The following is a 57671-nucleotide window of genomic DNA, read 5'->3' as shown; positions in this document are numbered from 1 at the left end:
TTCCTTAAATCTCATCTGGATATTATGAACGACAGGTTTGAAAGAGCATCAGATGCTGGCTACGCCAGAGAAAGACGGCAGACCTACATCAAAGAACTTGAAACACTTAACATCAATGTTCCCGATCTTATTTTAGGGACCTCCTTCAGAATGGAAAACCCCGCCAACAATCATTATTATGCCAGTATTTCAAGATCAGGAAGAGCGGTTGCCGAATCTAAAGACCGGAAACTGTTTCTATCTCAGCTTCTTTCTATGATGGGCGATGAAACGCTGGATGATTATAACAGGATCATATCCTATTTTTTCTATGTGAACTGCAATCATTACATTAAAAATGAAAGAGAGAAAAAGATCAACAATATAAAGCTGATGAGCGCTGTACAAAAGCTTCCCAAATATCTTGCGGATCAAATTAAACCGGAAAAAATCTAAGAAATATTTTCTTATTTATGTTTCTGTAGAGAAAAATTAACCACGGACAACACCAATTTTCAAAGATATTTTCACAAATTAAACCTGTGAAATTTTGATGTATAAAATTTCTTTTGTCATCGGCTAAGAGAACATAGATAGACAGCACATTTTATATCTCTCGGCCTATCTTAACTTCGTTATTTTTCCTTTCAAAAAAGCGGATCGCATCTTCAACGGCTTTATCAATAGGCTGATACCGGATTCCCAATTCTTCTGAGGATTTTCGGTTCGAGTAAAAATTATTGATTCTCAAAGCTTTCATATTGGGAGAACTCAGGCTCGTTTTTATCTTCAGTTTTCTCAGGAAGTCTCCGATCATTCCCAGCATCGCCAGCCCGGCATCCGGAATTGGAATCATGATGGGAGTCTGTCCCGTGATGGTATTTATTTTTCCAAAAAACTCTTTGTAGGTGAGGTTTTCATTGGCCAGCAGATATTTTTCACCGTTTTTCCCTATTTCAACGGCTTTGATAATTCCTTCGGCAGCATCTTCAGCATGAACAAAGTTTTTTCCGCCTTTCGGATAGAAAACAAGCTTCTTTCTCCAAGTCCAAAAAATGATTTTCCCAGAGCTTGGCTTGCGGTCGTAGGCCCCGATCATGAAAGTCGGGTTTACAATAACCACTTTTGTTCCCCGGTTCTGCTGAAGAAGGTAATTCTCGGTTTCCAGTTTGCTTTGAGCGTAATACGAATGGGTAAACGGATAAATCTGAGGTGCTTTTTCACTTCCCCAGACGGCAGAACTCCCATATCCCAAAGTATTCGCTGTACTCACAAACAGAAATTTCTCCGCTCCAGCCGCTGCAGCCTGCGCAAACAGATGAACAGCAGCGTCGTAATTCGTTTTTTTGTAATCTTCATAATACAGCAGATCCTGACTGGTTTCCGCAGCAATATGAATCACAGCATCCACATCCTGCAGATAGTCTGAAATATCCGAGAACAGGTCTCCTTCTACGAGTCTGAGATTTTCATTTTCTTCGCCCATCCAGCTGCTTTTCTTGCGCACCAGAGCAGTAACAGTATAATCATATTGTAGTAATTTAATAACGGTATTGGCACCCAGAAGCCCTGTGGCTCCGGTCACGAAAACTTTTTTCATGCTTCAATTTCTTTTTTTATGGCACTGGTCATCAGAGGCAGCTTGATCCATATCGGCAGGATCTTCATGATCAGCCAGCTTATGGGATTCACCATAATAACGGAATCTTTTTTGAAAAGTTGCCTGATGCAGTAAGCTGCCACTTTATTCGGATCCAGTAGGGTAAGTTTTCCTAAAATACCCTGCTTTTCTATTCTTTTGCAAACGTCGATGTTCGTTTTCATCGCACCGGGATTCACAACGCTTACAAAAACGTTGGTATCTTTCAGCTCTTCATGCAGCCCTCTTGAGAACGAATGGATAAAGGTTTTGGAGGCCGGATACACTGTTTTGAAGCCTATCGGAGAAAACGCAGCCATGCTGGATACATTTAAAATATAGGCTTTCGGCTGTCTTAATAAATTTGGCAACAGCTGATGAGTGATCAGTGAGGTGGCGGCTACATTCACCTGTAAAATCGTGTTGATATAAGATGGCGATGCATCTACAAACTTTTTGGTCCCGCCAAGTCCGGCATTATTGATTAATATATGAATCTCAAAAGACTGATTCAGCCATTCTGTAAGTTTCATGACATTTTCATTCACGGAAAGGTCTACTTCATAGAAATGGGCTTTGATCTGATAAGTCTCTTCAAGCCGGTGAGCCAGTTCTCTTAAATGTTGTCCGGGAAGACTTACCAGAACGACATTGATATTTTTACTGGCCAGGTTTTCAGCAAATGCTTTTCCCAGTCCCTGACTTGCTCCCGTCACTACAGCATATGATTCTTTGGTGTCCATAAAACAATTTTATGGTACAAAGCTATCCTGAAATGCCCCTCCCAATGTTCAGGATTATCTGAGTGAACCTATTTTTAAATCAAAAATAAATTAACACAACCATATGAAATACAGGTAGTTATTTAAATCAGGACGTTAAAATTTATAAACCCGAACCATTTTTATACTCGGAAGGAGTCTGATCGGTCAGTTTTTTAAACGTGGTGTTGAAAGAAGTTTTGGAATTGAAGCCGGATTCGTAAGCGATGCCCAAAATCGAAAGTTTGCTCTGAGTATCTTTCAGTAGGTTCTTGGCATACGCAATTCTGTATTCATTCACATACTGGAAAAAATTTTTTTTAAATCCGGTATTGATCACGTAAGACAGATGATGTGTGGAAATAGACAGAAGTTCTGAAAGACGGATCAGGTTCAGTTCGCTGTCAAGATAAGGTTTTTGTTTACCCATTATTTCTTCAAGCTGGCTTTTGATCTTGAGCAGTTCTTCATCAGAGATCAGTTTTTTCTTCACTTCTTCCGTATCCGGATCTTCATCGATTGATATCAATTCTTCACGCTGTTTTTCTTCCAAAGGATAAATTTCTTTCTGTTTTAAAGAATAATATCCCACAAAATAAATAACCAGCAGAAAAGCTCCGTTAATGAAAAAATTTAAGGCCGTGGAATCATACGATAAATTATAAACTACGTAGGCAATATTGATAATGAAAATAATAATCGTGATATATTCCAGCCAGTTCAGATTGATCCCTTCCGTATTGGCGGAAAACTGCTGAATTCTTTTCTTGTGTTTCCGGATGGTGAAGTAGGAAAGACCGGTATAGAATAAGGCCTGGAAAAGGATTAATCCGATAAAGATAACATTAAAAATGGTATTATCCTTAAATCCGCCGAACCGCTGTAGCAGAATATTGATCCAAAAGATGACAGGCAGAATCAGATATTTAAGATCTGTAATTTTAAATTTAAATGAAGGATTTGTGTAAAATAGCACGCTGAAATAGAACATGATCGGTGTCAGAAACTGTATAATCTGGACAGAAATGATGGAATGAACCTCCACTTGTGAATCTGTGACAAGCGTCAGGACTTCATCCAGCCAGAAACTTGACCATAAAAAAAGAAATATGCCGAACCAGAAATTGGCTTTTCTGTTGACCCGCAAAGGATTGGACAGTTTCAGTAAAGAAAGCAAAACCAATGAACCATAGATTAATACAACGATGAAACGGTTTAATTCTGATGTGTTCATTGGTTTTGATATTTTAAGTAAAGATAGCTTTTATCCTATTCTCTTTCTTACAAAAATTTCGTAGCCCAGATAAATCAACGGCAGCGACATAATTCCCAGATAAAGCGCATTGTGCATCGCCGTATCCGGAGCCATAACTACCGCATACACTAATCCGAAGAATGCTCCTCCAAGGTGTGCCGCATGGCCGATATTATCCTGCTGTCTCGGATTCATCATCATATATACGGAATATCCGAAATACAACAGTCCGAAAATATATCCTTTAATCGGAATTGGAATAAAGAAGATGTAGATTCCGATATCAGGAATCATTGCTATGGAAGCAAATAATATCCCTGAAACGCCTCCACTCGCTCCTACTGCGGAATACCAAGGTTGTTTCTGGTAAATATAAAGTGAGAGAAAATTCCCCAGCAATATAGACCCCAGATAGACAATCGCGAAACCTATATTTCCGAAAGCCTGAATAACAATAGGTCCAAAGAAATACAGTGTCATCATATTAAACACCAGGTGCATGATGTCCGCATGCAAAAATCCTGATGAAATCAGACGGATGTACTCTTTTCTATGCAGAATAGGTCCTACACTGAATTTATATTTTTCGGTAATACCCGGATTGTTGAAGGCAACAAAACTGATAATGGCCGTAATGATGATAAATACGATTAGAATATTCATAGGTTTAATGCTTAATTTTCTGGTTCACCGCTTTCAAACAGATCCCCGATTACAGTCCGGTCGTCATCCACAATACCGTCCCCGGTTTCCGGCTCTTCATATACTTCCGGCTCCTCTTCTACGGGCTCCGGGATACTTATATTAATGGTTTTTACTTTAAATTTAGTAAACTGATTTCCGATCGCTTTGATTCCTTTTACAGTAATGAATTCATCCAGATGTATGATTTCAGAATCGCGGTCCTTGCCTTTATCTTTAGCAAAAATAATTTCTGCGGATGCACCATTCGCTACAATTACGTTTTCAATGAATGATTTCGGGTGTTCCGAAGGCATAAAAGTCTGCAGATTCACCGTATTTTCCAGCAGGAACCTCTTGATGAAATACATGTCTTTTTCTCCATCGTAATAGATGCAGGACACCGGCTGTTGCGGCTTCCACTTTTCCAGAACCAGATATTCATCATCGAAACGGTTTCCTAGATCGAAAGAAACGAGTTTTACTTCGCCGTTTGTATTGATGGTAAGGATTCTGTCGTCTCCTTTGAAGTTTCCTAAAAGAGTTCCTCTTCCATCTGCATTCAGTCTTCTCACGGTATCATCAAACCAGATTCTTCTTGGGGCCAGTGTAGAAACGCCTTCCTCTTTCATATCCACCTTTTTCACAGAATATTTGGTCACCAGATTTCCTTTGGAATCTCTTCCTTTGATCGCAAGATCGGAGAAATCGATTTCCATTTTGTTTTTCCTGATCCTTGGATTCGGTTTTAAAAGCACCGTTACGGTTTCTGCTTCACCATTAGGATTGGCAGAGAAATACAGGACTTCAGAGCCTTTTTTATCGGAAGCCAGCGGATAATCTGTGTTTCGGGTTACCGCCGTTACAGAGAAACGCTTCATATAGTAAGGTCCGGCGCTGCCTTCGCGGTAGATCATATTGTAGACCGTCCTTTTGTCGTTTTTCTTCCATATGGCTACGCTCAGAAGGTCTTTTCCGACGAATGTTTTCGCATCCACCTTGACCACCTTCATGGTTCCGTCTTTTCTGAATATAACGATATCGTCAATATCCGAACAGTCAAACAGATACTGATCTTTTTTCAGCGATGTTCCGATAAAGCCTTCCTCGAAATTGGCATAGAACTTTTCATTGGCCACGGCTACTTTTGTTGCATCAATGGTATCAAAAATTCTAAGCTCAGTTTTTCTCTGTCTGTCTTTTCCGTATTTCTTCTGAATATTTAAATAGTAATCAATCGCGTAAGGAATCAGATGGACAAGGTTGTATTTTACCTGTTCTATTTTGCCTTCAAGGGCAGCAATATTTTCTTTAAATTTATCTAAATCGAATCTTGAAATTCTCTTGATCCTGATCTCGGTCAGTTTTAAAATATCTTCCTCCGTTACTGCTCTTAAAAGATGCTTGGTATGTGGTTCTAAACCTTTATCAATCGTCTTAATAACATCTTCCCAAGTCTTTACTTCTTCAATATCATGATAGATCCTGTTCTCGATAAAGATTCTTTCCAGGGAAGAAAAATGCCAGCTCTCCTGAAGCTCGTGAAGTTCAATTTCAAGTTCTTTTTTAAGTAAAGAAACCGTATGCTCCGTATTCATTATCAGGATATCGGAAACATTCATGAACATCGGTTTGTCACCTACGATGACACACGCATTCGGAGAAATCGTCACCTGACAGTCTGTAAATGCATACAGTGCATCAATGGTTTTATCCGGCGACACATCGTTATGAAGATGAACCAGGATCTCTACGGTATCTGAAGTATTATCTTCAATCTTTTTGATCTTGATTTTTCCCTTTTCGTTGGCCTTCAGGATAGAATCGATCAGGTCGCTTGTGTTTTTTGAGAAAGGAAGTTCAGAGATCACCAGCATGTGTTTGTCGGTGTGGGTAATTCGGGCTCTCGCTCTTACTTTACCGCCTCTATGTCCGTCATTATATTCTGAAACATCAAGATATCCCGCCGTCAGAAAATCCGGAAAGAGCTCAAATTTCTTTCCTTTCAGATGGGCAACGGATGCATTGATCAGTTCATTAAAATTATGCGGAAGGATTTTTGTGGAAAGTCCTACCCCAATCCCTTCCACTCCCTGTGCAAGAAGTAATGGGAATTTAACGGGAAGATCAATCGGTTCGTTATTTCTGCCGTCATAGGATTTTGACCATTCCGTAGTTTTTGGATTAAAGACCACTTCCAGTGCAAAAGGCGTCAGCCTGGCTTCGATATATCTTGCCGCCGCCGCAGAGTCTCCCGTATAGATATTCCCCCAGTTTCCCTGAGTATCTATCAGAAGTTCTTTCTGCCCGATCTGTACCATGGCATCAGTAATGGAAGCATCTCCGTGAGGGTGATACTTCATGGTATTCCCTACGATATTGGCTACTTTGTTGTAACGGCCATCTTCCAGTTCCCGCATAGAGTGCATGATCCTTCTCTGAACGGGCTTGAGCCCATCATAAACGGAAGGGATTGCTCTATCCAGAATTACATAGGAAGCATAATCCAGAAACCAGTCTTTATAAAGTCCTGAGACTTTTTTCAAGCTCTCACCTTCGTGCGAGTTTTCTTCTGTCGTCATCTGTTTTTAATCATTTTTCTCTTCATTAGCTTTCACTACTTTATTCAGAGAGAGTTTTAAATCGTTAACTTCTTTTTGGCTCAAATAAGATATTTCATATTTAAGTATGGTAGAACCGCTGTTTTTACTTGAGATAGTGATGTATAATCTTTTGATAAAGAATACCCTTATGATCTCGTACCTCATTAATTTATACTTCGGAAATTCGTCATGAAGAGGCCTGTCCAAAAAAGGAATGATGTTCCTGTTTTTAAAATTCAGTGCTTCTCCGTCACTATCATATTCGAAGATCTGTCTGCCGTTCAGGTGAAAAGTCACCAGCAGTAAGATCGGAAGCATAAGAAGGATATAACTTTCCTTTCCTACAGCATGAAATCTGTACTCATTCAGCAAAAATGCGGCAATCCCAAATATGACCATCATCAGCAGTACCGTGTGTACAAAATTGTAAACTGAAGCTTTATTGCGGTTGCTAAGTCTCATTTTAGGTTTTTATGTTTATTAGTTTAGTTTTTTTTAACCTGCAGCCTCATCCAACACCTCCTTCTTCTCAATATCTGTATCTTCCACCACCAGGTTTTCAAGGATAAATACTTGTCTGTCCGGCGTATTTTTCCCCATATAGAATTCCAGCAGCTGGTCTATCGTCTGGTCTTTACCTATCACCACAGGTTCCAGACGGATATCTTTTCCGATGAAATGTTTAAACTCATCAGGAGAAATCTCTCCCAGTCCTTTAAATCGGGTAATCTCCGGATTTTTTCCAAGCTCATTCAGCGCTTTGATCCTTTCTGCTTCGCTGTAGCAGTATCTCGTTTCCTTTTTATTTCTTACCCTGAACAATGGGGTCTGAAGGATATAAAGGTGACCATTCTTGATCAGATCCGGGAAGAACTGAAGGAAGAATGTGATCATCAGAAGACGGATGTGCATACCATCCACATCGGCATCGGTAGAGATAATAACCTGGTTGTACCTTAAGTCTTCAAGGCTTTCTTCAATATTCAAAGCGGCCTGCAGAAGATTGAATTCTTCATTCTCGTACACCACCTTTTTTGTCAGTCCGTAGCAGTTCAAGGGCTTTCCTTTCAGTGAGAATACAGCCTGAGTTTCTACGTCCCTGGATTTTGTGATGGATCCGGATGCGGAATCTCCCTCGGTAATGAAGATCTGGGTTTCTCCTTTTCTTTCGTTTTTCTGATCGTTATAATGCTGTCTGCAGTCCCTTAATTTTTTGTTGTGCAGAGATACTTTTTTAGCTCTTTCCCTGGCCAGCTTTTGGATTCCCGAAAGTTCTTTACGTTCTCTCTCGGAGATCATGATCTTTCTCTGGATCGCTTCAGCTATTTCAGGATTTTTATGAAGGAAATTATCCAGCTTGCTTTTCAGGAAATCAATGATAAAAGTCCTTACGGTAGGTCCGTTCGGGCCCATATCATTAGATCCCAGTTTTGTTTTGGTCTGGGATTCAAATACAGGTTCTTCCACGTTGATGGAAATAGCTGCTATAATTGATTTTCTGATGTCTGAAGCATCAAAGTTTTTATTGAAAAATTCGCGGATCGTCTTTACATACGCTTCACGGAAAGCATTAAGGTGTGTTCCTCCCTGCGTGGTATTCTGTCCGTTAACGAAAGAGAAATACGTTTCCGTCTGCGATTTGTCTGAATGGGTGATCGCCAGTTCTATATCCGTATCTTTCAGGTGAATGATGGAGTACAGAATTTCGTTTTCCATCTCTTCTTCCAAAAGGTCTTTCAATCCGTTTTCAGAATAATAGGTCTCGCCGTTGAAAATAATTTTCAGTCCGGGATTCAGATATGCGTAGTTACGCAGCATCTTTTCTATATACTCTTTTCTGTATTTGAAATGAAGGAAGATTTCTCCGTCAGGAACGAAGGAGATCTCCGTACCATTGCGGTCTGAAGTATCTTTTTCTTCATAATCTTCCGTGATGATTCCTCTGCAAAACTCCGCCATCTTCATTTTTCCTTCACGAAAAGATCGTACACGGAAATATTCTGAAAGAGCATTCACAGCTTTGGTACCCACCCCGTTTAATCCTACAGATTTCTTGAAGGCTTTGCTATCATACTTTCCTCCCGTATTCATTTTAGAAACGGCATCTACTACCTTTCCCAGCGGGATTCCACGGCCAAAGTCACGGATACTGACTTTCCCGTCGTCCACTTTTATTTCAATTCTTTTCCCTGATTTCATTCTGAACTCATCAATGGAGTTGTCCAGAATTTCTTTCAGCAAAATGTAAATACCGTCGTCCGCAGAGGAGCCGTCTCCGAGTTTCCCGATGTACATTCCGGGGCGCAGACGGATGTGTTCCTGCCAGTCGAGGGTTCTGATATTATCTTCGGAGTAGATTGGATTTATTTCTTGTGACATATATGATTTCAGCAAACATACAAAAGTACGAAATTGTACAAAATTATCCGAATTTTTTCAATTCGATTTTTTCTAATATTCAACCTTAAACTTTGCATTATTATTAATCAAATTATATATTTACAATATTATTCAATATCATGTGAAAAAAATAATCATTTTCCACTTATTTTCTTTCATTTTGTTATCCTCATCATTATTTTTTGCGCAGATTCCCGGAATGGTCAACTATAATGAAGAAGATGGCCTGAACAACTCATATACCTACTCGCTCAGTCAGGATCCCTCCGGACTTATCTGGATAGGAAGTGATAACGGATTGTTCCGCTTTGACGGAAAGGAATTTAAACATTTTAACAATAAACATGGTCTCAAAAATATAGAAGCTTTATCCTGCGTTCCTTTATCCAACGGGGAAATTTTTGTTGCTCCTTTTCTGAATGACTTTGCGTACCTGAAAAACGGGAAGGTCATCAATTCGGATATGAATAGCGAACTGAAAAAAATACAGCTCACTCATAATCCTGACTACTATATTGATGGTAGCTCCCTGTATTTATACTCGACTTACAATCCTAACCAGATCTATTTCTACAAAAATGGGAAAATAAACAGAATTCCTGTGAACCTTAATGTAAAATCAGGAGATGAATATTATTCTTTTGGTCTGAACATACCTGATCACGTTTTTTACCTTTTTAACCAGTATCATGGCGGAAAAGTAATGGCCTATGACATCATCAGTAAAAAGAAAACGGATTGCAATATTTCTGTCAGTAAAAGCACATTCATCCTTAGAAAGGGGGATATTTTTGTTTTCAGAAATAAAAGAAATATTGATGTCTATAAACTACATCATCAATTTTATTTTAAAAAAATTAAAAGTTATAAGGCACAGCAAAATGTAGACAGGCATATTATAGACAGTAAATACCGGCTCTGGCTATGTCTGGAAGAAGGCGGAATTCTTTACTTCAAAGAGTCACTGCTGGAAGATGGTGAACTCTCCAACCCTGTAAAAATGATGGAAAACTACATCATCAGTGACATTCTGATAGATAAGGACAACAATACCTGGTTTTCTACCCGCAACAATGGTCTTTTTTTCATTGCCGATCGATTCTTTAAAAACTATATGCAGCTTCCTATCAAGAATAATTCGTCATACATCACAGTCATTGCCAGAAATAATCACGACATCTATCTGGGATACAATGAAGCGAAAAGCGGTATTTATCATAACGGAAGAGTTACTGACCTTGTTTTCGAAAAAAATATTAAAATAGAGCATAAAGCTATTTTTGCAGAAGGAAATACCGTTATATTCGGGCTTACCAGAATGCTTTTCCAGTACAATACAAAAATCAAAGAAAAGCACATGCTAAACAGTTTTGTTCTGAAGAATATAGTCCCTTATACACCGGGATCTATTCTCCTGTGTACATCAGACGGTATTATTTCCTACAATTATCACACAAGAAAATACATGGATGTTCTGAGTAAGGAAAGAATCTATACTGCCCTGCCTTACACCAATGACAGTCTGTTTGCAGGAAATTTTAAAGACCTTTACAAAGTGAGCACAGTCACAAAAAAGAAAACCCTGTTTCTGGAAGGATATTATTTCACAGATATCAAGAAACTCAGAGATAATCTGTACGCCGGAGCCACTAATCTGAATGGGATTGTTCTTTTTGATAATACCCGGATCATCAGAAAAATTACGGAAAGTACAGGATTGACTAACGGTCAGATCAAAAAAATAGAAGTAGAAAATAAAAATACATTCTGGGCAAGCACCAATTACGGGCTTAGCAGAATAGAACTTAAAGGCGATGATGTAAAGATCAATAATTTCACACAGACAGACGGTCTTCCATCCAATACGGTGGCCGGATGTGTGATATCCGGTGATACCATCTTTGTAGGAACATCCAAGGGTCTGGGAATTCTTTCCATTAAAAATCTGATGACACAGAAGAATTTTATCGACAAAAAAGTGATCATTAACTCTGTGATAGCCGGAGGAAAAGAAATTTTTGATACCCACCAGCCATTAATAGGACAAACTCCTGAAAACGATATCATATTCAATGTAAGTTTCCCCGACTTTACCTCTCAGGGGAAAATAAGCTACCGATATACCATTGAGGGGCTCAGTACAGGCTGGCAGACCAGCAGCTCACAGAAAATTGCATTCTATTCTCTGCCGCCCGGCAATTATACATTTAAAGTTTTCGGGATCGGATACAACGGGAAGCGTTCTTATGCACCTACTGAAGTCCATTTTGAGATTCGACCCAAATTCTGGCAGGCCTGGTGGTTCAAGACTATGATCATCAGTCTGGGTGCTGCTGCATTGTTTATTCTTATCACCGTCTATTTTCAGAAAAAAAGAAATAAAAAACTGGAGACGCTGTATTATGAAAAGAAGATCGCTGAGCTGGAACTACAGGCCATTAAAGCACAGATCAATCCGCATTTTATCTACAATTGTCTCAATTCCATTCAGTTTCTTCTGTACAAAAAGGATTATCAGGAAACGGAAAACTATCTGGAAATATTCGCTCAGATGATCAGAAAAACCCTGCATTATTCGGAGAAGACATTTATGCCGATCAAAGAGGAAGCAGAATATCTTACCCTGTATCTGAATATGGAAAAACTGAGATTGAAAGATCAGTTTGACTACTCTATCACGATATCTGAAAAAGTGAATGAAAATTGGGTCGTCCCATCTCTCTTGATCCAGCCTTTTGTGGAAAATGCCATCAAACACGGAATTGCCGGATTAACGGATAGAAAAGGAAACATTCAGGTTTCATTTGACCATACGGGAACTTCACTTAGTGTCATCATTGAAGACAACGGGATTGGCATCGGTAAAGGAAAACAAAAGAAAGCTGATTCTTTCGGGGTTAAATTATCTCAGAAAAGAATTGAAACATTCCGGCAGCTTTTTGAGACTCATATCCTGTTAGAAATTTATGATCTTTACGAAAAAGAACAAAGACCGGGAACGCAGATTAAACTTTATATAAAGCCTTATGAAAACCAAAATACAAGCATGCATCATTGATGACGAACAGGACGGAAGAGATTATATCGCCCTTCTGCTGGAGAATGAATTCCCTGAGATCCAGACGGCATTTCAGGCATCAAGCGTGGAGGAAGCCTATATTTATCTTTCTAAAAACGTTCCGGACATTATTTTTCTGGATGTGCAGCTGAAAGACGGTACCGCTTTCGATCTTCTTTCCAAATTCCGGGAAGTAGATGCCCAGATTATTTTCATTACCGCATTTGAAAATTTTGCGATCCAGGCCATCAAAAACAGTGCAGCTGATTATTTACTGAAGCCGATCAAAAAATTGGATTTCATTATCGCCGTTACTAAAGTTTTGGAAAACATGAAGAAAAGTAAAAATTCTTCAGCCGTTTCTCTGAATGAAAACAAGATCAGCCTTCCGACGCTTCAGGGTTTCAGATTGACCAACATCAGTGATATTATCCGTTGTGAAGCAGATTCCAGCTATACGACATTTTATTTAACGGATAAAACAAAGATCATTGTTTCCAAAACCCTGCATGAGTTTGAAGAACAGCTTTCGAAATATAATTTTTTCAGGATCCACCACAAGCATCTGATCAATCTTTTTCACCTTAAGGAATACATCAAAGGCAAAGGCGGTCAGGTAGTGATGGCAGACCATTCTGTTCTGGACGTTTCCGTTCGCAAAAAGAATGATTTCTTGCATAAAATTGAAAATTTAGAGTGAAAATTAAGGTGCAGAAGGATATTCCAGTTTTGTAATCATCTTTTTCAGCATTACAGGAACAATCAGCTGATGAAATGGGCGTACCGGCAGAAAATACAATATTCCCAACCAGTTGTGGTATTTGACAGTGGTTGAAATTGTTAAAGAATTTTCTTCGCTATTATTCTTTGCTTTATCGTAAAGAAGAGAAACCCGAAAATCCAGGTGTTTATCATTCTCACCCATGATAATTTCACAATCAGTCTTATCAAATATGGTGAGTATTCCGACCTGCTCTCCTACTTCAAGCTTAAGATTCTTCGGCTCTAAAGGTTTGCTTTTGTCTGCTCCGGTTTTCAGACCGAACATTTTAACGATGCTGTTCCTGAAAGCGAACATTTTCTTTCCCCATTGAGGAATGCTGGTGAAAAAAGTATTGCCGATCTCTGCTATACTGAAATTTCGTTCTCTATTCAACACTTCTCCTCTGAAACTGTCCGTATAGTCAAAAAATGCTTTTTCTTTTGACAAAACAGATGCTTCGGGTAATTCGGTCTTTTCAATTTTCATGGTACTGGCTTTTTGGTGATTTAGTTTCTATCATAACAAATGTAAGAGGCCTGCAATGAAAAAGAGATGAGCAATCTCAGTTTTACGCTAAAATATATTCCGGATTATTCTTTTAAAAGTTTTTCAGAAATCATTTAGGATCTACCGTGATGTCCTGGAGAATCCTTGATTATGTCAACAACAGATTGGAATACTATGATCCTGTTTTAAATAAAGCAAAATAATACCGTTTGTTTCAAAAGAAGCAGCTTTTTTGTCTCGTCCTGTTTCATGGTTGCAAAAAATAAATTAAATTGGGATCAACAAAATTGATCTTCATGATACAACTTCCTTTATCCAAACTTTCTAATGTAGGAACTACCATTTTCAGCCAGATGACACAGCTCGCCAACGAAAATGAGGCCATCAACCTTTCACAGGGATTTCCTGATTTTATGCCGGATTCTGAACTGCTGGATCATGTAGACCATTTCATTAAAAAAGGCTTCAACCAATATGCTCCGCTGGGAGGTATGATGCCATTGAAGGAAGAGATCGCCAGAAAAATTGAGAACAGCCATCAGGCGGTTTATCACCCGGATTCTGAAATAACGGTTACTGCAGGAGGTACTCAGGCTATTTTCACAGCTATTGCAGCATTTGTAAAAAAGGATGATGAAGTCATTATTTTTGAACCGGCTTATGACTGTTATGAGCCTACCGTAGAGCTTTTCGGAGGAATTGTTAAACGTTTTGAGATGAAAGCTCCGGATTATGAGATCGACTGGAATACTGTAAAAGGCCTTGTGAATGACAAAACGAAGATGATCATTCTGAACAATCCGAATAACCCTTCTGGAAAGATTTTAAAAGAAAACGACCTGCAGGAGCTGGTTAGCATCGTGAAAGATACTCCTATCCTTATTCTGAGCGACGAAGTGTATGAAAATATTGTATTTGACGGAAAGCAGCATTTAAGCATCTGTCAATATCCGGAACTTAAAGAGAGAAGTCTTCTGGTTGCTTCTTTCGGAAAGCTGTTCCATGTTACAGGCTGGAAAACGGGATATTGCGCAGCCCCTAAAAACCTTACCGACGAATTCAGAAAGGTGCATCAGTTCAATGTTTTCTGTGTGAATACACCCATCCAGCTGGCTTTGGCAGAATACATGAAAAATGATGATCATTATAATCACTTAAATACATTCTTCCAGGAAAAGAGAGATTTTCTGAGAAAAGGACTTTCGGGAACCTCTTTTGGACTTCTGGACTGTGAGGGAACATATTTCCAGGCGCTTACCTATGATAAAATTTCTGATAAAAACGATTTTGATTTTGCCTCTGAACTGACGATTACTCATAAAGTGGCAAGTGTTCCTTTTTCATCGTTTTATAAAAACAAAAGAAATGATCACGTCATCAGACTATGTTTTGCGAAAAAGCAGGAGACATTAGAAAGAGCGATAGAAAATCTTTCCAGGCTTTAAAATTTATATCAGTGGAGAAAGCAGTCTGGCCAGATGCTCAAAGAAAACTTTGGATTTTGGCCTTTTTCTCCAGGATTCAAGGGAAATTTCTTCACAGTCATTCATATCTTCATGAAAGAGATCCTGAAGTTTCCCATTGATCTTCTGATCAAAAACCAATGCATTCACCTCGAAATTCAGTTCCTGGCTTCGCACATCCATATTCGCTGTACCTACCGATGAAAACATATCGTCTATAAGCATCGTTTTCGCATGAATAAAGCCTTTTTTGTAAAAGAAAATCCTCACATTATTCTCTAAAAGTTCTTCATAGTAAGAATAAGCCGCTGCGTTTACGATGACGGAATCACCGGATTTGGGAACCATCAGTCTTACATCAACTCCAGAAAGGGCGGCCTGTTTAATAGCATTCAGCACGGTTTCAACCGGAATAAAATAAGGGGTAACAATATAGATTCTTTTTTTCGCAGAAAGTACTGTGGAAGTTGTACTCAGCATTATGGAAGGTTTGGTATCCGGTCCGCTGGCCGCAGTCTGAATCAGTGAAGTTCCTTCACCTTCGTTTTTTGTAAAATAGAGTTGGGAGATCTCAGGAATTTTTTCCGTTGCAAAAATCCAGTTGCTGAAAAACAGAAACTGAAAATAAAACGCGGCCTCTCCCTTCATATACAGATGAACATCTCTCCAATACTGCTTGGGATTAGGGTTAATATATTTATCCGAAACATTAATTCCGCCTGTAAAAACTTCCGCTCCATCTACAATAATAATTTTCCGGTGATCCCTGTAATTGACCCGATTCGCCAGAAGCCTGAACGTGATTTTATTAACCGGAGACACCTGTACTCCGCCTTCTTTCAACCTTTTCAAAAGCTTTTCCCCTATTTTCCCGCTGCCCATATCATCATACAGAAATCGTACGATCACGCCCTGTTCTGCCTTTCTGATCAGTAAATTGGCAAGTCTGTTCCCTATATCATCATTATCATAAATATAATATTCCAGATGAATGTGGTGAGCTGCTTTTTCAAGAACTTCAAAAACCTTATCAAATTTACCTTCTCCGTTGATCAGGACTTCCGCGTAATTCCCCTGTGATAAAGGAGAATGGCCGGCATTATAAAGAAAATTAATAGTTGTCAGAAACTGATCTACATCTTCTTTGTGATTTTCCAACGTTTTATGATGTGTTTCCCTGATAAAAGAGCTTACAGTCTCATAAACCTGCTCGTTCCGCTCTATTTTAAAAGTATAGAACTTATTTTTCCGGTAGTTCACCCCAAAAACAAAGTAGATGATAATCCCCAGCACCGGGAGGAAAATGATCAGCATGAGATAAGCCAGGGTCTTACTGGTATTCTTCGTATCCATAATAATTTTTCCGGCCAGAAAAATAATCGCGGCAAGATAAAGAACTTCAAGCCCTACCAGGACGTAGGGAAACTGGTTGAAAAATTCTTTAATCATAGAAATGAAGTTTATTATTGCTATTAAAGGTAGGTAAATTTGTTAAAAATTTCTTTATCCTCTGAATCTGTGATAAAAAAATAAAACCAGTCCTTTTCAGAACTGGTTCTATTGCTATTATAAGATTGCTTCGTTGCTTCGCGCCTCGCAATGACAGGAGCACGTGAATTGATCTGTTTTCCACTATAAAAACATTCCTCCTGAAGCCTCGATTCTCTGTCCGGTAATCCAGCCTGCATCTTCAGTACAAAGAAAAGCGACTACTCCTCCGATATCATCCGGAAGCCCGGCTCTTCCCAAGGCCGTAATATTGGAGATCATTGAATTCACATTCTGATCGTCTCTGGTTCTTCCGCCTCCGAAATCTGTTTCAATCGCTCCCGGCGCAATGACATTGGCTTTGATTTTACGAGGGCCTAATTCTTTTGCCATGTATTTGGTCATCATCTCCACTCCTGCTTTCATGGAACCATAAACGGACGATCCCGGAAGGGCAAATCTGGCGAGTCCTGATGAAATATTCACAATTCCTCCGCCATCATTGATGAAAGGAAGCATTTTCTGTGTCAGAAAGAAAACGCCTTTAAAATGGACATTCACCATATCATCCAGTTGTTCTTCCGTCGTTTCCGTGATCGGAGCATATAAAGCTGTTCCTGCATTATTGATCAGGAAATCAATGTTTGAACTTCCGGTTTCAGTTTCAAGATGATCGGTGATATTTTTCACAAATGCATCAAAGCTTTTCACATCTCTGGTGTCCAGCTGGTAAGCGATGGCCTTTTGACCCAATGCTTTTATCTCATTCACCACGGCATCTGCTTCTTCCTTACTGTTTTTATACGTAATAATAACGTTTAATCCTTTCTGAGCGATCTTTAGCGCTGCATTTTTTCCAAGTCCGCGGCTTCCTCCTGTAATTAGTGCAATTTTTGTTTTTGTATTCATCTTTTTATATGATTTGTTTTAATATTTAATGGTACAAAGTTGGAAAATTATGGAGAAGATGTGGTTGCCCGAATCAATCTGAAATTTGCAAAATTCAAATCATGAGCGAAATTCCATGGGTGTGAAGGATGTTTTTCTTTTGAAAAAGTTGGAAAAGTGAGCTATTTCTTCAAAGCCCAGGGCATAGGAAACCTCAGAAACATTCCATTTGGTCTGTCTTAAAAGGATTTTGGCTTCCTGCACCATTCGGTCTGCGATCAATTCAGTGGTAGTTTTTCCTGTGCTTTCTTTTAATTTTTTATTTAAGTAATTGACATGCACTGCAAGACGGTCTGCGTAATCTTTGGCTGTTTTTAATTGCAATCTTTGTTCCGAAGATTCAATAGGAAATTGTCTTTCCAGAAGTTCTATGAATAATGAAACCACCCGCAATGAAGCATCATTGGAAGCCGACAGCTTGGCGGCCGGTTGTAGCTTTTGTCCATAATGGATCAGCTCCAGAACATAGTTCCTGATCAGATCATATTTGAATACATAATCTGAGTCAATTTCTTTTTTTATTTTCGTAAAAAGCACTTCTATTTCGTCTGCCAGTTCATCCTCAATTTCAAATAACGGAACATTTCCGGGTTGAAATATCGGCAGTTCTTCCAATGAAAACCGTGATTGTGCCTTAATGAAAAAGTCTTCAGTAAATACACAGAAACTCCCCGACTGGTCAGGGTCTTCCGGAACCCAATGATACGGAACTTTTGGAGTGGCAAACAGCAAGGCATTCTTCTTTATTGTTATAATTTTATCAGCATATTCTGCCCTGTTCCTGCCTCTGATCAGACTGATTTTATAGTACTTCCGTCTGTTGTAAGGCATTTCCGAAGTCATCTTTATCTTTTCTATCGTCTGCCTGATATCGAAGACATTAAAGTGTCCGATATCTTTATGAAGTCCTTTCGGAAAAATACTTTCAAGGTCTTTTCCCAGCTTGGCGGCCATCTCTTTATAAAAATCTTCAAGAGATGCATGAGTGATCTTTTCCATAGCTACGATTTGTAAAATTCAAATATACAAAGTTGCCGTTATATGAAAATTAAATACAACTGAAATTTTAAAATACCATTCAATAAGTATTTTTTATACCTTGGTTCCACCAAACAACAACCTACAGTATTATGAAAAATCAAAATTTAGAAAAAGGAAAAAAATTAAACAAAAAAGAATTAAGAAGCATTACGGGTGGATTGATGATGTGTCTTGATCCTAAAACCAATCAGTGCCGGATTTTCTCAAAAGGCTGCGCCGATCCTCAATGCCGTCCATCCATATTGGATTAGATGATGAAACAAAATGCCATTCCAATAGAGTGGTATTTTTTATGAATAGCATAACCTAATCGGTAATAAACCTTAATTACACCAGTATTCTTGCTGATTATTTAAATATTTCTCATAATATTGTGATATACTATCAATTATTTTTTTTATTTTAGTTACAGCTAATACACTAAAAATCAAAACAATGAAAAATCAAAACTTACCAAAGGGAAAAAAGCTAAACAAAAAGCAATTAAGAAGTATCACAGGTGGATTAATGGACTGCATTGATCCCATGACCGGAGGATGCAGAAAAATCTCAATGGGCTGCGCACAATTACAATGCAGACCAATCATAGATCCTTTATAGAAAACGAAAAAAGCCGTTCAATTCCTGAACGGTTTTTTTTGCCTTTTCAGGTATTCAATACAATTTTTGAATATTTTTTCTTTACCAAGTGATATATGTGAATATTTTTCATATCTTAGTTTTCAACTAACACATTAAAAATCAAAACAATGAAAAACCTATTTTTAACAAGTGGGAAAAAACTAAGCAAAAAACAATTAAAAACGATCGCAGGAGGCCTACTGAACTGTGTGCAACCGGTTCTTTGCCCAAATCAGCCATGCGAACCTTCTTCAGATCCTAATGGATGCACCATCATTTCGAAGGTTTGTGCACAAAAAGAATGCAGACCACAACCATTAGTTTAAAATTAATCACGAATTAAGCCAATTGAAAACTATGAAAAATTTAATTTTAAACAGCGGAAAAAAGCTCAGTAAAAAAGAGCTTAAAACTATTTCCGGAGGTATGATGAATTGTATGGAACCTATTCTTTGTACAGAATTTCCATGTGAACCCATTCCAGCGGATGATCCAAGAGCGTGTACAAAAATCTCTGTAGGCTGTGCACAAAAAATATGCAGACCACAACCGGAACCTGTATTTGAGCCTTAATTTTAGTATCCCGTTTACAAAAAACTAATTAAAATAAATCAAAGACTATGAAAAATCAAAATTTGAGCAACGGAAAAAAACTAAACAAAAGAGAACTAAGAACAATCGTTGGCGGAAAGGAAATGTGCATTGATCCTTTTACAGGAGAATGCAGAAAATATGGAAGAGGATGCGCTGAACAGCAGTGCCAGCTGATCATCATAGATCCTATCGAGCGAATATTCTAAAATCAAGAAATATTTTTAAAGAACCACTCTCCTGCAGGGTGGTTTTTTATGCAAAAAACGCTCCCCATATTTCGTGGAAGCGTTTTTCATTTATAACTAACTTTAATATATTCTTATACGTTGAATCTGAAGTGCATGATGTCGCCATCCTGTACGATGTACTCTTTACCTTCTACAGAAAGTTTTCCGGCTTCTTTAATTTTCACTTCAGAACCGTACGTTAAATAATCATTGTACTTGATTACTTCCGCACGAATGAATCCTTTTTCGAAGTCCGTGTGGATCACTCCGGCAGCCTGTGGAGCTGTCCATCCCTGACCAATTGTCCAGGCTCTTACTTCTTTTACACCAGCCGTAAAATACGTCTGAAGCTTCAATAGATCGTAAGCTTTTCTGATCAAACGGTTTACTCCAGGCTCTTCAAGACCTAATTCTTCAAGGAAGATCTCTCTTTCCTCAAATGTTTCAAGTTCATTGATGTCAGCCTCGATCTGTGCTGCCAATACAACAACCTCCGCACCTTCATTTTTAGCCATCGTTTCGATTTTTCCTATCCATTCGTTTCCGTTTTTGATAGAATTCTCGTCTACGTTGCATACATATAAAACCGGCTTTTTAGTTAAAAGCTGGATTTCTTCAATGATAGGCTGCGTTAAATCATTAACAGGAAATTCTCTTGCATTTTTTCCATCCTCAATAAACTTCTCCAGGTTTTGAAGTGTTTCATAGACAAGGATATCGTCTTTCTTTCCTGACTTGATGAATTTTTTAGCTTTATCAACAGCTTTTCCTACTGTTTCAAGGTCTTTCAACTGTAACTCGATGTCGATGATTTCCTTATCTCTCATCGGATCTACAGAACCTTCAACGTGGATGATATTACCGTTGTCAAAACATCTTAAAACGTGGATAATCGCTTCACACTCGCGGATATTCGCCAGAAACTGGTTTCCTAATCCTTCTCCTTTGCTAGCCCCTTTTACAAGACCTGCAATGTCAACGATTTCAACTACCGCAGGCAGTACTCTCTCCGGATTAACTAATTTTTCAAGCTCGAATAATCTCTGATCCGGCACCGATACCGTTCCTAAGTTCGGTTCTATAGTACAGAAAGGATAGTTCGCAGATTGTGCTTTAGCATTGCTTAAGCAGTTAAAAAGAGTTGATTTACCTACATTCGGAAGGCCTACAATTCCACATTTCATATTGTAAAATTCAAAGTTTAATGTTCAATGATACGATTTCAGTTCAAGGTTCCGGTCTTATGCTTAGGTTTCCCTTATCAACTTTGGACCATTGAACTTTCAGCCTGCAAAGGTAGTAAATTTATGGGGAGATTCATAATAAAAAAATCTGCCAGTAATTCTGACAGATTTTTAATAATTTTCGTTCACCAATTGGTTTTTTATGGATTCTCCCCGGTAGCTTCCTGAGCCAAAGGAACGTCATTCGGTGTATTCTGTAATGTTTTATCTAAAGTAAATAATGATTCATCCGTAGCTCTGTCCCCACCTGCAATTTTCAATTTATCAATCAGGTTGGCCGCCAGCGTTTCTTCTTCAATCTGTTCCTGAACAAACCACTGCATAAAATTCCAGGTTGCCCAGTCTTTTTCTTCCAGTGCCATATCTACAATTTTATAAATTGCAGTCGTATTGTCTACTTCATGCTTAAAGACCCCATCGAAACAGGCCGTTAAGGAATCCGGATCAGCCGGAGGAGCCGGAATAGTATCTACTTTCGGTTTTCCGCCTCTGTTCAGTACATATTCCATGAATTTGATGGAATGGTTTCTCTCTTCCTGCGAATGTCTGTAAAGGAAGTTGGCAATCCCCTGATAGCCTTTGTCATCTGCCCATACTCCATAAGACAGAAAAATGTGTGATGCGTGAATTTCTTTGTTCATCTGATCACTAAGTGCTTTTTCAATAGTCGCGGAAAGTCTGTTGGTATTCATAATGCTATATTTTTGTGATTATGGAAATAATAATGCAAATATGGGTCCGCGGGTATTTTATTTTCATGTAGCTAACTTAGAGTACAATCTCCAACCCTCTGATTTAAATAGTTTTAAATATTTAATTTATAGTTATTCTAAAATAAATTGATCTCATTTTTTGAATTGGTTTTGTATTTTTTTGATGAACGCAAGGGCGCAAATTATTTTCTGATTCGACTGTTTTAAGGCGCAAGGATTTTATCTCCGATAAAATTTCATGCTGCTGGTTGGGTGTTATATTTAAGAAAAAAACCAGTCCTTTTTTGAACTGGTTTTTTTGTTGTTTTATTAAACGTAAAAGGTTTTTATTCGTTTTTTCAAAGCTGCTAAATTCAATGACAATCGTGAGCAATGTCAAGGCTAATATTAACTTCCAGCCTCCATCTTCCCTCTTCCAACCTGCTAAGATTATTTTAGCTTCTTCGCCATATAATCACTTTCATTTCCGAGTCTGTCGACTGCTTTGATAGCGACAGCATTGAGTTTTTTGCCGTCTTTAAATTTCGGGATGTCTTTTGAAAGGTTTTCTAGAGTAAGGATTTCCGTTTCCCAAACTCCGTTGTATTGGGTGAAAAGTACCCATTGGAATACATCACCGATATTTTTGGTGCTCCAGCTTGTTCTGGCTGAACTTCCGTTATCTGTAACAAATATGGTAGGAGTCTGCAATGGAGCAGCTTTGATCCATCCTGTTTTCGGAACAAGTGCTTTTTCTTTGTAAGGTCCGTTTTTCAGGACAGGAAGCATATTGGGATTTTTTGTAAGCCCTGCAATACTCCAATGGATTTCTCCGGCGTCATTCTTTAAAATCTGTCTGGAAACCTCAATCTGATTTTTGATTTCCGTAGGACGATCTGATACTTTAATCTCCACCGTATTGAGTCCCGGCCACAAGTGGCGGTTCATTGTATTTTCAGATTTCCACCAGTTTAATAAAGCTTCAAAGCCCTGCCCTTTTGAATCAATTGGCCAATACAGCTGCGGTGAGAAATAATCTACCCAACCTTTGTTCAGCCATAATTTAGCATCAGCATACAATTCGTCGTACTGAGATGAACCTACGATTCCTTCAGGATATCCCGGCTTCCAGATTCCAAACGGACTGATCCCGAATCTTACATAGTTTTTCTCTGCATGGATCTCTTTGTAAATCCTTTCAACGAATTTATTTACATTGTCTCTTCTCCAGTCTGCTCTGGACAAGGTTCCGCCGTTTCTCAGATATTCATTCCAGCTTGCATTATCCGGAAAGTCTGCACCTCTGTTGTAAGTAGCATATGGATAAAAATAATCGTCAAAATGAACGGCATCAATGTCATATCTTTTCACAATATCTTTTACGACATTGGAAACGTGGCCCTGCGTTTTTGGATTGGCAGGATCGAACCAGTACATTCCGTTCTTTAATTTAATAACGACATCGGAAAGCTTGTTCGCCATAGAAAGGCTGTTGACAGCACCTCCGTTTGAATGGTGCGCACGGTAAGGATTTAACCAGACATGCAGTTCCAGACCTCTTTTATGGGCTTCTTCAATCCAAAACTGAAGAGGATCATAATTTGGATAAGGAGCAGTTCCGGTCTGTCCGGTCAAAAAATACGACCAAGGCTCAATATTACTTGTATAAAGTGCATCTGCAGAAGGTCTGATCTGGAAGATTGCAGCGTTGAAATTGTTGTCTTTCAGCATATCCAGCATGCTTATGGCTTCCGCTTTTTGCTGATCAACCGTTAAGTCATTTCTTGATGGCCAGTTGATATTGGCTACACTTGCAATCCAGGCTCCACGGAATTCTCTTTTCACTTCAGGAAGAACTGTTCTGAAGTTTTCATCCGCGGGAGGCATTGGTGTTCCGGGTTTTACTGTGGCAACTGGCTCTTTTGGTTTTGATATATTCGTATTGGGCTTTGCTGTATTTTTTGTCGGGGTTGCTTTTACGGTATTGTTCTGGACGGAGCAGCTGGCATATGATGCAAAAACTCCGGCTAAAACAGTAAGCTTTATGATATTCATTCTCATCGTCTGCAAACTACTTTTAAAATTTATTTTTTCTAAGAGATTATTATGCCAAAATAAACATTTTAAGACATAGTCTCATAAAAAAAGCCCCGAAAAATTCGAGGCTTTTCTAATATATAAGAATTTCTTACGCTTTCGCTGATCTTTCCACTCTTTTTCTTTCTTCTTCAGAAAGGATTTTCTTTCTCATACGGATAAAGTTTGGAGTTACCTCGATCGCTTCATCACCCTGGATATATTCCATACATTCTTCAAGAGAGAATAAGATTTTTGGAGCAACGCCAGTATCTTTATCTTTACCTGAAGCACGCATGTTGTTCAATTGTTTTGCTTCAACGATGTTTATCACTAAGTCACCAGGCTTGTTCTGCTCACCGATAATCATACCTCCGTAGATTTCCTCACCCGGATCTACATAGAACTTACCTCTATCCTGTAGTTTTGCGATAGAATATTCTGTAGCAGGACCTTGAGTTTTGCTAACCAATACTCCATTACTTCTTCCAGGAATAGCACCTTTGAAAGGCTTATATTCTGTAAAACGGTGCGCCATAATAGCCTCACCAGCAGTTGCAGTCAACATTTGAGAACGCAATCCGATCAAACCTCTTGAAGGAATTTCGAATTCCATATGCTGCATTTCTCCTTTAGTTTCCATAATGTGAAGGTCACCTTTTCTCTGAGTAGCCAAGTCGATTACTCTGGAAGCATATTCTTCAGGAACGTCTACTACTAAAGATTCATAAGGCTCACATTTTTCTCCATCGATTTCTCTAAGGATAACCTGTGGCTGACCAATCGTCATTTCATACCCTTCTCTTCTCATTGTTTCAATTAAAACGGACAAGTGAAGAATACCTCTACCGAATACAAGGAAAGTGTTGGCATCAGCAGTCTGTTCAACTCTTAATGCTAAGTTTTTCTCTAATTCTTTAGTTAATCTTTCTTTCAGGTGGTTTGAAGTAACATATTTACCGTCTTTACCGAAGAAAGGTGAATTGTTGATAGAGAACGTCATGTTCAATGTAGGCTCATCAATTGCAGTTCTTGGCAATGGTTCAGGAGTTTCAAGATCTACGAATGAATCACCGATCTGGAAAGCATCAAAACCTACAACAGCACAGATATCACCTGCTTTTACTTCTGTAACTTTTTTCTTTCCTAAGCCTTCAAAAACGTAAAGTTCTTTTACTTTTCCTTTCAAAATCTTACCGTCTGCCTGAGCTAAACCAATCCACTGAGATTCTTTGATCTCTCCTCTGATTACTTTTCCAATCGCAATTCTTCCCAGGAAAGAAGAAAAGTCAAGAGAAACAATCTGCATCTGTAAGCTTCCTTCTGCCACTTTCGGTTCAGGAACATACTGTAAGATACCATCTAATAATGGGAAAATATCTTCTGTTTGTTCTAATGAAGTATTGAACCAACCTTGCTTAGAAGAACCGTAGAATGTTGGGAAATCCAACTGCTCTTCAGTCGCTTCAAGGGCAAAGAATAAATCAAATACTTTATCATGAACTTCTTCAGGACGACAGTTTGGTTTATCTACTTTGTTGATTACTACCAATGGTCTAAGTCCTAATTCCAAAGCTTTCTGAAGTACGAATCTTGTTTGAGGCATCGGCCCTTCAAAGGCATCCACCAACAAAATAACTCCATCCGCCATTTTTAAAACTCTCTCTACTTCCCCACCGAAATCGGCGTGACCGGGAGTATCGATTACGTTAATTTTAACGTCTTTATAAGTAACAGAAATATTTTTAGATAGAATGGTAATACCTCTTTCTCTTTCAAGATCGTTATTATCCATTATTAATTCTCCACTTTCCTGATTTTCTCTGAAAATGTTTGTAGCATGAATAATCTTGTCAACCAAAGTCGTCTTCCCGTGGTCAACGTGTGCGATAATCGCAATATTTCTAATGTTTTGCATGAATGATTTTTACGGGTGCAAAAATAGTGATTTCTAATGAATAATAAGCAAGAATATAAATTAATTAACAAATTCATAATGAGCAAGTTCACCAGTTTGCCCTGTTAAAGCTTTAAAATTGAAGATTTTAGAATTCCATTTAAATTGAAGATTAAGAATCTACCATTAGGTTTAAACGATTAATCTTATGAATATTTTTCCAAAAAATAAATACATATGGCCTGAATTAAAATAATTCCGCCCATTTTCAGTAAAAAAGATTTTTTCGAAATTTTGTGCCTGAAAACAAGCATTCCTAAAATTGCTCCAACTGTTCCACCAAGAAATGTCAATCCTAAAAGTGTAGTCTCCGGAATTCTCCTTTTATGTTTAATGGAAAGTCTTTTGTCCCAACCAAAAATGATGAAAGTAGCCAGGCTTATGATGAGTAGAATGTATATCATGGGTGCAAAAGTAGTGAATTGGGCGGTGGCTTCGAGTGCCTCAGCCACCTTGCATTTGTCTTTTGATGAGAAATTTGTCTTTCTATTTCTTCATCATTAATCTGATCTGCATTATTTCTGGCTGCATTTGCCAAAGGTGACTGAGGCGCTCGAAGCAACCTTATCCTACCTTTTTCACTGTATAATGACCGTAAATAACATTATCCCAGACTGTATTTCCAAAAGGTGGCTGAGGCACTCGAAGCCACCTTTCCCTCAACACATCACTCCTCAGAAAGTAAATCCCTATATGCCACAGCCAATTGAGGAAGCAACTCAGGATGTCCATTGATAAGTGCTTCTTTTTTCTTTCGGCTCCATCCTTGGATCTGCTTCTCCCTGTAAAAAGCGAGATCAATTCGATCATATTCCTCAAAATAGATCAGCTTGACGGGAAGTCTTTTTTTGGTATGATTAGAGCCTTCACCCGATTGGTGCTGAAGAATTCTGCGTTCAAGATTATTGGTACTTCCCGTATAATAACTGCCGTCTGCACATAATAAAATGTACATCCAACCTTTGACTTTCTCTTTCATATTTGTGTTTTCATAAATATAAAAAAATATTATTCCTGTGGCTTCGAGTGCCTCAGCCACCATAAAATTTTGACACCTCACATAATAAAAAAAAGCTGCTTTCATAAAAAAGCAGCTCTCCTATCTATATTGTATCTAACAATTATTTTTTAGCTTTCACGTCAACAGTGATCTCGATATCTTTGCTGATCATCCATTCTGCAGGATCTGCTTCTGAAGTACCGAATTTTATTCCCCAATCTGCTCTGTTTACAGTAAATTTAGCATTCACAGCTGCTGAATTTTCCGTTACATCTACTTTAGCAGGGAAAGTTACATTGACTGTTTTTCCTGATAGTGTAAGGTTTCCGCTTACTGTTTTGTTTGCTCCTGCAACAGCATCTTTAGGTGCATCTTTCAAATCTGTTACGCTTGTAATTTTGAAATCTGAAGTAGGGTTCTTTGCCGTATCAAAGAAATCAGGATTTTTTAAGTGAGCTTCAAGATCTGCTGGTTTTTTATCTTTTTCTGTTACTGAAGCAGGATCTACCTTGATAGAATTCATATCGATCACAAAGTTTCCGGCAGTTAACTGACCTCCTTCAGTGCTAAGATCTCCTGATTTTACGCTAAGAGTTCCCCAACGAGGTGCCATACCACCTTTGTGGAAAGCTTTCCAGTTTACTACAGAAGTAGCAACATCAACCGGCAAAACTTCACCTTTGCTTTCTGCTACTTTCTGCTCTGTAGCCGTAGCCGCAGTATCTGCAGATTTTCCTTTATTACATGATGCTGCAAGCAATCCAACTCCTACTAATGCAATTACACTAAGTTTTTTCATATTGTTTGTTTGTTTAGAAAATTGTTTAAAACTTTAAATTTAAGAATTTCAAATATAGAAAAGCATATTAATTATCATCTTAACATACATCAAGAAATGAAATATTCCAGGCTTTATTATTTTTAGTCATCATATGAAGGTGAAATAACCTGTTTCAGATTTCAAAATTCACTAACTTTATGCAGGTAAAATTCTCATGACAGCTCACAAAAAGATTACAGCTTTTAGTAGGTTTCGGTTTGTCAGTGACCTATCGAAAGAGTTGATGGAGAAATTACTCCCCATTAAATCAATCAACCATATGAATCAACAGGTATTTGAAAAAGTAGACACCTACATTGGCAATTTGCTAGCCCCGGAAGACAGCGTTCTTCAGGAAACTATCCAGTCTTTGGATGATGCTTCTATCCCCCAAATCAGTGTAACCCCCACTCAGGGCAAGTTTCTGCAGTTGATGCTGCTTAGCTGTAAAGCCAAACGTGTCCTGGAACTGGGTACTTTAGGAGCCTACAGCACGATCTGGATTGCGAGGGCAATTCCCGCAGATGGTAAAATAATTACTGTAGAATTTGATCCTCATCATGCCAACGTTGCCAGCCAGAATATCGCAAAAGCCGGGCTTTCAGATAAAATAGATCTGCGGACAGGTAAGGCGATGGATGTATTAAACGAACTTATTTCCACAAACGAAGAAGCTTTTGACTTTATTTTTATTGATGCTGATAAACCTCCGTATACCGAATACTTTGAATTAGCGTTGAAGCTTTCACATCCGGGAACGATTATTATCTGTGACAATGTCATCCGGGAAGGCAAAGTCCTTGATGAAGATACCACCGACGAAAGAGTGAAAGGAGTGCAACGATTTAATCAAATGCTGGCCAACAACCCAAAAGTTACCGCTACGATTATGCAAACTGTTGGTGCGAAAGAACATGATGGAATGGCAATCGCTATAGTCAATTAAATTTAAGTCAGTTCATTTTCTTTAACGAAGAATAAACATTTAAGGCGGGGCAACTCGCCTTTTTTTCATTCTAAAGCCTTATTTTAGCCTTCCGAAACCAAGATAATGACGATCGTAACATTTATACAGCAACAGCTCGATATATCAGAAAAGAGCATCAACAATACCCTACAATTACTCGCAGAAGACTGTACCATTCCGTTTATTTCCCGTTACAGAAAGGACAGGACCGGAAATCTGGATGAAGTTCAGATTGAGCAGATCTCAAAAATCAGCAAACAGTTTGAAGAAATTGTAAAACGGAAGGAAAGTATTTTGAAATCTATTGAAGAACAAAATGCATTAACTCCTGAAATGAAACAGAGAATTGAAGAAAGCTTTGATCTGCTTGAGCTGGAAGATTTATACCTGCCATTTAAAAAACGTAGAAAAACGAAGGCGGATACAGCCAAAGAAAAAGGGCTGGAACCTTTAGCCAGAATCATTATGAGTCAGAAAAGCAATGATCTGCAGTTTGTGGCTTCCAAATATCTTAACAGCGACGTTCCTTCCGAGGAAGAAGCACTTCAGGGTGCCAGAGATATCATGGCGGAATGGATCAATGAAAATATGTACGTCCGTAAAAACCTTCGTCGTCTGTTTCAGCGCAAAGCAGTGATCACTTCCAAAGCGATCAAAGCCAAAAAGGATGAAGTAGATGCACAAAAATTCTCTCAGTATTTCGAATGGGAAGAAAATCTTAACAGAACGCCTTCTCACAGACTTCTGGCGATGCTCAGAGCTGAATCGGAAGGTTTTGTAAAGGTAAATATCGGCATTGATAAAGATGAAGCGGTTGATTTCATCGAAAAAGCCATCATAAAATCCAATAACGAAAGTTCAGACCAGATCGCTTTGGCTATTAAAGACAGTTACAAACGTCTTCTGGAACCTGCAATTTCCAACGAAGCTCTGCAGGAAGCAAAAGAAAAGGCAGATAAAAAAGCCATTGAAATATTTTCTGACAACCTGAGTCAGCTGCTTCTTGCGCCACCTTTGGGCGAAAAAAGAATTCTGGCTATTGATCCCGGATACAAAAGCGGATGCAAAGTGGTCTGTATTGATGAAAAAGGTGACCTGCTGCATAATGAAACCCTCTACCCTCACGCTCCCCAAAACGAAAGTGGAATGGCGATGAAAAAGATCCGTTCTATGGTGAACGCCTACAATATTGAAGCAATCTCTATAGGAAACGGAACCGCAAGCAGGGAAACGGAGTTTTTCATTAAGAAAATTGCTTTTGATAAGCCGCTGCAGGTTTTTGTAGTCTCTGAAGCTGGAGCATCGGTGTATTCTGCAAGTAAAATTGCGAGGGATGAATTTCCGTCTTATGATGTCACGGTTCGTGGTGCAGTTTCTATCGGAAGAAGACTCGCGGATCCATTGGCCGAATTGGTGAAAATTGATGCGAAATCTATCGGTGTGGGACAGTATCAGCATGATGTGGACCAGACTCAATTGAAAAATGAACTTGATTCAACGGTGACGAAATGTGTGAATTCTGTTGGAATCAATTTAAATACGGCCAGTAAATCTTTGTTAAGCTACGTTTCAGGAATCGGTGAGAAAATGGCGGAGAACATCGTTAATTACCGAATGGAAAACGGCGCTTTTGAAGACAGAAAACAACTCAAAAAAGTTCCGAGACTTGGAGAAAAAGCTTATCAACAAGCTGCAGCTTTTGTAAGAATTACCAATGCTAAAAACCCGCTTGATAATTCTGCTGTGCATCCGGAAGCTTATGGAATTGTAGAAAAAATGGCAAAAGATTTAGGCATTAAAACCAATGAACTGATTGCCAGCAAAGAGAAAACAGCTTTGGTAAAACCCGAAAATTATGTTACGGAAGAAATAGGAATTTTAGGAATCAAAGATATTTTAAAAGAGCTTGAAAAACCTGGATTAGATCCAAGAAAAGCCGCCAAAGTATTTGAATTTGATCCTAATGTAAAAAGCATCAGAGATTTAAAACCCGGAATGATTCTTCCCGGAATTGTCAATAATATTACGGCTTTCGGATGTTTTGTAGACATGGGAATCAAGGAAAGCGGACTGGTTCATATTTCCCAGCTGAAAGAAGGTTTTGTATCTGACGTGAATGAGGTGGTAAAACTTCACCAGCACGTCCGCGTAAAAGTAACGGAAGTAGATGAAGCCAGAAAAAGAGTTCAGTTAAGCATGATTTTATAATGATGCTGAAATCTGTTCAACACTATTAATCAAACACAATAACACTGCATTTTGAGCTATAAAAATTTAATTTTCGATTTAGACGGAACGCTTTGGGACCCCAGAGCCACGATCATCAAAATATGGAATGAGGTTTTAACCAAACATCAACTGATAAAAAGGGAATTGAAGCCCGAAGATATGGACCAATATATGGGTCTGTTATTTGCCGACATTTTAAAAGACATTATTCCTGGAATTTCCGATGAGCAGATTCAGGATATTCTTTTGGAAATTGTACAAAAGGAAAATAAGGTACTGCATACCCAAGGCGGCATTCTGTATGAAGGAGTAGCTGAAACGTTAAGGACTTTAGCGAAAACCCACAGCCTTTTTATCGTCAGCAACTGTCAGGACGGTTATATTGAAGCATTTTTAGAACATTATCAATTTAACGATCTATTTGTAGATATTGAATCTCACGGCCGCACTAAAAAACCGAAATCGGAGAATATTCAACTGATTATGGAAAGAAATAACTTAAGCGTTGAAAACTCAGTTTATATTGGTGATACGCAGACTGATTATGATTCTGCAACCTCCAATAATTTATCTTTTATTTTCTGTGAATATGGTTTTGGAAAGCTGAGTCCAGATGATTATAAGCCTTCTGTTTCGATGTTTTCGGATCTAAAGGATTTTATTTAAATAAAATTAGTACTATATAAATAATAAGGCTGTCAAAATTGACAGCCTTATCACTTTTAATCGTTTAAAATAATCTTTAAGGGATTTCTTTATGCTTCCTGCACAGGACTTGTTAATAGATTTTTATAATTGTTATTCAAAAGTCGTAAAGCTACAGAACTATTAAATCTGTATGGAGTAACCGCATTCAGTACCGTATTTCCTACGATTTCATAAGTTTCCTGGAAAGTCTGTTTCACCGGATTGTTTTCAGGAGGGGTTACAAACTCTACAAAAACACCATATCTCATAGCATTACTGCTGCCTACCATCTTATTGTTTCTTACAGAGATTTCTTTATTTAGTGTTCCACGAATGGTAATACCGGTTAAAAGATCTTCCAACCCTGAATTCTTCATTCCAGGATTTTCAATAGTATTAAAATTGGCTGACAATAAATAATTATTAGCTTCAATCATAATTCCGGTTTCCTGTGTTGTTTTAATATTGTTATTGCAGACTTCCACTCCTTTAGTATCAGAAATATAGATTCCTGCATAACGGATATCATTGATCACATTATTGGAAACAACTCCCAGATCTACAAATCTTACATTAATCCCGTGCTGGCCCGCATTTCTCACTACATTTCCGGAAACTACTACATTTTTTGCATAAAGCTGTGGAGTTCCCACTGTTGTATTATTAATCAAAATACCATCTCCTCCTGCACCTGTATTTTCAACAATATTATTGGAGATCACTACATTATTACTGACATAACCTGCCTTATCCGAGTTTTGAAGCTTAATCCCTACTTTCATGGTATTCCTCACTCTGTTTCCTATCACCGTAAGATTTGAAATACCGGAATCAAGGTACATTCCATGCTCCAGGATCGTATTTTCTACGTCATTATCTGAAATACTGACAAAATTGGAATTTTCAGCAATATAAATACCTTGCGACGAATTTTCAAAGTAGTTTTTAAAAATGGTAATATTTTTACCTCCTACTACAATACCCATATTATCTTTCCTTCCACCGACAATTTCTCCTGCCCATGTCTTGGTAAATAAGTTTTTAACTTTATTGAATCTAAAGGTTAAATACTCTACACCATTCAGTCCTGATACCGCAGAATAGGTGAAATTTTCAAATACATTTTTTTCAATAATTAAATTTTTTGCCTGGGTACAAAGAATTCCTACATTCCGGGAACTGGCATTAACAACATAATCAACTCCTTCTCCTTTTAACATAAATCCTGTAATGGAAATATTTTTCTTTTGCTCACAGTTGAAAATTTCCGCTTTGACTTCGGTCTGTTTTATCGTACACTTGTTTGAAAGGATTTTTTGGTTGTCCTGAAGGTAAAGCGTCCCTTTAATTTCAATGGACATTTCATCAAAAAATGTATTATATCCCAGAGCTAAGGCTTTGTTGATACGTTCTGTAACTGTTGGTGCCAGGATTCCGGTTTCTTTGATATTCCACCATAATACATTGACATATCCGGACCATTGTCTTTCATAAAAATCATTGTCTTTTTTTCGGTAGATAACTCCATCCTCAACGGCAGTCCCAATTTTTTTATAAACAACAGCCTCGTGGGTATAATTATCTACCAGCTGCACAATGTCTTCGTTAGGATAACCATTACCCGCTGTAAAAAAAGCATTTGCGTAAATCATAAAATTTTGTTTTTGGTTTAAATTAAATGGTAAAATATTCTTTCATTAATTTTACTAATGCAAATGTAGATGCACGATACGACAGAAGTTGACGTGTTTTATTGAACTATTATTGTTATTTTTGAATGATCAGAAAAAAATCAGAAACCTACATCTTTAAGGGAAATAAAATTCACGAAATAAGAACCCTTCTCCATCCGCAAAAAACAAAGGCTGCACAATAATCTGTACAGCCTTTTTATATTTCCAGAATAAAGTCTGAAATCTGATGTCTGATGTCTGATGTCTGATGTCTGAAATCTAGTATCTTTATTTATACTCCTTAGAATCTCTCCTCGGCTCCTTAGCTTCCGGCCATTTTACAGTTTCACCTTTATCGTCCTGAAGCATTACTCTCCTTTCTCTGCTGGTAAATTCAGGGTCTTCTGATGCCATATAAGCTAATGCAGCCGTTAAAACCACATTGTTTTTCACCTCATCAAAAACGATTTTGTCATACGTATCTTTCGTCGTGTGCCATGTGTATCCGAAATACCCCCAGTTCAGAGAACTTAAAGAAAATCCAGGAACTCCTGCCGCTACGAATGACGCATGATCAGAACCACCGCCTCCAGGCATTCCCGGGAAATCTGTTTTAATCTGATCTCTCACGGTTTTAGGAACCCCATTCAGCCATTTTCCGATATAGCTGTAAGAATCTACGAATCCCTGGCCACTGATATTAATCACGCGTCCCGTTCCGTTATCCTGGTTGAATACCGCCTGTGTTCCTTTCATAATCTGTGGATTATCGGCTACAAAGCCTCTTGAACCGTTCAATCCCTGCTCCTCGCTCCCCCAAAGTCCTAAAACAATGGTTCTTTTATTATTCGGGTAATATTTCTTCAGGATTCTCATGGTTTCAAGCATCGTAAGCGTACCTGTTCCGTTGTCTGTCGCTCCCTGTGCTCCGTCCCATGAATCAAGGTGAGCAGAAAGGATTACATATTCTTCAGGCTTTTCTTTTCCTTTGATCATCCCGATTGTATTGAAATTTTTCGCATCAGGAAGGATTTTAGACTGAGCTTCTACCTTGATCTTAGGTTTTGCTCCTTTTTCTGCCATTCTATAAAGCATTCCGTAATCTTCCACATCAATGTCGATCATTGGAATCTTTGAAGTCTTCGCTCCGAAAATCCTGTTTGCTCCCATAATTCCGGTCCAGTTGGAAATAGCAATTCCTGCTGCGCCTGCTTTTTCTAAAGCTTCCGGAAGCGTATTGTTGTCATACCCAATATTTTTCACATAGTCACGGAAGTCTTTTCCGGCCTGTTCTTTTTCTGCTTTCAGTTTTTCGTACAGTTCGGGAGTTGCAAATTCTTTGATCTGCTCATCAGAACGTCCGATTTTCTGGTATTGCGCCATGAGCACTATTTTACCTTTTGCGGAAGGAAGCCATGCATCAAATTCAGCTTTAGAAGAAACCTTTGGAAGTACAATCACCTCAGCTTCAACGGCTTTTTTCGTCGCCGGACTCCATGCAAGCTGTGTTGCCGCTAATGATTTCACACGTGGATAGGTCATATCGACATGCGTAATCCCACGCTGCCATCCTTTCCATGTTCCGAACTGCTGAAGGTTGGACTCTATTCCCCATGAACGGAGTTTAGCCACAGACCATTCATTGGCAGCCAGCATTTCAGGGGTTCCTACAAGTCGTGGTCCGATACCGTCCAAAAGCTCATAGGCCATGTTTTCCAGCTGAGAACTGTTGTTAATTTCATCTACAAAGCTTTTTACAATAGGATCAAGTTTCTCTTTCGGATCTACCTTCACCTGAGCCCATGAAAATTGGGCAGCCAGCACAACTGCCGGTACAGCAAAAAATTTATTTATCTTCATAACATATATTGAATGCTTAAAGATAAAGGAATTTACGGGAATGGCGAAGGGAATTTCATGTGTTGGTGGGATGATTTGACAATGTGGTAATGAGATGATGTGGCGATTTGATAACCGGATAAGAAATAAAAAGACCATCTCCAATGGGACGGTCTGTCTTGTTGATGTAAAAACGATTATTTTTCGTTGAGAAAAGCCTGTTCTTCGGCGGAAAGAAGGATTGCGTCTTCTTTATCTTCCTTTACGGGCACATTTTCCCAGATGCTTTTACTGAAATCTACTTTTTGGGTTAAACCTTCGTTATTGGATTTCTCAAAAGTATTATAAATAATTTCCCTGCTGAATCTCCTTTCATGTTTCTTTCCAAGATAGAAAGCAGAAAATTTATCTCCTTCCAGTCTGGTTAAGGCAGGCAGGTACACCCCGTCTTTTTTATAAAAATCAAAAATAAGGGAAGCATCTCCAAGCTGATAGTCGTATTCTACCCCTTCCGGTGTTTTCCTTCTGATTGGTGGATAATCAGTCTGCAGATAATGTACTTCAAAATAGGTGATCACTTTATCCGCTTTATTATATTTAAACTCGCCTTTCAGCTCAATACCTGCCCCGGATTTGATCTTAAAGGTAATCAGCTGCTCATCACCTTCTTCAGAGATTATTTTTCCTGAATATTTAGAATTGATACTTGTTACATGATTCAAAGTACGATTGAGCTCAAAATTCAGGAAATAGTTTCCCATATGTTCGTGGGAAAAATCATTGGTATTCGTTACGAGAATACTATCTGCTGTAATATTTTTCAGATATTTTACATTATTCAACTGCATCTGGAGGATATCATCATAGTTTTTACGAATCCCGTCTTTATAATTATATTGATTGCTTTTGCTCCATAATTTAGTTTCAGCAATCGCCAGAAAATAAAGTTTATTGTTATCTACCCTTCTTTCTTTGTAGATGGCATCATAAAGAGAAGGTTCGTTATAGTATCTTTTATGATAGTTCTTGCTGACGTCTTTCAGAAGTTTTCGTATATCTATACTGACTATTTTTATCTCCTCAATCTTCTTGTAAGCGGGTATCAGTTTAATCAGGGAATTAAAATTGCTGACCTTCTTTTTCTGATAACCGGACGCTGAGATTTCAAAGTCTTTGACATCTTCTGCAACGGGTGCAAAACCATCTTCATTGGTATAAACAATCTGATTGCTCAGGATTACTCTTGCGTGGGATATTGGTTTTCCGTTTTCCGAATCGACTACTTTTAATTTTTGGGCCGAGAAAAGTCCAAAAAAGAGAATCATAAAAATATAAGAGTGCTTCATGGTGTGAGTACTATTAACTTAAAAAATTAATAACACAAATATAAATGCAGCCTGGCAAATGAAATAATGCTTTAATAAAATTTAATAGTATTTAACTTTTAAAAACTAAACTTTAGCAGAAACAAATAAAAACCAGGAAAATTTAAAGTATGAAACTGATCGGATGTAAAGGTTGGGGAGAGAATAGTATGCTTGTTTTTTGACGCAAAGTTTTATTATAGCATCGGATATTTTAAGGAAGACAAAGATAAAAATCAATCTTCGATTGATTCTATGAAGTTGCTGAATAACACACACTTCATCAGCGACGCAGTCTGCCCCTTTGTTTTCCTCAAACTAAAAAGCACTTTTCATAAATCTTTGCGTGAAAATAAAGAGAAGCAAAATGTTTTTTCTAATCTTAAGATTTTATGAACTTTGAAAACCTGATGAATGAAAAAATCAGGGCATAAAAAAACCGGCTCAGTGAGCCGGTTTGGGAACGAATTATTTTTTAGCTTCGTCAACAGAAACTTTTCTGAATTCTTTGAACAATTTGCTAAGTTCTAAAGCTGATTTACGAGCTCTTGTACCTGCAGCTTTGTTTCCTTTTTCTGCTTGTTGGTTAGCCTCACCTGCAAACGCTTCGAATTCAGCGTTGATTTTTTCAATTAGTTCTTTCATTATTTTTAAAATTTAGGGTGCAAATATAGGTTTTATGGTCATTCCAGCCTAGCTCCGACTAAAAAATTTTGGCCCAAAATGCTATTTTTTTCTTCTTTTCATCCATCGAACTGCCATTTTTTATGTTTATGCTAAAAATTCAGGGCTTTTATTAAGTCTATTGTGCCTGTAAAAGGATTATCCGAGTATTATATTATCTCTTCCCGCTGTACATTTATTCTTATTCCAAAATTCTATGGGGCTCCTGAGCCCTTCATATCATTTAACGTCAAAAAACTGAGTCTATTTTAATTCATCAAGTGTTATAAAACCGTCTGCTTCCTGAAATTGACACTTCCCAGATAATAAAACAGTAAACTAAATAGCAATAACGGCCCCAGCATGGCTAACCAGTTGATTTTACTGCGTTCATTGTAGTATTCCAGCTTAAACTGTTTCCAGTTGATACTTCCCGTTGGTTCGTTCGCGAAAATTTTAGGATAAAACAAAAGCCTTTTTCCTTCATGGAAATGTTCTGCGGCCTGTGTAAACCTCAGCTGATCAGCCAATCCTGATCCTGTAAGATCACTCACCTGAAACTGCACATGAAGTCCGGGAACAAAATAAGAAAGCGTGCGGCTCATTTCCTCTCTTTTCCAAAGTTTTGCTTTCAACTGATCCGATTGGTTTTTAGACTCATCATCTCCCATCTGCTGCATCGCATAATACCAGAGCCAGTTAAAAGTTTCTTTTGGATAGCCATACGATCTGAACTGCGGGTAATGTCTGTAAAATTTGTCTATCGTCGGTTTCTGATCCGTATCCCATTTTTCGTGATACGCCTCTCTCTGCTCAATGGCCGTATCCAATGCTTCCGGTAAAGGATATCTGCTTAAGATAAAATGATTGAGAACCGCAGGAAGAATAATCGTAAGCACAATCCAGAAACACAAAAGCCCTGCAGCACCTGCTCTGGAACTTTTATTCCAGGAAACGACCCAGAAACTTAATGCAAACCAAACAATAATATAAAAGAGTGAGACGAGAACAAAACCCGCCAATGCTCCATTAATCCTCAAATCCAGAATGGGGATCGCCAGAACAATCAGAAATAGTAAAACACCGGTAATCACAGCAAAACGCACCATGAATTTTTTAAACAAAATCCTGAAAGGTGTTTGAGATTGCACAGACAGCAGAATCCATGTGCTTTCCTCTTTTTCTTCGGACAGAAGATTATAACAGTAGGAAATAATCACCAGCGGAAAAAGGAAAATAATCACAAACCCCAGATCCAGGCTGCCCAGAAGCAGACTTACAGGATTCTGAAGATCCGTATCATATTTCTGTCCCTCCAGATTCCTGATCGTTAAGCTCTGTATGGAAGGATTGACATCTCTTTGCCCTATTGAAAGCGCATTCAGGTTGTCTGTTGTATTAACCAATCCAAATTTCAGATAATATAATAAGAGTCCGAGGTCCTTTTCTATATAGCCTGTATATCTTTCAATATGTTCTTTCTGATAGATAGCCGTGTGCTCAATATTGGCTTTCTGCTTCTCTATAAATTGCCTTCCCACAAAAATACTCACCAGTCCTGACAAAAGCAGGAACAGCATTCCCAGATAGGCAGACTGGGAACGGATGAAGTTCTTAAATAATAAAAGATACATGATTAATTTATTTTTATTGTTTTAGACATAAAATGAAGGACAAAAAGAAGACCCAATGCCCACACCAGAAGAGAAAGCACAGAAGCCAGCTCATTCTGGAACAAAACGCTTTGCCCTATAAACCTGTATTGAAAATCAGGAAGTTCTTTCCAGTGATCTTTGCTGATTGTGTAGGGTTTATCATTTTCCTGCTGCTTTTTATTGCTGATGTTTTCCATCTGCAGTTTATTCATCAGCTGTGCCAGTTGGTATCTATACTCCTCTACTTGCTCCTGATAATAGATATAGGAATTAAAATCTGAACCGGTCAATGCTGTAGACAGGTCTTTAACCGCCTGAAAAGGATTTACAAAAGCCAGGGAACGGTTAATACTGTTCTGATCTTCATAAATATCAAGTTGTTTTTGCCAGTGTCTGTTGTAAATTCCTGAGCTGATCTTTTCTCCTTCCGCCATGATGTATCCGCTGTAGTTGAAAGGCAGTTCTTCTACCGTTTTCACCTGATAAGCCTGCAGAAGAGAATCTTTTATTCCTTTGTAATAGCTGTCATTCGGATTATGGCTGTCTCCGGTTTTCACCAGTTCGTTTTCCACTTTGGTGTCAAAATCTATTTTCGATGGCGCCGGATGCAGATACGCCCCGAAAGCTTGTGCCGTTCTGGGAATAATCACGATAAACAGCAGCCACAAACCGATCAGCTTGACTAAAGAAGATCTTGAAGTTTTGCTTACAGCAGATACCATGACACAAACGCTGCAAATAATAAAAAAGTAGATCAGATACGCTCCGCCGATCCAGAACAGGCGAAGAAATTCATCAACCGAACCTTTAAAACCAGTCAGAGAAAACCACATGACCGCAGACAGGATCATGACCGGAACAAAAACCAGCCCTACCAGACAAAGCAATCCCAGTATTTTCCCGGCCAGCAGTTCTTTCCACCGTACGCCCTGGCTGATCAGTACTTTCAAGGTATTATTTTCCCGTTCGGCAGAAATGCAGCTGAATCCCAGGAAAAATATAAACAGAGGAATCAGGGTTTGTAAGATCATGGCTGTACTTACCTCTCCGAAACGCAGCATTCCTGATGAAAATCCGGCTTCTGAAAAATTAACGGTATTCTGCTTGTGCGCTTCCAGAAATACTGAATTTCCCATATAACGTTCCAGACCGTAATCAAAAAAGCTCAGAGGATATCTTGCCCTGAAGATCAGATACCCGTAATGCGCCATTCTGTGGGGATGTTTATCAGGTTTGTTTTCCCATTGATGGCGAACATCCACCTGATGTTTTACCCTGGTATCTTCCTGCACTTTATAGTCCTGCCAGCCCGTGTAGGCAGCAAATACAAACAGGAGACTCAGAATCATCAGAAGAACAATGACCGCCTTATTCTGTAATGACTGTTTCCAAAGCTGTATTGAAATCAGACGGATAATATGTATTCTCATAATCTTAAGATTTAAAATTTATAAACTGCTGTGAGCACTGCGTTTCTTGGAGCTCCAGGAAACAGACGGAGATAATTCTGTGCGCCCAGCCAGTAAGTTGTGTTAAAAAGGTTATTGATATTGAGTGAAATTCTCACAGGCCCCTGTTTTGGAGTGTAGTAAACTGCGGCATCAAAGACTGTATATCCAGGAACCAGAAAGGAGCGGTTGTACATTGGCACTTTATTTCCGCTGTACTGAACGCCTAATCCTACCGCGATATCCTTCAGAAAAGAAGTCTCGCTAAAGCTGTATTTCTGCCAGATATTGGCACTGTGGAATGGGGTGTTCTGTTTTCTGGCGCCTATCAATGCGGGATTGATATCGTCAATAATTCTCGCATCATTGTATCCGTAAGAGGCAAAAACCTGCCACGCCCGGGATATATTCCCGATAATGTCCATCTCAAAACCGCGGCTGCGCTCCTGTCCTCTGGTTATCAAACGGTCCGGTTCCGCGGGATCATTAGCATTCAAAAGAATATTGCGCTGACGAATCTCATAGACAGCAACATCAACATGAATTTTTTTATTAAAGAAATCTGCCTTCATTCCAACTTCTTTGGACTGGCTTCTCAAAGGTTCAAAAGCCCTGCCTTCAGGAATAACCACGGGAGCCAGTGAAGCCGTATTCGACTGTGGCTGAAATCCTTCGATATAAGAAGCATAAACATTGATCCAATCATTCACATTGTAGGTAAGGCCTATTCTTGGGATCAGTTTGCTGTCTTTGACCACAATTTCATTATTCTCCTTATAGCGGGTAATATCCTGAAACCACTCCTGTCTGAGGCTTACAAATAAATTAAAACGGTTCCATTTCATCTGATCCTGAATGTAAATTCCATGAGAACGTATCAGAGCCGGCGGCAGTGCAGCCTTTGAAAATACATACTCATCAGGATTTTTGATACTGTAGACAGGATTAGCCAGATTGAAGTGCTCTACATTCGGTTTAGGCATCGTAATCCCGTTGACCGTCACCATTTGGTAGTCGCCAGCATTCTGTGGATTATAGGAAGAAGCTGTTTTCCCGTTGGTCAGAAGATATCCTCTTGCTGTGTTCTGCGCTCCTCCTTTGTACTTATGCGTGCTGATCAGATCATAGCCTGCCAGAACTTTGTGCTCAATAGGTCCTGATTTAAGATTAAACACCAGATAAGCATTGAGATTATCCGTATTCCAGAACTGGTTTCTCTGAACCATCTGCATTCCCGCCAGCGTTGGAATAGGCTTGTTATTCGCATCTACAGCAAAAGCATTCGTGGTTCTGTGTTCCTGAAGATCTTCCTTCCAGGTCTGCTTCATATACGATGCATTGATACTGATTTTATCAGAAATCCGGTGTGTAAAATTGGACATAATGATTAGTTCCTTTGATTTAAAATAATCATTAATAGCCCCAAGATTAAAGCTTATCGGAGTGCTCCGAAGATCCGTCATTCCGTCCACCGCACCGAAAATAGGTTGTCCCCTGTCTATTTTACCGTTCAGATCGCTGTAGATCATTTCTACGTTGATTGCCGTCCTGTCATTCGGGATATAGGAAATTGAAGGAGACAGTAGAATACTCTTCTGGGACTGAATATCCCTGAAACTCTGAGCCTGCGCATACCCTGCATTAAACCTGTATAAAAGTGTTTTCTCTTTGTTCAATGGTCCTGTAAAATCGAGTGAGCTTCTTATCGTGCTAAAGCTTCCCACACTCATGGTCACTTCCCGGCTTGGGGTTTTCAAAGGCTTTTTAGTCACCAAAACAATACTTCCTCCCGGATCAACACTGGAAAGAACGGCACTTGCAGGGCCTTTTATAACTTCTATCTTTTCAAGATTAGTCGTAATCGGCTGCATAAAATAATACTGCCGGGTCCGCATTCCGTTGATGATCGTTCCTTCTTCGTTTTGTGCAATTCCACGGATGCTGAATTGGTTGTAATAGCTCACAGGCGTTACGCTGCTCGCCATTTTTACAGCATCACCCAGCTGAAAAGCCTGCCGGTCTTTGATCAGTTCCTTACTCACCGTAGATATTGAAAAGGGAATATCTTTGTTCTGAACTCCAATTTTAGTGGCTGAGAAAGAATAATCACTCTGGTATTTTTTTGCTGCTCTGCCTAAAATTTCTACTTCCTGAATCGTTCCGACCTTATACAGATGAATAACCAGTTTTTTGGTTAAAAACGTACTGTCCGCTTCAATCTGTTCGGTATAGGTATCATAAGATTCAGCATTGACACTGATTTCATAAGTTCCTTTTCTGACATCCGGTATGCTGAAATTTCCGTCATTGGATGTCGTTTCATATCTGTTTTCGTTGTTTTTAATAATGATTCTGGCATTTTTAAGCCTCTGATGATGATCGCCAATCACTTCCCCGGACAATGTCTCCTGCGCACAGACCTTCACACTGGCGACGGCCAGTGCTGCTGTGATATATAAATATTTCATTCCCGGTTCTTAAATGGTTTCCAGATAAATCTTCTGTAGCTCATCCGCCGTTACCGATTTAGCATCAAGGGTGTGAACTAATCTTCCTTCTTTCATAATGCCGATCCGCGTTCCCACGTTCACTGCATTAAAAATATCGTGGGTGGCCATCATGATGGTTTTCCCTTTTGCTGCAAGTTCTTTACAGATTCTGGTGAATTCTGCGGTGGCTTTCGGATCCAGTCCTGAAGTGGGTTCGTCCATTAAGATGAGATCTGCACTTTTTGCAATAGCGATGGCAATAGCTACTTTCTGACGCATCCCTTTGGAATAGGCAGCAAGTTTTTTGTGATGGGCTTCCTTCTGAAGACTTGTCTTTTCCAACAACATTCCCAGCTCTTCTTTGGAATACCTGAAACCCGCCATCTGACTGAAGAAATCTAAGTTTTCAATTCCTGTAAGATTAGGATACAGCTGCACCACTTCCGGAATATAGGCCGTAAACTTTTTGGTCGTTTCTCCATTAACTTCCACCGGAACCCCTTTAATGAGAGCCTGCCCGGAACTCGCTTTTAAGAAACCTAAGAATATATTGATGGTTGTGGTTTTGCCGGCTCCGTTTTGTCCGAGCAGACAGAAAATTTCTCCTTTTTGTACGGATATATTGAGTCCGCTTAGCGCAGTGACATTATTGTACTGCTTACTAAGCTCAATAGCTTGTAATATTGACATGAAAATGTATTATGTAATTAAACAATTAATTAAAAAAAGTTCAGCCCGCGAAAGCAGGCATGGGATATTTAAAAATTATAATACAGCTGGTGGGCCTCTGTCCGAAAGGGAAAAAAGAGTGTACGAAAATAGAAATTCAGGAGAAGAAAAGATCTTTCCCGTGATTTTTGATACAGAAAAAACAGCGGTGTAAATCTTTCCGATTCCACCTTCACCCAACAATTTATGATGGCAGATGGGGCACTTGGTATCACATGATGAAAATGCCTTTTTGAAAATTTTTCCATTCTCTCCTTTTGTCTGCTGAAAAGAATTTCCTGCATTCTGACTGTGAAGAAAATGATGATGGAGATATTCCGCCGGAGAAACAGCAAAGGCATACACAGCAATAAAAATTGCCGTCAGAAAGTTTTTAAAATGCCTCGTGACTCTCAATGGATAGATTTGCTGATTGAACTTGAATACTGCGAAATTAAAAAATATTTAATTAACATCAGGTTTTACCGGGATCAATTTCAAAATTTTTCCGGAAATGAAATTGATTGATCTCTTTATAGTTCCAAAAATGGCAATTGATGTAAGAAATAATATATTTGGATTGTCCTATTCTTAGACACCCTTTTAATCATCATGAAATATGAAAAGACAGCTTATTTAAAGGATATAGTTCCAATGGTTCAGCGATAAAAAATGCTTTTATGATCCAGGGAACCAACAATCCGTTTAATAATAAAAATTCTTACCTCTATCTTCTTCACCACGAGCTGATGCACGACTGGATCGGAAACAGGATCAAAAACCAACATGAAGAACTTAATTACTGGTTCAGTGAAGGTTTTACAGATTATTACACCTATAAAAACAGGCTTAGAATCAAGGATATTTCATCCGAAGAATGGCTGAAACTTTTCAATGAAGAAGTGATTAAAAGTCACTGGAAAAACCCACAGCGAAACATCCCGAATTACAAAATAAAAGATGAATTCTGGAAAAGCCGGACCGTAGAAAAAGTTCCGTACAGAAGAGGTTCTATCTTCGCTTTCTGGCTGGATAATCAGATCATGATCAAAAGCGGTCATAAAAAATCTCTGGACGACCTGGTGCAGGAACTTTTAAAAACCTGTATGGAGAAAAAACTGAAGTTTATGGACGAACTGTTTCTTGATCTTGTCCAAAAATATCTGGATAAGGACCTGTCTTACTTTTTCCAGAAACATATCCTGAGCGGTGAAGATATTGATCTGGTCAATGAAAAATGGATCGATGGTTTCCAGTTTAAAATAATAGATGGAATTCCACAGCTTCAGAAGGATAAGGAAGTGAAGTATGCTCTATGATGGTCAGGAAGTCCGAAGATGGGAGATGGAAGTTGCTGGCGGGTGTAGATTCCTTTCCTAAAGCAGCTCCTTTGCTTTTCTACCCGCATTTTCCAGCATGGTAAGACTTTCCGCTGTAATCCGGTCTGCAAAAACGATTCGGAAATGGTGACTGTATTCATCAGTTAATGAAAATATATTTCCGGGCGTGAACAGAATTCTGTTCTTGTCACAATAATCAAAAAATGTCTTCATATCAGTTCCTTCAGGTAGCTTCCCCCAAATGCTGTAACCTCCTTCAGGACTATGAAAATAGGAGTCTTCAGGAAAGTAATGGCGTAAAGCGTCCACTAGCTCAACAGCCTGTCTGTTCAGCTGCTTGCGGAATGACCGCAGATGCCGTTCATAGCTGGTTCCCTGAAGAAGTTTCAGCATCAATTCCTGATAAATAGGAGAAACTGATCTCCCCAGTACAAATCTTGCCCTTTCAGAGCGGGAATAGAAACGTCCGGTATGCAACCAGCCCAAACGAATGCCCGGCGCTAGCGTTTTTGAAAATGAAGAATACGTCATCACCAATCCTGAATCGTCAAAACTTTTAATGCAACGTGGCCTTTTAGCACCAAAATAAAGATCGCCGTAGATATCGTTTTCAATAACCGGAATCTGATAGAGAGATGCGACAGACAAAAGTTCTTTTTTAGCATCATCACTCATGACGATACCTGTCGGATTGTGAAAATTGGGTGTAACGACCACGGCATTTATTGTATTCGAAGTACAAACTTCCCTGAAATAGTCTGTATCAAAACCGTTTTCGTAATGCACAGGAATCTCGATTATTTTTAGTCCCAAATTGGCTACAGCCTCCAAAACTGAAAACACACACGGACTTTCAACGGCTACAATATCTCCAGGATCGGTTACCGCCCTTAAAGCAATGGTCAATGCCTGCAGTGCACCGTCTGTAATGATGAGTTCATCAGGATTGAGTAAACACCCATGAGTTGCCATCTGTAGGGAAATCTGTTTTCTTAATTCATACAAACCGTTTGAAGGATAATACCGTAACAGGGCCGCTCCTTTTTCGCGGATTACTTCCTGCATCGTTCTGAGAATGAGTTTTTGTGGGATCAGAAGATCTCCAGGCGCTGCCATATGGAAAGAACTGGATTCCGAAGGTTTGTTTCTGGCAGAAGTCAGCATTACATTTTTTGCAAACACCGCATCTCTCACAACTGGAATCAGATCTGCTCTGACTTGTGAAATATGGCTGTCTTCAATATAGGCTACGAAATATCCCGAGCGTGGGCTGCTTTCTATCAGTCCTTTCATCATCAGATACTCAAAACCACTTTGAACAGAGCTTGTACTCAGTTGATATCTGCTTTTAATCTCTCTTACTGAAGGCAGACGTTCTCCTTTCAGCAAAATCCTATTCCTGATCTGCTCTTCAATAACGGATGTAAAAATTTCATATTTATAGGCTCGCATCATTACTTTATTCAACTGTACTGTGTAAATTTATAAAATAAATAACTGTACCGATTAAATTAATAAAAACTGTATCCCTTTTACATCCAATAATCTTCTAATTTTGAATAAAAAAGATTCATGAATATAATTTCAAAATTTACAGTGGGTTCTGAAGAGGGAATTTCTGATCTTATAACCATTATCGATTCTTCTGTTTATGCCCTGCACAAAGGATTAATTCCTGAGGAAGACATCAAAAAATATATTAAAACCGATATTGATCCCAGAAAAATGATCAATGACCTGAATGATCTTTCCAATCAGTTGATCATAACGTATGCAGACGACAAACCTGTAGGTTACAGCATTATCAGAAGCGGATTGAGCCACCCTGCCCTGCCAGAAGATAAAAAAGCAACAGAAATGAGTTTTGTGATACTCCTGGAATTCGATTCACCGGAAATCAGAGAATCACTTTGGAAAAAAAGCAGATCTGCAGCCAGTTTTACAGATATGATCTGGATGAATATGATGACAAATGATCCACTTTTACCGTTTTTAAAAGAATCAGGGTTTGCAGTTGTAGAAGATTCTGTGGCGGGGCCTTTTAAACTTCCGTCTCAAATATTAAAATTTGAAATCAGTAGAGGTTAGATCATTTTTTACTTTAAATATTTTGACACTATTATTTTTTTAACCACAAAAGGTGCAAAAGTTTTTGATTTTTTAAACACTTTAGAGCACTTTAGTTTAAAAAGTTTTACAATCCCAAAAATAAGGAGTGCACATAAGAAGAAAATCAAAGATTTTCATACCATTTAAGTGAACTTCTTAGCAGCAAATTTTAACTTCATAAAAACTAAAGTGTTTACAAGCTTTTATGACTTTTGTGGTTTTATTTTTTAATTCTCGTGGATTGATCAGATCATACAAATTTGATTCAACATTTTTTTACCATTAAGATTAATAAGATGATAAGAATAGTTAAGGAAAAATCAAATGATTTTTATAAGCTGTTTCCTTAAAGCAACGCTCAAACTTAATATTCTTAAAAACTTAAAAGACCTTAATGGTTCAATTTTTTAATCTCTCGCGGACCAAACGAATCAAGAACGATTTTGTGACTTTGTGTTTTTTTAAACCTCAGATTGCTCAGATTTTCACAGATGTTTGAGCATATTTTCTACTTGTCAGTATAAAAATCTCAGATTTTTCACAAAACTTAAGTGAACTTCTTTGCAGTAGGATTTTAAACTTTAAATAAGCTTTTGTGCCTTTTTTGGTTTATATCTTAATTTTCCACAGATTTAACAAAATTGAGAAAAACTATTTTGTCGATTATCATTACATCACAGAAAATGAATCAGGATTCACTACAGTTTACGTATCTTTGATTTTTATAATTTACAGATTATGAGTGATCAGCTGGAAACCATTGAAGATTATTACAGACGTCTCAGAAAGAATCAGATGAAAATGTTCGATTCCGATGATTTTGAAACCGGAAAATCGCATTTCAATGTTTCCATGCGGAAATACTGCAGCTTTAAAAGCCCCTACAACCGCCGTGACTACTATAAAGTAAGCTTTATTCTGGGAAATGGCACTTTCCAGTATGGATCCCATGAGCTATATATTGACCGCCCTGCTCTCTTTTTCCCGTCACCTAATATTCCTTATTCCTGGGAATGTGACGGAGATCTTCAGGAAGGCTATTTCTGCCTGTTCAATCAGGAATTTTTTAATGAAAATTCTGAATTCAATCTGTTTAAAAAGACTTCATTATTCAAAGAATGGAGCAAGCCTATTATTTTTTTAACGGATGAGCAGACTCAGCTGGCGACGCTTTATTTTCAGCAGATGTACAAACTTAATAATTCGGCATATCCTTTCCGTTGTGGAAGTATTAAGAGTCATCTCGCTTCTCTGATGCATCTCGCTCTGGAGATCCGTGTAGATGATATTAATCCCAATGAACTTCCGGCGAATATCCGCCTGTACCGCTTATTTGATGAGCTTCTGAATAAACAATTCCCATTGGACTCCCCGGCTTATCCTTTGGGTTTGAAAACGGCTTCAGACTTTGCAGAACATCTTAATGTACACGTTAACCATTTGAATTCATCGGTAAAATCAGTGACGCAGTTGACCACAACGCAGATCATTAAAGAAAGAGTGTTTGAAGAATCTAAAAACTTACTGAAATATACTAACTGGGATATTGCTGAGATTGGATACACGCTGGGATTTGATCAGCCTTCTCATTTTAATAACTTCTTTAAAAAACATGCTGAGGTTTCTCCGTTGAAATTTAAAAACGCATACTAAATCTTTGATTTTTGTAATTTTTACTTTGTCTTTTTAAATTGAAACGCTTATTTCTTAGTCTATTTTTGCATAGTAAAATAACGAACGAATATGTTGTTGAAAGAAGCATCTGAAAAAAGAATCAGATTAATCACCATTATGGCTTTTGTGTCGATCCCGCTTTCCGGGTTTGTCACGGATATTTATTTGCCTTCATTTCCCTCGATGGCCAAGGAAATGCAGGTTTCTGAAAAGGACATCCAGATTACTTTAACGTCTTATCTGCTGAGTTACGGGATCTCTCAACTCTTTGTAGGAGGAATTCTGGACAGCATCGGACGCTATCGTCCTAAGCTGATTGCCCTGTTTTTATTGATTATCAGCAGTATTCTGATTACCATGACGGATAGTATTCTATTGATCTGTCTGTTGCGTATCCTTCAGGGAGCCGCGGTTTCTATACTGGTTGTGGCTACCCGTGCTATTTTTGTAGACCTTTACGACTCGGAAAAAGTGAAGCATTATCTGAGCTATTTCACGATTGTCTGGTCGTGCGGGCCTATTTTGGCTCCTTTCCTGGGCGGGTATCTTGAAAAGCTGTTTAACTGGCATGCTAACTTTTATTTCCTGGCTTTTTATGCAGGTGCTTTATTCCTGTTTGAATGGTTTTTCAGTGGTGAAAGCTTACCGGAAAAGAAGAAACTTAACCTTTCCGAGAACATCAGCCTGTACAAAATGATGCTGAAAAACAGAATCTTTATGCTTGGGATCTTTATTTTAGGACTAAGCTACTCTATTGTTATGCTTTTCAATCTGACGGGACCTTTTATTATTGAGAACACCTTTCACTTTACACCTGTAGTCATAGGATACTGTACATTGATCTTAGGGTTTTCATGGATGATCGGAGGATTTATAGGAAAACGCAGACTTAAACTGGACTTTAAAGCAAGAATTCTTCAGCCTATTATTTTTCAGCTGATTTTAATTGCCGGATTGATCGCCACCAGCTTCTACGCAGAAAGCCTGTTTATCATGGTGCCTTTTGCGTTTTTCATTCACATCTGTTCCGGAATTCTGTTTACTTCGTTTTTTACAACGAGTATGCTGTATTTCCCTAAAAATGCTGGTACAGCAGGCGGACTGATGGGAGGTTTGGTGTATGTGATCACCTCTATTACGAGTTTTATTATATCGGTGAGTGGAAACGTCACAGAACAGGATGGTCTGGCCTGGCGTTATCTGGCAATTGCCATTGTGCTTTTGGGAATTATTCTCGTCATGCACCAGGCGGTTAAAAAAGAACAGGCAGAGAGTTGATCTCTGCTTTTTTTATGTCTTGACTTTTTCTCAACATCTGAGTTCATTTCCTCATTAAATCCATAAAGTTGCTACAATCCCATGATTGATGCCGCTAATAAAGCTATTGGTGGAATATATTTTAGCATTGCTATGATAAGAACTAATATTGCAGTGTCAAAAAGAGAATTGTTGTAATTTTAATAATCGATTAAGTATTATTTATATAAAATTTTTTACTCAAAAATTCAACCAAACCAAACCATTAAATAAAAGAAGGAATTAAATGTTAGAGACGGTCAAAAAGCAATGGAAACAGATTCTGGTCATCCTTATGTTGTACACAGCATGGAATATCGCAGTATTTCTGTTTCTCGTCAGACTTCAGGGACTTGAGACCACGATGAAACAGTTTGGAATCGGAACTCAGTTGTATGTCAATTTTATTCTTACCATCATTAAGGGAACCATTGTTTACTATATCCTGATTTATCATCTGATTATTCCGCTGATCAGGAGCAGAAACTGGAAAAAAATCATTCCACAGTGCCTGCTGCTTTTTATAGTGCTTACTGCCTATGAATATGTTTGGAATTTCGCGATTATAAAACCTGATCCCAAAAGCACCAATTATGTTTCTCCAAAAACGTTTTTTATCACGGCTGCGGTTCTGGACTGCTTTATTATATTAATATCGTATTTCGTGGCTACACTCATTACATCCAATGAAATGCGCAAGCATAAAGAGGAACTGGAAAAGGAAAAACTCAGGGCAGAGCTTGCTGCAATCAAATATCAGATCAATCCTCATTTTCTTTTTAACTCACTGAGTTTTATTTATACTAAAACCCTTAGAAGCAGCCCTGAAGCCGCTCATGCTGTACACCTGCTTTCTGAAATTATGAGCTATGCCCTTGACGACTGGGGAGAATTGGGAACGGTTCCGCTGGCGCTGGAAGTGGAACATATGAAAAAAGTGATTGAGATGAACCAGATCAGATTTAGTCATAATCTGAAGATTAAATATTACGAGGATATCCAGGCGAATGATGCTTACATTCCGGTTCTGGCCTTTGTCACCCTTGTCGAAAATGCGTTTAAACATGGTGATCTGAACGATGAGAAAAACCAGGTATCTATTGAACTGATTGCTACGAAAAGTAAAATATGCTTCCTCGTGAGCAATAAAAAGAAAACAGGCCCTAAAGAACCTTCCAAGGGAATAGGTCTGAACAATGTACAACAGCGACTGCAACTGATGTACGGGATCAAGCATACTTTTACCATCAAGGAAGATGAAAATTATTATTTAAACGAAATTATCATTAATCTATAAATTATGATGAACTGTATTGTTGTAGACGACGAGGCTCATGCCATCGAACTGCTCACCCTGCATATTGAACAGACTCCATTTCTGAAACTTGCAGGCACCGCCACCAATCCTGCAGAAGCATTACAATTGCTGAACAGCACGGAAGTTGACCTTATTTTTCTGGATATCCAGATGCCGGGTTTGTCGGGAATAGAATTACTTAAGGTTTTGAACGGCCGGTACAAAGTCATCCTTACCACCGCTTTCAGAGAATATGCTCTTGACGGATTTGATCATCATGTAGTGGATTATCTGCTGAAGCCTATCTTTTTCCCAAGATTTCTTATGGCTGTACAGCGTGCACAGGAAACAGTTTCAGCTCCTAAAACAGAAACGGAAGATTTCATCCTTGTTAAAACGGAGTACAAAGGCAAGCTTTTGAAGATTAAAATCAATGACATGGTCTATATTGAAGGAAAGGGAAAATATGTCTGCTTCCACACGAAGGACGGTGAACAGATTATGGCTCTTCTGAATATCGGAGGCCTGGAAGAAAAACTGCCGACTGACCGTTTCAAACGGATCCATAAATCCTTTATTATTGCGGTTCCATTTATCATCATGATCCAGGGGAATACGGTACAGCTGGAGTTTACGAAAAACCAGATCCCGATCGGACAAACGTACCGCGATACTTTTATGACCCAGATGATGGACAAAGTACTCACCAATAAAGGCAGAGAAGAGCCCGGACCCATTGACCCCATTCGATAAACAAATTAATAACCAACAACATAAAAATCTAACAATTTTAATTTACAATTCAAAACAATGAAAAAATTATTCATCCAATCTATTGGAATCTTCGCGCTGGCTGCTGCTACCTCATGTACCCCTTCTTATTTCGGAAAAACATATTCACCGACGCAGAATGTAGATGTGTATTTCGATGCCGCCGATGTAAAAAAAGAGCATGAAGTAATGGGAACAACAGATGTAGGTCAGGGATTTAATTCCCTAAATTCCATACAGCAAAAAGTCATTGAACTGGGGAAAGCGCAAGGGGCAGACGGCGTTATCATGAAACTGACGGAAGAAGTTACTGGAAGTCAGAAAAGTGATTTCGGAAGCACGAAAAACGGCAGTAAAAATAATATGTACAGCGGCGGATCTATAAGCACCAACATCAAAACTAAAAAAGTACTGGCTACTTTTATTAAATATAAATAAGCCACTACCCTATTCATCAGCTTTCTCAACTGATGATTCCCCTGCAAACTAATGCAGGAACCTACCCATAAATCCTATCATTCTTTATCATTTTCAATACCATAAACCGCTGTACGATGCAGCCGGAAGGGTTGAATATTGTTATGGGGTACGGGTTTGGGTTTGAGAGTCGGAGAGTTTTAGAGTTTTAGAGTTTTAGAGTTTTAGAGTAACATAGTTGCTAGTTGACAATTGCTGTTTTGAATCTCGGAACTCGTATCCCAAAACAGATCTGAAATCTGACCCCTGATGTCTGATGTCTAGATTCATGATTCATGCTTACTCACAAAATAGTCGTTTTATCCTTTTTATCCAATGTTTTTTTGATCCGGAGTCTTTGTAGCTCCGGATTTTTTATCAAAACAGCTTACAGCTTTCCATCCAATGAACAGGAAGAATTTCACATTTAAATACTTGGTCTTTTTGCAAGGAATAGCAGCCCACCAAATGATCAGTAATTCCATTCGTTCTATTTGTATTGATGGTTAAAAAACCGCACCTACATTACATAAAACATAGAAAATTAGCCTTTCGAATTCCTGTTTTTGCCATTTATTTTATATATTCGCACTCGAATTTATAGTTCTCTATTTAGGGAACTTTTTTAATTTTTAATCCTTACAGTTTTGTTGCTTTAAATGGAGTAAAAACACTCTTTAAATTTAAATAAATCATATAAAAAATGTTATTTAATTCTTTCAGTTTTGCAATATTTTTACCTATTGTATATCTTTTATATTGGTATTTATCGCCCAGAAAGTTGTCTACTCAGAATCTTTTACTTTTGGTTGCCAGTTATTTTTTCTATGCATGTTGGGATTGGCGCTTTTTATTTTTACTTCTGTTTTCTACATTACTGGATTTTTTTTCCGGAATTAAAATTCATCAGACAAAACGCAAAAAACTATGGCTTTGGATAAGTATTATTATCAATGTAGGGCTTTTAGGTGTATTTAAATATTATAATTTCTTTACTGAAAGTTTTGTACAGGCCCTTTCTGAATTTGGGTTTAAAGTAAACCCCATGACGATTAATGTCATTCTGCCTGTTGGAATATCATTCTATACCTTCCATGGAGTATCCTATGTGGTAGATGTATATAAAGGACGAATAGAACCTGAAAAAAACTTTTCAAACTATGCTCTTTTTGTAAGCTTCTTCCCATTGTTAGTAGCCGGACCCATTGAAAGAGCCACCCACCTGCTTCCCCAGATAAAAAAAACCAGAGTGTTGAATTACGAACAAAGTATTGACGGGCTGAAGCAAATTTTATGGGGATTATTTAAAAAAATTGTCATAGCCGATAACTGTGCCGTATTGGTGAATGAAGTGTTCAGCTCTCCCCAGGCGCATACAGGAAGTGATCTTGCAGTAGCCGCTGTACTTTTTGCATTTCAGATCTACTGTGATTTTTCCGGTTATTCAGACATCGCACTGGGAACAGCCAGATTATTTGGCATTGAACTTTTGAAGAATTTCTCATATCCTTATTTTTCAAGAGATATTGCAGAATTCTGGAGAAGATGGCATATTTCTTTATCGTCCTGGTTTAAAGACTATGTATATATTCCGCTGGGAGGAAGCAAGCAAGGCATTGGTATGAAAATACGAAATACATTCATCATATTTCTTCTGAGTGGTTTCTGGCATGGCGCCAATTGGACTTTCATCGTTTGGGGTGCTCTTAATGCCATCTATTTTCTTCCTCTTTTATTAACCAATTCCAACAGGAACAATTTAGATATCGTTGCTAAAGGAAGGCGTTTTCCGAGCCTACGGGAACTTACAGGCATGTTGGTGACTTTTGGATTAACGGTTTTAGCCTGGGTTTTCTTCAGAGCAGAAAATGTTGGTGATGCTTTTTCGTACCTCTATCATATGTTTTCCTATTCTCTTTTTGCAATTCCTACCATTTCCGCCGGAAAAATCGCTATTCTTATTGTGTTTTTCGTCTGGATCGAATGGTTAGGCCGTGAAGAGAACTTTGCTATAAAGACAATAGGGAGCAACTGGAACAGCAAATGGCGATATATCTTTTACCACATCATTGCCATATCTATTTTTTGTTTTGCCGGAAAGGAGCAGCAATTTATTTATTTTGAATTTTAGAAGTTATGAAACAGTTGATTTACAGTGTAGCAAAATTCGTTATACCTTATTTTATTATATTTTTCATTTCAGTAGCTTTTTATCCACTGCACAAAGGAGATTTATTGAGATTAGCCTATATTCCTGACCTTTATCCAAATTATAGAAAGAATCTGGATAAAGAAATAACGGCTCCTGAAAAAAAATATGTGACTCTTTCGGAGAACCCTCAAAATAAATCATTTAAAGTATTAACGATAGGAGATTCTTTTTCAGAATTTGGTCCCCTTGGATACAACAATTATATTGCCCAGGAAGCATCAACATTGCATATCGACAGACACTTTTCCAAAAATCCTTTTCAAACTTTGTCGGAGTTTGTTGATGATGGCTTTTTTGATGAATATAAAATAGAATATGTAGTCCTGGAAAGTGTTGAAAGAGAAATTGTTGAAAGAGTTTTACCCACCGCACCTATTGAAAAGACTACATTAACCGAAATAAATAAGGAATTAAACCAGAAGAAAACAGCGGTACACGGGGCAAAGGAAGAGCAAAAAGGACCCAGTCACACTTTCTTTTCAAACCAATCTCTGTCATTTCTACTGAATGCAGGAGCTTTTCTTTCAGGTAAAAAGCATATAAAAAATGTCTATAGCTATCCTATGACAAACGACCAGCTTTTTTCCAATGGTAGCAATCGATTATTGTTTTACGATGATGATTACAATGCTTTAACGGCGAACAACAACGAAGGCAGCATACAGCTTCTCAATCATGCTTTAAATACCTTAAGTGATAAACTGAGCAAAAAAAATATTAAACTTATTGTTTTGATAGCACCGGATAAGTATGACCTTTACTATAACTTTATTAAAGATAAAAATGATCTGATAAACCCAGTGTTTTTCTCACTTATGCAAAAACAGGAGAAAAAATACATCTATATAGAAAGTAAAAAAATATTAACTGAGAAAATAAACAGCGGAATAAAGGATATTTACTATTATGATGACACCCACTGGACTCCCAAGGCAAACAAAATAATGGCAGATGAAATTTTACTTCGCATTAAAAATAATGGACAATAGCCACGGATTAACATGACAGTCTGATACAAAACCAATCTTCTATTGGCTGTAAACCTGAAATAAATTGACACCCAAAAAAGAGAAAATGTAATTTACGTTTTCTCTTTTTTGTTTAATGGCAATTCAATGTGTCATTTTTGAATAGCTAATGCAGAGAATAGTTCATCTAAACAAAGGAAAACTGAAGAAACATATTCCAAATCCAAGTTCTTCTATTTAAAATAATTCTAAATTATGTGAAAACAAAAAGCGCCAAAATCACTTCAAACAATAGCTTTTTTTTAAAATATTTCAACATATTCAAATTTAAATTAAGTAGAAATACTGAATGACATGTACCACATTCTGAGTAATTTTGAGTAAACAAAAACTGAAAATTATGGATCGCTTAGAAAACAATCAGCCATTTCTGAAAAAGGAGATGGATTCTAAAACGGTATCCCGAAAAGTCTGACAGGTACAGCTCTCCCGGTATAATTACTTCTCCGTGATGAAACACTGAAGATACTTAAACCTTCAAGTTTTAACGAAATGATTATGATGAGTATAATCAACAACGACGATTATTATTTCGACGTGTCTGCCTCTGCCTCAAAAATGCTTACCGGATCCAATTTTCGAACCCATTTATTAATAACCATAAAAACGATATATCATGCTTAAACGTAAAAAAGAAAGTTCTGAAAAAGGAAGTGAATTACTCCGCAAGAGTTCAGGTGACAACCAGGGTAGTCTGGCACAAGTGATGGACGGATACTCCAAACTTCTCATCGATGATCCTGTCTTGCCTTTTAAGGAAGAAAACCTGCAGGAAATAGCCAACAATGTGGATTATGGAGTGCTGGCAGCGCTGGATGGCACATGGGTAAGCTATAACGCCAATTACAATCAAAATATAGGGAAACCATCATTGGCAGGCGGAATCCATACAACGATTATGCCTTCACCCGGCACGAATTCCGGAACGATTCCCGGAAAATTCAGCTTCGACTGTGAAGAATATATCGAAAAGCTGACATTTTCTCTGGTTCCCGGCGGTGTCCGTAACCGTGGTGGCGCCAGTGAGTTATTCTGTGGAGCTGTAAAATATGAGCAGACCATTAAAAGTGTCAATAAAGATGCAGGAAAACCGGATTTACAGTATGCCTCTATTCATGAGGAAAACGGAATGTATTTATGGCTGAGTGATGTCTACAATCATGCTGCTACCAAAGAATCGATTGAGAAAGACCGTGGTATTCACGCATTTTCTGACGAGGACTTTAAAAATTACGGATATACTGGAGAATACAGAGATGAGCCTTTGGTTCAGATATCTGCAGATGAGAATCATAAAAAGTATATCCTTTTAAGTGAACTGCAACCGGGACAGGAATATTATGAGATTATTCCTGCTCAGGAACTCAAGCCGGGAGACGGTATAAAAGGTCCTTATTTTATTCCTGACTACTCTATTTCAAGAAGCGGTGTTATTCCTCATGGCAGCACCATTACTTTACTGGGAGATATTGCACCGGACGGTAACAATTACTTAATCAATGGTTCTCCAAAGTTCCCATACGGCAATGCTGCCTGGCAGACTGATCATCTTGCGATTTCACAAACCATGGGCGGAGCGGGTGCAAGTGCTACACACCCCATCGATCTGGATCAGCCGGCACCAGCGTGGGTTCATGAAAAACTAAATGATCACAATGACAAAGGTTCCAATAAAATTTACACACAACGAATCCTTGCCAATGATTTATATCCATATTCCGTACGACCGGATTTACGTCTTAGAGATACTTTAAGCGGACAAAATGTGACCAACTACGTCCTTGTTCAGATGTCCTCAAAAATGAAGACCGGTGCTCAGGGAGGAATTTTAAATGTTCCGTTTGTCAACCGTTTTGTTCCTACCGTTGAAGTGGATTTCCGTCTGTGGATCGAAACCGTGATTGAAGATGGAAAAGAAATTCTTCAGCTGCAATATGAGCAAATTGTAT

General features: G+C 38.3%; 50 protein-coding genes (2 of these 50 cut by a window edge). 21 read left to right on the top strand and 29 right to left on the bottom strand.

The window, feature by feature from the left end:
* Positions 1–435, top strand: the 3' portion of a protein-coding gene (locus tag N0B48_RS19630; protein WP_259840752.1) for a hypothetical protein. It extends 813 nt beyond the left edge of the window; 435 of the gene's 1248 nt are visible here — the last part of the coding sequence; its start codon lies beyond the left edge, outside the window; its stop codon occupies positions 433–435.
* Positions 436–586: 151 nt separating this feature from the next.
* On the opposite strand, the gene N0B48_RS19625 is transcribed toward N0B48_RS19630, so the two are convergent.
* The 7 genes from N0B48_RS19625 to N0B48_RS19595 all read right to left on the bottom strand — a co-directional run bounded on the left by N0B48_RS19625 (position 587) and on the right by N0B48_RS19595 (position 9297).
* A complete protein-coding gene (locus tag N0B48_RS19625) occupies positions 587–1579 on the bottom strand; it encodes an NAD-dependent epimerase/dehydratase family protein (protein WP_259840750.1) in 993 nt (330 codons plus the stop codon).
* Positions 1576–2361: an SDR family NAD(P)-dependent oxidoreductase gene (locus N0B48_RS19620; RefSeq protein WP_259840748.1), complete on the bottom strand. Its 786-nt coding sequence runs from the start codon at positions 2359–2361 to the stop codon at positions 1576–1578. Before N0B48_RS19620 ends, N0B48_RS19625 begins: the two co-directional genes overlap by 4 nt.
* 142 nt (positions 2362–2503) lie before the next feature.
* Positions 2504–3613 (bottom strand): helix-turn-helix domain-containing protein, encoded by a 1110-nt coding sequence (locus N0B48_RS19615; protein WP_259840746.1) that lies wholly within the window; start codon positions 3611–3613, stop codon positions 2504–2506.
* 30 nt (positions 3614–3643) lie between these two features.
* Positions 3644–4297 carry a rhomboid family intramembrane serine protease gene (locus N0B48_RS19610; RefSeq protein WP_259840744.1) on the bottom strand — a complete coding sequence of 218 codons (654 nt, stop codon included), beginning with the start codon at positions 4295–4297 and terminating at the stop codon, positions 3644–3646.
* 11 nt (positions 4298–4308) lie between these two features.
* Positions 4309–6897: a DNA gyrase/topoisomerase IV subunit A gene (locus N0B48_RS19605; RefSeq protein ID WP_259840742.1), complete on the bottom strand. Its 2589-nt coding sequence runs from the start codon at positions 6895–6897 to the stop codon at positions 4309–4311.
* Between the two features lie 6 nt (positions 6898–6903).
* Entirely contained in the window at positions 6904–7380 is a 477-nt protein-coding gene (locus N0B48_RS19600; protein ID WP_259840740.1) for a hypothetical protein, read from the bottom strand.
* Positions 7381–7413: 33 nt separating this feature from the next.
* Entirely contained in the window at positions 7414–9297 is a 1884-nt protein-coding gene (locus N0B48_RS19595; RefSeq protein ID WP_259840738.1) for a DNA topoisomerase IV subunit B, read from the bottom strand.
* Between the two features lie 142 nt (positions 9298–9439).
* On the opposite strand from N0B48_RS19595, the gene N0B48_RS22925 reads away from it, so the two are divergent.
* Both N0B48_RS22925 and N0B48_RS19585 read left to right on the top strand, forming a co-directional pair.
* Positions 9440–12376 carry a sensor histidine kinase gene (locus N0B48_RS22925; RefSeq protein ID WP_259840737.1) on the top strand — a complete coding sequence of 979 codons (2937 nt, stop codon included), beginning with the start codon at positions 9440–9442 and terminating at the stop codon, positions 12374–12376.
* Positions 12345–13076, top strand: coding sequence for a LytR/AlgR family response regulator transcription factor (locus tag N0B48_RS19585; RefSeq protein WP_259840735.1), 732 nt, complete (start codon positions 12345–12347; stop codon positions 13074–13076). Before N0B48_RS22925 ends, N0B48_RS19585 begins: the two co-directional genes overlap by 32 nt.
* Positions 13077–13079: 3 nt before the next feature.
* On the opposite strand, the gene N0B48_RS19580 is transcribed toward N0B48_RS19585, so the two are convergent.
* Positions 13080–13625, bottom strand: coding sequence for a DUF2867 domain-containing protein (locus N0B48_RS19580; protein ID WP_259840733.1), 546 nt, complete (start codon positions 13623–13625; stop codon positions 13080–13082).
* Between the two features lie 317 nt (positions 13626–13942).
* On the opposite strand from N0B48_RS19580, the gene N0B48_RS19575 reads away from it, so the two are divergent.
* Positions 13943–15091, top strand: a complete 1149-nt coding sequence (locus N0B48_RS19575) for a methionine aminotransferase (protein WP_259840731.1) — start codon at positions 13943–13945, stop codon at positions 15089–15091.
* A 3-nt stretch (positions 15092–15094) separates the two neighbouring features.
* Here N0B48_RS19575 and cls read toward each other — a convergent pair whose 3' ends face one another.
* The 3 genes from cls to N0B48_RS19560 form a co-directional block, all read right to left on the bottom strand.
* Complete coding sequence (gene cls, locus N0B48_RS19570) at positions 15095–16558, bottom strand: cardiolipin synthase (RefSeq protein ID WP_259840729.1); 1464 nt, start codon at positions 16556–16558, stop codon at positions 15095–15097.
* A 183-nt stretch (positions 16559–16741) separates the two neighbouring features.
* The gene (locus tag N0B48_RS19565; protein ID WP_259840727.1) at positions 16742–17506 is read right to left on the bottom strand and encodes an SDR family NAD(P)-dependent oxidoreductase; all 765 of its coding nucleotides are present in this window, start codon (positions 17504–17506) and stop codon (positions 16742–16744) included.
* A gap of 99 nt (positions 17507–17605) precedes the next feature.
* A complete protein-coding gene (locus N0B48_RS19560; RefSeq protein WP_259840725.1) occupies positions 17606–18544 on the bottom strand; it encodes a helix-turn-helix domain-containing protein in 939 nt (312 codons plus the stop codon).
* 131 nt (positions 18545–18675) lie between these two features.
* Here N0B48_RS19560 and N0B48_RS19555 point away from each other — a divergent pair, with 131 nt between their 5' ends.
* From N0B48_RS19555 to N0B48_RS19540, 4 genes are all read left to right on the top strand, one after another.
* Positions 18676–18837 (top strand): bacteriocin, encoded by a 162-nt coding sequence (locus N0B48_RS19555; protein ID WP_259840724.1) that lies wholly within the window; start codon positions 18676–18678, stop codon positions 18835–18837.
* A 184-nt stretch (positions 18838–19021) separates the two neighbouring features.
* Positions 19022–19186, top strand: coding sequence for a bacteriocin (locus tag N0B48_RS19550; RefSeq protein WP_259840722.1), 165 nt, complete (start codon positions 19022–19024; stop codon positions 19184–19186).
* A 378-nt stretch (positions 19187–19564) separates the two neighbouring features.
* Positions 19565–19780 (top strand): bacteriocin, encoded by a 216-nt coding sequence (locus tag N0B48_RS19545; RefSeq protein ID WP_259840720.1) that lies wholly within the window; start codon positions 19565–19567, stop codon positions 19778–19780.
* Between the two features lie 47 nt (positions 19781–19827).
* The gene (locus tag N0B48_RS19540) at positions 19828–20007 is read left to right on the top strand and encodes a hypothetical protein (RefSeq protein ID WP_259840718.1); all 180 of its coding nucleotides are present in this window, start codon (positions 19828–19830) and stop codon (positions 20005–20007) included.
* Between the two features lie 113 nt (positions 20008–20120).
* On the opposite strand, the gene ychF is transcribed toward N0B48_RS19540, so the two are convergent.
* From ychF to N0B48_RS19505, 7 genes are all read right to left on the bottom strand, one after another.
* Positions 20121–21212 carry a redox-regulated ATPase YchF gene (gene ychF, locus N0B48_RS19535; RefSeq protein WP_259840715.1) on the bottom strand — a complete coding sequence of 364 codons (1092 nt, stop codon included), beginning with the start codon at positions 21210–21212 and terminating at the stop codon, positions 20121–20123.
* Between the two features lie 200 nt (positions 21213–21412).
* On the bottom strand, positions 21413–21964 hold the full coding sequence (locus N0B48_RS19530; RefSeq protein ID WP_259840713.1) for a ferritin: 552 nt from the start codon (positions 21962–21964) through the stop codon (positions 21413–21415).
* 450 nt (positions 21965–22414) lie between these two features.
* Positions 22415–24025 (bottom strand): glycoside hydrolase family 10-like protein, encoded by a 1611-nt coding sequence (locus N0B48_RS19525; RefSeq protein ID WP_259840711.1) that lies wholly within the window; start codon positions 24023–24025, stop codon positions 22415–22417.
* Between the two features lie 127 nt (positions 24026–24152).
* Entirely contained in the window at positions 24153–25958 is a 1806-nt protein-coding gene (gene typA / locus N0B48_RS19520; RefSeq protein ID WP_259840709.1) for a translational GTPase TypA, read from the bottom strand.
* A 185-nt stretch (positions 25959–26143) separates the two neighbouring features.
* Positions 26144–26401, bottom strand: coding sequence for a DUF1294 domain-containing protein (locus tag N0B48_RS19515; RefSeq protein WP_259841174.1), 258 nt, complete (start codon positions 26399–26401; stop codon positions 26144–26146).
* A gap of 263 nt (positions 26402–26664) precedes the next feature.
* Positions 26665–26976 (bottom strand): GIY-YIG nuclease family protein, encoded by a 312-nt coding sequence (locus N0B48_RS19510; RefSeq protein ID WP_259840708.1) that lies wholly within the window; start codon positions 26974–26976, stop codon positions 26665–26667.
* 142 nt (positions 26977–27118) lie between these two features.
* On the bottom strand, positions 27119–27796 hold the full coding sequence (locus tag N0B48_RS19505; protein ID WP_259840706.1) for a YceI family protein: 678 nt from the start codon (positions 27794–27796) through the stop codon (positions 27119–27121).
* Between the two features lie 301 nt (positions 27797–28097).
* On the opposite strand from N0B48_RS19505, the gene N0B48_RS19500 reads away from it, so the two are divergent.
* The 3 genes from N0B48_RS19500 to N0B48_RS19490 all read left to right on the top strand — a co-directional run bounded on the left by N0B48_RS19500 (position 28098) and on the right by N0B48_RS19490 (position 31679).
* Positions 28098–28763 (top strand): O-methyltransferase, encoded by a 666-nt coding sequence (locus N0B48_RS19500; RefSeq protein ID WP_259840704.1) that lies wholly within the window; start codon positions 28098–28100, stop codon positions 28761–28763.
* Positions 28764–28868: 105 nt separating this feature from the next.
* A complete protein-coding gene (locus N0B48_RS19495; RefSeq protein WP_259840702.1) occupies positions 28869–30992 on the top strand; it encodes a Tex family protein in 2124 nt (707 codons plus the stop codon).
* 51 nt (positions 30993–31043) lie between these two features.
* Positions 31044–31679 carry an HAD family hydrolase gene (locus N0B48_RS19490; protein WP_259840699.1) on the top strand — a complete coding sequence of 212 codons (636 nt, stop codon included), beginning with the start codon at positions 31044–31046 and terminating at the stop codon, positions 31677–31679.
* Positions 31680–31768: 89 nt separating this feature from the next.
* Here N0B48_RS19490 and N0B48_RS19485 read toward each other — a convergent pair whose 3' ends face one another.
* From N0B48_RS19485 to N0B48_RS19445, 9 genes are all read right to left on the bottom strand, one after another.
* Positions 31769–33352, bottom strand: coding sequence for a right-handed parallel beta-helix repeat-containing protein (locus N0B48_RS19485; protein ID WP_259840697.1), 1584 nt, complete (start codon positions 33350–33352; stop codon positions 31769–31771).
* Positions 33353–33661: 309 nt separating this feature from the next.
* Positions 33662–35233, bottom strand: a complete 1572-nt coding sequence (locus tag N0B48_RS19480; protein ID WP_259840695.1) for a M20/M25/M40 family metallo-hydrolase — start codon at positions 35231–35233, stop codon at positions 33662–33664.
* Between the two features lie 176 nt (positions 35234–35409).
* Positions 35410–36558 (bottom strand): hypothetical protein, encoded by a 1149-nt coding sequence (locus N0B48_RS19475; protein WP_259840692.1) that lies wholly within the window; start codon positions 36556–36558, stop codon positions 35410–35412.
* Between the two features lie 486 nt (positions 36559–37044).
* Positions 37045–37221: a BF3379 family histone-like protein gene (locus N0B48_RS19470; RefSeq protein ID WP_072922446.1), complete on the bottom strand. Its 177-nt coding sequence runs from the start codon at positions 37219–37221 to the stop codon at positions 37045–37047.
* 302 nt (positions 37222–37523) lie between these two features.
* A complete protein-coding gene (locus N0B48_RS19465; RefSeq protein WP_259840690.1) occupies positions 37524–38873 on the bottom strand; it encodes a DUF3526 domain-containing protein in 1350 nt (449 codons plus the stop codon).
* A gap of 2 nt (positions 38874–38875) precedes the next feature.
* Positions 38876–40324: a DUF3526 domain-containing protein gene (locus N0B48_RS19460; RefSeq protein WP_259840689.1), complete on the bottom strand. Its 1449-nt coding sequence runs from the start codon at positions 40322–40324 to the stop codon at positions 38876–38878.
* An 11-nt stretch (positions 40325–40335) separates the two neighbouring features.
* Positions 40336–42810, bottom strand: coding sequence for a TonB-dependent receptor (locus N0B48_RS19455; protein WP_259840687.1), 2475 nt, complete (start codon positions 42808–42810; stop codon positions 40336–40338).
* 9 nt (positions 42811–42819) lie between these two features.
* Positions 42820–43521, bottom strand: coding sequence for an ABC transporter ATP-binding protein (locus tag N0B48_RS19450; RefSeq protein WP_259840685.1), 702 nt, complete (start codon positions 43519–43521; stop codon positions 42820–42822).
* A gap of 75 nt (positions 43522–43596) precedes the next feature.
* Positions 43597–43956, bottom strand: a complete 360-nt coding sequence (locus N0B48_RS19445; RefSeq protein ID WP_072922442.1) for a hypothetical protein — start codon at positions 43954–43956, stop codon at positions 43597–43599.
* A 263-nt stretch (positions 43957–44219) separates the two neighbouring features.
* Between N0B48_RS19445 and N0B48_RS19440 the strand changes: the two genes are divergently transcribed.
* Entirely contained in the window at positions 44220–44858 is a 639-nt protein-coding gene (locus N0B48_RS19440) for a M1 family aminopeptidase (protein ID WP_259840683.1), read from the top strand.
* Between the two features lie 57 nt (positions 44859–44915).
* On the opposite strand, the gene N0B48_RS19435 is transcribed toward N0B48_RS19440, so the two are convergent.
* Positions 44916–46334, bottom strand: a complete 1419-nt coding sequence (locus N0B48_RS19435) for an aminotransferase-like domain-containing protein (RefSeq protein WP_259840681.1) — start codon at positions 46332–46334, stop codon at positions 44916–44918.
* Positions 46335–46451: 117 nt separating this feature from the next.
* Between N0B48_RS19435 and N0B48_RS19430 the strand changes: the two genes are divergently transcribed.
* The 6 genes from N0B48_RS19430 (at position 46452) to N0B48_RS19405 (ending at position 52464) form a co-directional block, all read left to right on the top strand.
* A complete protein-coding gene (locus tag N0B48_RS19430) occupies positions 46452–46967 on the top strand; it encodes a hypothetical protein (protein WP_259840680.1) in 516 nt (171 codons plus the stop codon).
* Between the two features lie 759 nt (positions 46968–47726).
* Complete coding sequence (locus tag N0B48_RS19425; RefSeq protein ID WP_259840678.1) at positions 47727–48641, top strand: helix-turn-helix domain-containing protein; 915 nt, start codon at positions 47727–47729, stop codon at positions 48639–48641.
* A 93-nt stretch (positions 48642–48734) separates the two neighbouring features.
* Positions 48735–49940, top strand: coding sequence for an MFS transporter (locus N0B48_RS19420; RefSeq protein ID WP_371830627.1), 1206 nt, complete (start codon positions 48735–48737; stop codon positions 49938–49940).
* Positions 49941–50205: 265 nt separating this feature from the next.
* A complete protein-coding gene (locus N0B48_RS19415) occupies positions 50206–51255 on the top strand; it encodes a sensor histidine kinase (protein ID WP_259840674.1) in 1050 nt (349 codons plus the stop codon).
* A 3-nt stretch (positions 51256–51258) separates the two neighbouring features.
* On the top strand, positions 51259–52008 hold the full coding sequence (locus N0B48_RS19410; protein WP_259840672.1) for a LytR/AlgR family response regulator transcription factor: 750 nt from the start codon (positions 51259–51261) through the stop codon (positions 52006–52008).
* Between the two features lie 57 nt (positions 52009–52065).
* Complete coding sequence (locus N0B48_RS19405; RefSeq protein ID WP_259840670.1) at positions 52066–52464, top strand: hypothetical protein; 399 nt, start codon at positions 52066–52068, stop codon at positions 52462–52464.
* A 347-nt stretch (positions 52465–52811) separates the two neighbouring features.
* Here N0B48_RS19405 and N0B48_RS19400 read toward each other — a convergent pair whose 3' ends face one another.
* Positions 52812–52967 (bottom strand): hypothetical protein, encoded by a 156-nt coding sequence (locus N0B48_RS19400; RefSeq protein ID WP_259840669.1) that lies wholly within the window; start codon positions 52965–52967, stop codon positions 52812–52814.
* 218 nt (positions 52968–53185) lie between these two features.
* On the opposite strand from N0B48_RS19400, the gene N0B48_RS19395 reads away from it, so the two are divergent.
* From N0B48_RS19395 to N0B48_RS19385, 3 genes are all read left to right on the top strand, one after another.
* On the top strand, positions 53186–54613 hold the full coding sequence (locus N0B48_RS19395) for an MBOAT family O-acyltransferase (RefSeq protein ID WP_259840668.1): 1428 nt from the start codon (positions 53186–53188) through the stop codon (positions 54611–54613).
* Between the two features lie 5 nt (positions 54614–54618).
* Complete coding sequence (locus N0B48_RS19390; protein ID WP_259840666.1) at positions 54619–55683, top strand: alginate O-acetyltransferase AlgX-related protein; 1065 nt, start codon at positions 54619–54621, stop codon at positions 55681–55683.
* 655 nt (positions 55684–56338) lie between these two features.
* A protein-coding gene (locus N0B48_RS19385) for a peroxidase, FMP-type (protein WP_259840664.1) crosses the window boundary here: on the top strand, positions 56339–57671 show its 5' portion. It continues 203 nt past the right edge of the window; only the first 1333 of its 1536 coding nucleotides appear in the window; its start codon is at positions 56339–56341; the stop codon falls past the right edge of the window.

The organism is Chryseobacterium herbae (genome assembly GCF_025154075.1).
Classification (GTDB): Bacteria; Bacteroidota; Bacteroidia; order Flavobacteriales; family Weeksellaceae; genus Chryseobacterium; species Chryseobacterium herbae.
The sequence above is the reverse complement of the archived record's forward strand: the minus strand, read 5'-3'. Positions and strand labels throughout refer to the sequence as shown.

Coding starts and splice junctions, on each gene's coding strand:
- N0B48_RS19625 (WP_259840750.1), bottom strand. CDS start 1,579: ATGAAAAAAGTTTTCGTGACCGGAGCCACAGGGCTTCTGGGTGCCAAT.
- N0B48_RS19620 (WP_259840748.1), bottom strand. CDS start 2,361: ATGGACACCAAAGAATCATATGCTGTAGTGACGGGAGCAAGTCAGGGA.
- N0B48_RS19615 (WP_259840746.1), bottom strand. CDS start 3,613: ATGAACACATCAGAATTAAACCGTTTCATCGTTGTATTAATCTATGGT.
- N0B48_RS19610 (WP_259840744.1), bottom strand. CDS start 4,297: ATGAATATTCTAATCGTATTTATCATCATTACGGCCATTATCAGTTTT.
- N0B48_RS19605 (WP_259840742.1), bottom strand. CDS start 6,897: ATGACGACAGAAGAAAACTCGCACGAAGGTGAGAGCTTGAAAAAAGTC.
- N0B48_RS19600 (WP_259840740.1), bottom strand. CDS start 7,380: ATGAGACTTAGCAACCGCAATAAAGCTTCAGTTTACAATTTTGTACAC.
- N0B48_RS19595 (WP_259840738.1), bottom strand. CDS start 9,297: ATGTCACAAGAAATAAATCCAATCTACTCCGAAGATAATATCAGAACC.
- N0B48_RS19585 (WP_259840735.1), top strand. CDS start 12,345: ATGAAAACCAAAATACAAGCATGCATCATTGATGACGAACAGGACGGA.
- N0B48_RS19580 (WP_259840733.1), bottom strand. CDS start 13,625: ATGAAAATTGAAAAGACCGAATTACCCGAAGCATCTGTTTTGTCAAAA.
- N0B48_RS19575 (WP_259840731.1), top strand. CDS start 13,943: ATGATACAACTTCCTTTATCCAAACTTTCTAATGTAGGAACTACCATT.
- cls (WP_259840729.1), bottom strand. CDS start 16,558: ATGATTAAAGAATTTTTCAACCAGTTTCCCTACGTCCTGGTAGGGCTT.
- N0B48_RS19565 (WP_259840727.1), bottom strand. CDS start 17,506: ATGAATACAAAAACAAAAATTGCACTAATTACAGGAGGAAGCCGCGGA.
- N0B48_RS19560 (WP_259840725.1), bottom strand. CDS start 18,544: ATGGAAAAGATCACTCATGCATCTCTTGAAGATTTTTATAAAGAGATG.
- N0B48_RS19555 (WP_259840724.1), top strand. CDS start 18,676: ATGAAAAATCAAAATTTAGAAAAAGGAAAAAAATTAAACAAAAAAGAA.
- N0B48_RS19550 (WP_259840722.1), top strand. CDS start 19,022: ATGAAAAATCAAAACTTACCAAAGGGAAAAAAGCTAAACAAAAAGCAA.
- N0B48_RS19545 (WP_259840720.1), top strand. CDS start 19,565: ATGAAAAATTTAATTTTAAACAGCGGAAAAAAGCTCAGTAAAAAAGAG.
- N0B48_RS19540 (WP_259840718.1), top strand. CDS start 19,828: ATGAAAAATCAAAATTTGAGCAACGGAAAAAAACTAAACAAAAGAGAA.
- ychF (WP_259840715.1), bottom strand. CDS start 21,212: ATGAAATGTGGAATTGTAGGCCTTCCGAATGTAGGTAAATCAACTCTT.
- N0B48_RS19530 (WP_259840713.1), bottom strand. CDS start 21,964: ATGAATACCAACAGACTTTCCGCGACTATTGAAAAAGCACTTAGTGAT.
- N0B48_RS19525 (WP_259840711.1), bottom strand. CDS start 24,025: ATGAGAATGAATATCATAAAGCTTACTGTTTTAGCCGGAGTTTTTGCA.
- typA (WP_259840709.1), bottom strand. CDS start 25,958: ATGCAAAACATTAGAAATATTGCGATTATCGCACACGTTGACCACGGG.
- N0B48_RS19515 (WP_259841174.1), bottom strand. CDS start 26,401: ATGATATACATTCTACTCATCATAAGCCTGGCTACTTTCATCATTTTT.
- N0B48_RS19510 (WP_259840708.1), bottom strand. CDS start 26,976: ATGAAAGAGAAAGTCAAAGGTTGGATGTACATTTTATTATGTGCAGAC.
- N0B48_RS19505 (WP_259840706.1), bottom strand. CDS start 27,796: ATGAAAAAACTTAGTGTAATTGCATTAGTAGGAGTTGGATTGCTTGCA.
- N0B48_RS19500 (WP_259840704.1), top strand. CDS start 28,098: ATGAATCAACAGGTATTTGAAAAAGTAGACACCTACATTGGCAATTTG.
- N0B48_RS19495 (WP_259840702.1), top strand. CDS start 28,869: ATGACGATCGTAACATTTATACAGCAACAGCTCGATATATCAGAAAAG.
- N0B48_RS19485 (WP_259840697.1), bottom strand. CDS start 33,352: ATGATTTACGCAAATGCTTTTTTTACAGCGGGTAATGGTTATCCTAAC.
- N0B48_RS19480 (WP_259840695.1), bottom strand. CDS start 35,233: ATGAAGATAAATAAATTTTTTGCTGTACCGGCAGTTGTGCTGGCTGCC.
- N0B48_RS19475 (WP_259840692.1), bottom strand. CDS start 36,558: ATGAAGCACTCTTATATTTTTATGATTCTCTTTTTTGGACTTTTCTCG.
- N0B48_RS19470 (WP_072922446.1), bottom strand. CDS start 37,221: ATGAAAGAACTAATTGAAAAAATCAACGCTGAATTCGAAGCGTTTGCA.
- N0B48_RS19465 (WP_259840690.1), bottom strand. CDS start 38,873: ATGTATCTTTTATTATTTAAGAACTTCATCCGTTCCCAGTCTGCCTAT.
- N0B48_RS19460 (WP_259840689.1), bottom strand. CDS start 40,324: ATGAGAATACATATTATCCGTCTGATTTCAATACAGCTTTGGAAACAG.
- N0B48_RS19455 (WP_259840687.1), bottom strand. CDS start 42,810: ATGAAATATTTATATATCACAGCAGCACTGGCCGTCGCCAGTGTGAAG.
- N0B48_RS19450 (WP_259840685.1), bottom strand. CDS start 43,521: ATGTCAATATTACAAGCTATTGAGCTTAGTAAGCAGTACAATAATGTC.
- N0B48_RS19440 (WP_259840683.1), top strand. CDS start 44,220: ATGATCCAGGGAACCAACAATCCGTTTAATAATAAAAATTCTTACCTC.
- N0B48_RS19435 (WP_259840681.1), bottom strand. CDS start 46,334: ATGATGCGAGCCTATAAATATGAAATTTTTACATCCGTTATTGAAGAG.
- N0B48_RS19430 (WP_259840680.1), top strand. CDS start 46,452: ATGAATATAATTTCAAAATTTACAGTGGGTTCTGAAGAGGGAATTTCT.
- N0B48_RS19425 (WP_259840678.1), top strand. CDS start 47,727: ATGAGTGATCAGCTGGAAACCATTGAAGATTATTACAGACGTCTCAGA.
- N0B48_RS19415 (WP_259840674.1), top strand. CDS start 50,206: ATGTTAGAGACGGTCAAAAAGCAATGGAAACAGATTCTGGTCATCCTT.
- N0B48_RS19410 (WP_259840672.1), top strand. CDS start 51,259: ATGATGAACTGTATTGTTGTAGACGACGAGGCTCATGCCATCGAACTG.
- N0B48_RS19405 (WP_259840670.1), top strand. CDS start 52,066: ATGAAAAAATTATTCATCCAATCTATTGGAATCTTCGCGCTGGCTGCT.
- N0B48_RS19400 (WP_259840669.1), bottom strand. CDS start 52,967: ATGGAATTACTGATCATTTGGTGGGCTGCTATTCCTTGCAAAAAGACC.
- N0B48_RS19395 (WP_259840668.1), top strand. CDS start 53,186: ATGTTATTTAATTCTTTCAGTTTTGCAATATTTTTACCTATTGTATAT.
- N0B48_RS19390 (WP_259840666.1), top strand. CDS start 54,619: ATGAAACAGTTGATTTACAGTGTAGCAAAATTCGTTATACCTTATTTT.